This window comes from Ramlibacter sp. (genome assembly GCF_050250995.1).
Classification (GTDB): Bacteria; Pseudomonadota; Gammaproteobacteria; order Burkholderiales; family Burkholderiaceae_C; genus Ramlibacter.
Map to the genome: position 1 here is coordinate 1 of NZ_JBFWNP010000005.1, position 54671 is coordinate 54671.

Consider the following 54671-nt stretch of genomic DNA (forward strand, 5'->3'; position numbering starts at 1 on the left):
GTGGCCCCTGCAGCGAAGTAAAGGAGGAGGAGCGCGCACGCGCGCGACGGGGGACATTCGCGGAAGGGGTCGCCCCCGTCCCGGTCCGGGGCGCGCCACTCCCTTCTGCCGCCCACACTCCTAGCCACTCCACCCCCGAATCCTTCATAGGCACTCTAGGATCCAGACCCCGCGTCACCGCCTGCGTGATCAACGCCTGCCGCTTCTCGCGCAGCAGTTCGGTGAAGCGGGTCTTCTTCTCGATCAGGGCGTCGATGCGAGCGGTTTCGCGGTTGATCGTGGCGATCAGTGCCTGCTGCACCGGTACGGGCGGCAAGGGCACCGGCAACTCCATCAGGTTGCTAGACGAGATGGACGCCAGGTTGGTGCTCTGCTTGGCCTGGCCCATGAAATAGAACTGAGCCGGTGCCGAGCCCGTGTAGGCATTCAGCCACTCGGGCAAGACGCCGTGCGGCCGGACAGCGAACACGTGGTTCTGGTGGATGCATGGGTCGATCTGCCCGTGCCACACATGGCCCCGACCCAGCTTGTCGAAGTCGCCACCCTCGTTCATCAGCACGTCCCCCGGTTGCAGGCGGTATCGCGGCACGTCGTCAATGGGCACCGACATGGTGGCCACATCGCGTAGGTCCAGGTAACCGTCCTGCACGTTGGCCACACGCAGGTAGGGAACCTCGATGGTGTCGGTGTCGGCCAGGTCCTTGCCCTTGGCCATGCCGGTCTGGACGCGGGCGATGAACTTCAGGCGCTTGATGACCCAGCGGGCCGGCAGCGAAGGAAATCCGTCGTTTGTCATCGCGTGCCACCGGTCCGGCGGTAGGCCTGGTCCGGCCGATTCGGCACGCCGGGATGCCGCAGTTCGAGCCGCCCAGCCCGAACCAGACCGGCCAGCACCTTGGTCTGCAGGTTGGTGGGCTCGCGCATGAGCAGGTCGGCCAGTTGCCGGGCGCTCAGCCACTGCCCGGTGCACAGCTGCTCGATCAGCGCCGACAGCGCCTCCTTGCGCAGCTTGCGGCCTCGGGCCGGGCGCGCCTGCTCCCACAGCGCCACAGGCAGGTCCGGCGGAGGCGGGTCGCCCTCGGATGGAGGGGAGCCGGCCGGCGATGGAGGGGAGTCGATGGGCGCCGGGCTGGCCGATGGAGGGGAGTCCGGGGCGGATGGAGGGAAGCCGGTGGCCGATGGAAGGGAGCCCCCGGCGAGGCTGTAGCTGGCCCAGCGGCGCTGGTTCTGGCGGGCCAGCATCTCCTGGCGGACGAGCTGCTGCAGCGTGGCGGTGATGTCGGTGGGGTGGCGGCCGGTGATCTCCTGCAGCCGGCCGTTGCTGACCGCGCCTTCGACGGCGGCGGTCACCATCGCCTGCACCGCCAGCGCATCCAGCGCGGCATAGGCCTGCCCGAACCGCTGACGCAGCGCCAGATCCACCTCGGCCGGGATCAGGCTGACCATGGGCATCAACAGCCGCACACGGTCGGGGTGCACCGTTTCCTCGATGCGCGGCGCGCGCCAGTGCTGGCTCTGCCAGCCGGTGCGGATCTTGTCCATGCCCGATCCGGCCTTCTCCCCGCCGCCGATCATCAGGAACATCAGCTGCAGCGCCTTGTTGCGGCACTCGCTGACGCCGCCGGCCTGCAGCTGCGCCCGCGACACCAGCAGCGAGCCGGGGTTGGCCAGTTCGATGCGATCGGGGTAGCGCTCGATCACCACGCCGCCCGGCCCCTGATGGTCGGCGTGCACCATGGCGTTGACCAGCGCTTCGCGCAGCGACTCGTGCGCGGGGCTTTCCCCGCGGCGCACCAGGTCGGCGTCGAGCTGGAACGGCAGAGGGATATCGGCACCCAGCCGCTGACGCACGCGCTGGTAGAACTGGAACAGGTTGGGCTGCCAGGTGCCGTCGGCAGTGATGCGGTCGGTCCAGCGGACGGCCGGGTCGGCCGACAGCTTCTCGCGGTAGTCCACGTGGTAGCTCGGCAGGCCCTCGCGCAGCGCCTCGAAGCCGCCGAACATCAGCAGCCCGCCGACCGTGAGCCCGACAGTGCCAGTCACCCGGTCGCGTCGAAGCGCTCCCAGTTTCAGCAGCAGGCCGGCGTCGTCTTCCGACAGCCACGGGTGATCCGGCGTGCGTGATGCGAAGCGGTTGCGGTACTGCTTCAGAGAGTCGGCGTCCAGATCGGCCAGGCCGAAGCCCGGCAGCACACGCGCATCCGCAGGCTCTGCGGCGCTCTGGTCCGCCAAGAGGCGGCGCACCTCGTCGGGACTGCAGCGGTAGTCGCCGTCCTCGGCGCGACGGTAGGTGCCGGTCAGCGGATTCGTGCCCACGTAGACCGGCCGCTGTTCCCGAGTGGCTCGCGGCACGCGCACCGCCAGAAACTGACGGCCCTCATGCCGCACCACCTGGATCGCATCGGCTCCCAGCAGGTTGATGCTGACCTTCTGCCGGTCGTTCAGCTGGTTCCACAGCAGCGTGCGCAACTGGGCGGCGTCGGCCACGCCGTCATACTGCAGCGCACCACCACGCTCGGCGACACCCAGCACGATCTGGCCGCCGTCGGTGTTGGCCATGGCCGAGTAGGTTTCCCAGAGGCTTCCCGGCAGGCCGCCCTTGGCCGCCTTGAACTCCAGGTCGATGCCCTCGCTCGCGGCGGGCAGGGCGTTGAACAGATCGAGCTGCTGCACCGCTGCGCGCCTGCGTCAGTGGGTGACTTCGGCCAGCAGCGCCGCGATCTCGGCCTCCACCGCCTTCAGGTCCGCGTCGATCGCGTCCAACGGCCGCGGCGGCACGTAGGTGTAGAAGTACCGGTTGAAGTTGATCTCGTAGCCGACGATGCCCACGCCGCCCTCCTTCGGGTCGGTCTTGCCCTCGTCGATCCAGGCGTCGGGCACATGGGGCAGCACCTCGCGGGCGAAGTGGTCACGGATGTCCTGCTTCAGAGGCACGTTCTCGAACTCGCGCAGGTCGGCATCGGCCACCGGCTGGCCGTCGGCATCGGTCACCGACCGGGCGGCCGGGTCGCGCGTGCCGAAGCTGTCGAGCACCGCCTTGCGGGTGGCCTTCCCGAGCTTCTTCACGTCGGCCGCGGCCAGGAAGGCATTCAGGCTGTCGAACGCACCTCGGCCGGCCAGCGCGGCGAAGCGGTCCACCTGATCGGAACCCTTGGCCTCGGCATAGGCCTTCAGGCTGGCCACGGTCACCTCGAAGCGCAGGCGCAGCGGGCGCTCGACGGTGATGCGGCGGTAGCCGAAGTCGGTGGTGTCGAACAGCTTGCTGTGCGGGCCGTCGGCGAAGTCGTCGTGCCAGCGGGCGATGGCGTCGATCTGCGCCTGGGCGATGGTCTTGCGCTTGCTGCCCAGGCTCTTGCGCATCGGGCTGTGCTGGTCGCTGGCGTCGATCAACTGCACCTTGCCCTGCCGCCCCAGCGCCTTGTGGTTGCTGAGCACCCACACGTAGGTGCCGATGCCGGTGTTGTAGAACAGGTCGGTCGGCAGCGCGACGATGGCCTCCAGCCAGTCGTTCTCCAGGATCCAGCGGCGGATTTCGCTCTCGCCCGAGCCGGCGCCGCCGTTGAACAGCGGCGAGCCCGACAGCACGATGCCGATGCGGGTGCCGCCCTGCTCGGCCGGCTTGCGCTTGCTGAGCAGGTGCATAAGGAACAGCAGCGAGCCGTCGCCCACCCGCGGCAGGCCGGGGCCGAAGCGCCCGGCGTAGCCCAGGTTGACGTGCTCGGCGTTCACCAGCTTTTGCACCATCTCCCACTTCACACCGAAGGGCGGGTTGGCCAGGCAGTAGTCGAAGCGTTCGCCGGGGAGCTGGTCGTCGCTGAGCGTGTTGCCCAGCTTCAGGTTGCGCACGTCGTAGCCCTGGATCAGCTTGTCGGCCACGCTGATCGCATAGGTCTCGGGGTTCAGCTCCTGCGCGTAGGGCACCAGCTTGGCGTCGGGGTTCCACTCGGCCACCTGCTCGATGGCCGACGACAGGAAGCCGCCGGTGCCCGCGGCGCAGTCGTAGACGGTGCGCACCACGCCCTGGCCGTTCAGCGCGGCATGGTCGGTGGCGAACACAAGCGTGGTGACCAGCCGCACCACGTCGCGCGGGGTAAAGTATTCGCCCGCGTCGTCGTTCGCGGCCTCGGCGAACTTGCGGATCAGGTGCTCGAACACCAGGCCCATGTCGTGGTTCGACAGCACCTTGGGGTGCAGGTCGATTACGCTGAACTTCTGCGTGATCAAGTACAGCAGGTTGGCCTGCTCCAGCTTCACCAGCCAGTTGTCGAAGCCGAAGTGGTCAAAGATCTGCCGGGCGTTGGCCGAGAAGCGCGACAGGTACTCCTCCAGGTTGGCGCGGGTGGCGGTGGAGCCGACGGTGGCCAGGGTGAACTGGCTGGTGTTGTAGAAGGTGGCGCCGGCAACGTTGGGCAGCACCAGGTCCAGGTCGACGCCGGTGCCGGCCAGGGCCGCGTGCTGGGCGCGCACGGCATCGCGGGTGGGCTCCAGCACGCACTCCAGGCGCCGAAGCACGGTGAATGGCAGGATGATGCGGCCGTAGAGCGAAGGCTTGAAGGGACCGCGGAGGGCGTCCGCGACGTCCCAGATGATGTCGGCGAGGTTCTGCTGGTTCACGGGTTGCTGGTATAGGCGGGCCATTCGCCGATTCGGCTGTCTTCCCAGGCCGAGCGGCAACAGGCCAATAGTGTCCTATGTTGCCCTGAGTCGCCCCAAACGGCCACTCTTTGGGTGGGCTGTCAGAACAACAGGCCTAGGCGGGTGTTCTTTGGCTTTTCTTGGATCACCCAAGAACTAGAGCTACTTGCCGATGCAAAAGCGCGAGAAGATGACGCCCAGGAGGTCGTCCGCCGAGAATTCGCCGGTGATCTCGGCCAGGGCATTCTGCGCAAGCCGGAGTTCCTCGGCCAGGAGGTCGAGCGCCTGCGCGTCCTGGGCGAGATGTTCGTCTGCCCCTTGCAGATGCGTATCGACGCGCCTCAAGGCCTGCACGTGCCGCTCGCGCGCGATGAACACGCCCTCGGAGGCGGCTTGCCAGCCCGCGACTTCCAGCAGACGACGGCGCAACGGTTCGAGTCCTTCGCCCGTTTTCGCCGAGATATGGAAGCCCTGGATCCCCGCCTTCGCGGGAATGACGTCGGACTTGTTGAAGACTTCGATGAGGGGAATGTTCGTGGGAAGCCGCGCGCGAATCGCCGCATCGTCGGCGCGGTAGTCCGCATCGTCCATGCGCGTGAGGTCGTGCAGGAACACCACCGCGTCGGCATTGTCGATGCGCCCCCACGCACGCTCGATGCCGATGCGCTCCACTTCGTCCGCGCTCTCGCGCAGTCCCGCCGTGTCGACCACATGCACCGGCACGCCCTCGATCTGGATCTGCTGGCTCACGACGTCACGCGTGGTGCCGGCGACCGGCGTCACGATCGCGAGCTCCGCGCCGGCGAGCGCATTGAGCAGCGAGCTCTTGCCCGCATTGGGCTGGCCCGCGATCACGACCTGGATGCCTTCGCGCAGCAAGGCGCCCTGGCGCGCCCGCTGCATGACGCGCGCGAGGCCCGCCCGAAGCCGCTGGAGCTGGCCCTGCGCGTCGGCCTTGCGCAGGAAGTCGATTTCCTCTTCGGGGAAGTCGAGCGTCGCCTCGACGAGCATGCGCAGGTCGATGAGCGCGTCGCGCAGCGCGTTCACCTCCCGCGAAAAGTCCCCCGCCATCGAGCGCGTGGCGCTGCGCGCCGCAGCCTCGGTGGACGCATCGATCAGGTCGGCGACCGCCTCGGCCTGCGCGAGGTCCATCTTGTCGTTGAGGAAGGCGCGCCGCGTGAACTCGCCGGGCTCGGCGACGCGCAGGCCCATGGTCGCGCCGGCTTCGAGGCAGCGCGCAAGCAGCAACTGGAGCACGACGGGGCCGCCATGCGCCTGCAACTCCAGCACGTCTTCGCCGGTGTACGAATGGGGGGCGGGAAAGTGGATCGCGAGCCCCTGGTCGATGGGGCTGCCGTCGGCGGCGCGGAACGCGAGGTAGGTCGCTTCGCGGGGCTTCAGCTCACGGCCGCAGATGGCCGCGACGACGGGCGCGACGGAGGCCGCCGAGACCCGCACGATGCCCACCGCGCCGCGCCCCGGTGCGGTGGCGATGGCGGCGATGGGCTGGTCGAGGCGCGCGAGCATGGCCGTCCATTGTCCCGCGCGGGGCGTCGGGGCCGGGGGCTACTTCTTGTTGAACTTCGGCAGATTGAACTCGGGCGGCACGCCCATGCGCGTGTTGATGATCCACTGCTGCGCGATCGACAGCACGTTGTTCGCGATCCAGTACAGCACCAGGCCGGCCGGGAAGAAGAAGAACATCACCGCGAAGATGAGCGGCATCATCCACATCAGGCGCGCCTGCATCGGGTCGGGCGGGACCGGGTTGAGCGCCGTCTGCAGCAGCGTCGTGAGGGTCATCACGACGGGCAGGATGAAGTAGGGGTCGGGCGAGGAGAGGTCCTTGATCCAGAGGATCCAGGGCGCATTGCGCATCTCGACCGACGACAGCAGCACCCAGTAGAGCGCGATGAACACGGGGATCTGGATCATGATCGGCAGGCAGCCACCGATCGGGTTGACCTTCTCCTCGCGGTAGATGCGCATCATCTCCTGCTGCATCTCCTGCGGGCGGTCCTTGTACCGCTCGCGCATGGCCATGACCTTCGGATTGATGGCCTTCATCTTGGCCATGCTCTCGTACGCCTTGGCCTGCAGCCAGTAGAACGCGATCTTGATCAGCAACACCAGCGCCATGATGGCCCAGCCCCAGTTGCCGATGAAGGAATGCAGCTTGTCGAGCAACCAGTACAGGGGCTTCGAGAGGATGGTGAACCAGCCGTAGTCCTTGACGAGGTCCAGGCCGGGCGCGACCTGTTCGAGCATCTTCTCGGCCTGCGGGCCGGCGAAGAATTTCGCGTCGACCGCCTGCGTCGCGCCCGGCGCCACGGGCTGCAGGGGCGCGATCATGCCGGCGGCATACGAGTTGGCGTCGACCTTGCGGATGAAGATGTCGCGCTGCACGCCGTCGGGCAGGATCCAGGCGCTGGCGAAGTAGTGCTGGACCATGGCCACGTAGCCGTTCTTCGACGACTTCTCGAACTCCGCCTTGTTCTTGTCGATGGCGCTGAATTCGACCTTCTGGAACTTCTGCGCGTCGGTGTAGACGGCCGGGCCGGTGAAGGTGGAATAGAAGGACGATTCGTTGGGCAGCGGCTTGCCGTCGCGAACGAGCTGCATGTAGAGCTGCGGGCTCACCGGCGCGGCGCCCGTGTTCGCGACCTCATGGCGCACCGGGATGTCGTAGGCCCCGCGCTTGAAGGTGTAGGTCTTCGCGAGCTTCACGCCGTTCTTTTCGGCCTCGAAGCGCACCACGAGCTCGTTGGCGCCGCCCTGCAGCACGCGTTCGCCGCTGGGCTTCATCACCGTCGTGTGATTGGGGAAGTCGCCGCCGATCAGGCCGGTTTGCGCCACGTAGAGGCGGTCGGGCGACTTGTCGAGGAGCACGAACGAGGCCGTGTTCTTCGTGGAGCCCGACTCGCTCGGGTGCGCGAGGAATTCGGTGCGCACGACCGAGCCGCCCTCGGTGTCGAAGGTCACGCGCATCACGTCGGTGGTGACGGTGAAACGCTCGGCCGCGGCGGCGGGCGGCGCCGAGGGCGTGGCGGGCAGCGCGGCTTGCGCCGCGCCCGTCACGTTCGACGCCGTGGGCAGCGACGCCGCACCGGCGCCTGCCCCGCTTGCGGCCGCGGCGGGCGCGCTGGCCGCCGGCTTGCTCGTGCCGATCAGGAAGGTGCCGGGGCGGCCGTTGTGGACCTGCCATTGGTCCCACAGCATGACCATCGAGAAACCGAAGATCACCCACAGGATCGTGCGGCGAATGTCGTTCATGAGTTCTTCTTCTGAGGAAAGAGGGCGGCGGCAGGCACGGGGTCGTGCCCGCCGTCGCAGAAGGGATGGCAGCGCGCGAGGCGCCGCAGCGTGAGGTACGTGCCGACGGCCGCGCCGTGCGTCTCGAGCGCCTCGATGGAGTACACGGAGCAAGTGGGCGTGAAGCGGCAGGACGAGCCGAGCCACGGGGACAGCAGCAGGCGGTAAGCCTTGACGATGCCGACGAGAATCGCCTTCATGGGCAGGCCCGCGCTTCCGGCCTCGTGGCCGGGGCCGCCGCCGCGGCGAAGAGTTGCTGGAGTTCGGCCCGCACGAGCTTCTTCAGGCCCTCGGACCACGCGCTCGTGAATCCCGGAAAGCCGACGCGCAAGCGCACCACGAGGGCGGCGGCGGGCAATCGGTCCTGAAAGGTCGCGCTCACGGCGTAGATCTGTCGCTTGATGCCGTTGCGGGTCACGGCGCGTTTGGCCCAGCGCTTCGGCACCACGACGCCGATGTGCGTGTCGTGGATGCGGAAGAGGGCAGGTGGGGGCGGGTCCGGGGGCGGCGGCGCATCGGGAACCGCTGCGTCGAGTGCGGCGCGATGCAGCACGAAGTGCGGGGTTCGCGAGACGGTGCCGCCCGCCATGGCCGCCTGGAACTGCGCCCGGGTCCTGATCCGCTGCACGGAGGGCGGCTCCGCGGGCTCGGGCTCGGGCTGCGCTCGAAAAGCGCTTAGACCGCCAGGCGCTTGCGGCCCTTGGCGCGGCGAGCGTTGATCACGGCGCGGCCGCCGCGGGTCTTCATGCGGACCAGAAAGCCGTGCGTCCGGGCGCGGCGCACTTTCGAGGGTTGGTAGGTGCGTTTCATGTTGGTTCTCGGGGTAACCCGCGATTATCTGTCAAAACGTGCGGGTCGGCAACGAAGGGGGCTCCGTCGCGGTCTTGGCACAGCGCGCCCACAGTGTCAAGACGCGCCGCCGCATTTGTGGATAAGGTCTTCATAAACTAGAATCCGCGCCTTTCTCGAACGAAACAATCCACAGGCGGCGCACGGCAACATGAGCGAGGGGCAACTCAACAGTCTGGCAGGTCCGGCCAGCCTCGGGGCCGGCGGGAGTCTCTGGCAGGCTTGTGTCGAACAGCTGGCGCAGGAGCTGACCGAGCAGCAGTTCAATACATGGATCAAGCCGCTGGTCGCGCAGGTTTCCGAAGACTTCTCGAAGGTCACGCTGTTCGTGGCCAACCGCTTCAAGCTCGACTGGGTGCGGGCCCAGTATGCCGGCCGCATCGCCGCGCTCCTGGAGAAGCTGTACGGCCAGCCGGTGCAGCTTGAGTTAGCGATTACTCCTCGCGAAGCCGTTGTCAGAACTTATGCAGCCCCGGCGACTTCAATGCCGGCTCTGACCGCCGAGCCGGCCGAGATCGAGGACGATCCATCGGCAGCCGCGTTCAAGACCCGGCTCAACACGGCCCTGACCTTCGACAACCTCGTCGAGGGAACCGCCAACCGGATGGCGCGCGCCGCCGCGATGCACGTGGCAGGCACGCCGGGGCAACTCTACAACCCGCTTTTCATCTACGGCGGCGTCGGCCTCGGCAAGACCCACCTCGTCCACGCGGTGGGCAACCGCCTGCTGGCCGACCGGCCGGGCGCGAAGGTTCTCTACATCCATGCCGAGCAGTTCGTCTCCGATGTGGTTAAGGCCTACCAGCGCAAGACCTTCGACGAGTTCAAGGAAAAGTACCATTCGCTCGATCTCCTGCTGATCGACGACGTCCAGTTCTTCGCCAACAAGGACCGGACGCAGGAGGAGTTCTTCAACGCGTTCGAGGCGCTGCTCGCCAAGAAGTCGCACATCGTCATGACGTCGGACACCTACCCGAAGGGCCTGGCGGACATCCACGAGCGGCTGATTTCGCGCTTCGACTCCGGGCTGACGGTCGCCATCGAGCCGCCCGAGCTCGAGATGCGGGTCGCCATCCTGATCAACAAGGCGCGCGTCGAGACGGCCGAGATGCCGGAAGAGGTCGCCTTTTTCGTCGCCAAGAACGTCCGTTCGAACGTGCGCGAGCTCGAGGGCGCGCTGCGCAAGATCCTCGCGTATTCGCGCTTCAACCAGAAGGACATCTCCATTGCGCTGGCGCGCGAGGCGCTGCGCGACCTCCTGTCGATCCAGAACCGCCAGATCAGCGTCGAGAACATCCAGAAGACGGTGGCCGACTACTACAAGATCAAGGTCGCCGACATGTACAGCAAGAAGCGGCCGGCCTCGATCGCGCGGCCGCGGCAGATCGCGATGTACCTGGCCAAGGAGCTGACCCAGAAGAGCCTGCCAGAGATCGGCGAGCTGTTCGGCGGACGCGACCACACCACGGTGCTCCACGCGGTGCGCAAGATCACGCAGGAGCGGCAGAACGTGACCGAATTGAACCAGCAGCTGCACGTCCTGGAGCAGACGCTCAAGGGCTAGCCGCGATCGGCGAAAATGGCGGCTTCGGCCGCCCCGCCCCCCTCACACAAAGAAACGAGAGAGAAGAGGAAGACATGATCGTCCTGAAGGCAACGCAAGAAAGGCTGCTGTCGGTCCTGCAGTCGGTGGCGGGAATCGTCGAAAAACGCCACACGCTGCCCATCCTGGCCAACGTGCTGGTGCGCAAGGCCGGCGGCACCGTGCAGTTCACGACCAGCGACCTCGAGATCCAGATCCGCACGTCCACCGAGATGGACGGGGACGCCGGCAACTTCACCACCACGGTCGGTGCGCGCAAGCTGATCGACATCCTGCGCACCATGCCGTCCGACCAGACGGTGAGCCTGGAGTCCAGCCAGAACAAGCTCGTGCTCAAGGGCGGCAAGAGCCGCTTCACGCTCCAGACGCTGCCGGCCGAGGACTTTCCGCTCGTGCAGGAAGCCCCGTCGTTCGGACCCGTCTTCAGCGTGCCGCAGAAGACGCTCAAGGACCTGCTGAACCAGGTGTCCTTCGCGATGGCCGTTCACGACATCCGCTACTACCTGAACGGCATCCTGTTCGTCGCGGAGGGCAAGCAGCTTGCGCTGGTGGCCACCGACGGCCACCGGCTCGCCTTCGCGAGCGCCACGCTCGACGTCGAGGTGCCGCGCCAGGAGGTGATCCTGCCGCGCAAGACGGTGCTCGAGATGCAGCGCCTGCTGTCCGACAAGGCCGAGGGCCGCATCGAGATGCAGTTCGCGAACAACCAGGCCAAGTTCGCGTTCGACGGCATGGAGTTCGTGACGAAGCTGGTCGAGGGCAAGTTCCCCGACTACAACCGCGTCATTCCGAAGAACCACAAGAACGCCGTGACGCTCGGCCGCGCGCCGCTGCTCGCGAGCCTGCAGCGCACCGCCATCCTCACCAGCGAGAAGTTCAAGGGCGTGCGCCTCAACCTCGAGGCCAACACCCTGCGCGTGGCGAGCAACAACGCCGAGCAGGAAGAGGCGGTGGACGAACTCGACATCGACTACGGCGGCGACGAGATCGAGATCGGCTTCAACGTCACCTACCTGATCGACGCGCTGGCGAACATGGGCCAGGAGATGGTGAAGGTCGAACTGGCCGACGCGAACAGCTCCGCGCTGATCACCATTCCGGACAACGCGACGTTCAAGTACGTCGTGATGCCGATGCGAATCTGACGCTTGGACCGACCGCAGTCGCCCCCCGCCAACCCGCCCGCCCGGCGGGTTTGGCGCTTTCAATGGACCTGAGAAAAGCACGCAATGGCTGAAGAGAACGCGCAGAACACCCCTCCCGAACCCACCGGGGACGCCTACGGCGCCAGCTCCATCCAGATCCTGGAAGGCCTCGAGGCGGTGCGCAAGCGCCCCGGCATGTACATCGGCGACACCTCCGACGGCACGGGCCTGCACCACCTCGTCTTCGAGGTCGTGGACAACTCGATCGACGAAGCGCTGGCCGGCCATTGCGACGACATCGTCGTCACCATCCACACCGACAACTCGATCAGCGTCACCGACAACGGCCGCGGCATCCCGACCGGCATCAAGTGGGACGACAAGCACGAGCCCAAGCGCAGCGCCACCGAGATCGCGCTGACCGAACTGCATGCGGGCGGCAAGTTCAACCAGAACAGCTACAAGGTTTCGGGCGGCCTGCACGGCGTTGGCGTCAGTTGCGTGAACGCGCTGTCGAAGATGCTGCGCGTGACCGTGCGGCGCGACGGCAAGGTCCACGTGCTGGAGTTCAGCAAGGGCTTCGTCGTGACGAGCGGCGAAGTGGCCGAGCAGACGGGGCCGGGCGGCGAGAAGGCGCTGGTGCGGCCGATGCAGATCCTCGGCGACACCGACAAGCGCGGCACCGAGGTGCACTTCCTGCCCGACGCGGAAATCTTCATCGAGAACCGCGATTTCCACTACGAGATCCTGTCGAAGCGACTGCGCGAGCTGAGCTTCCTGAACAACGGCGTGCGCATCCGCCTGATGGACGAGCGCAGCGGCAAGGAAGACGATTTCTCCGGCGCGGGCGGCGTCAAGGGCTTCGTCGACTTCATCAACAAGGGCAAGCAGGTGCTGCACCCCAACGGCTTCCATGCCGTCGGCGAGAAGATGAGCGACCAGGCGACCCTGGTGGGCGTCGAAGTCTCCATGCAGTGGAACAGCGGCTACAACGAGCAGGTGCTCTGCTTCACGAACAACATTCCGCAGCGCGACGGCGGAACGCACCTCACGGGCCTGCGCGCGGCCATGACGCGCGTGATCAACAAGTACATCGACGAGAACGAGCTCGCGAAGAAGGCGAAGGTCGAGATCAGCGGCGACGACATGCGCGAAGGCCTGACCTGCGTGCTGAGCGTGAAGGTGCCCGAGCCCAAGTTCTCGAGCCAGACCAAGGACAAGCTCGTGTCGAGCGAGGTACGCGGGCCGGTCGAGGACGTGGTCGCGAACAAGCTCAACGACTACCTGCAGGAGCGGCCGAACGACGCGAAGATCATCGTCGGCAAGATCATCGAGGCCGCGCGTGCGCGCGAGGCGGCGCGCAAGGCGCGCGAGATGACGCGGCGCAAGGGCGTGCTGGATGGCATGGGCCTGCCCGGCAAGCTGGCGGACTGCCAGGAGAAGGATCCGCGCGAGTGCGAGATCTACATCGTCGAGGGCGACTCCGCCGGCGGCAGCGCGAAGCAGGGCCGCGACCGCAAGTTCCAGGCGATCCTGCCCTTGCGCGGCAAGATCCTCAACGTGGAGAAGGCGCGCTACGAGAAGCTGCTGACCTCGAACGAGATCGTCACGCTGATCACCGCGCTGGGCACCGGCATCGGCAAGGCCGCGATCGAATCGGGCAAGAGCGGCGCCGACGACTTCGACGTGGCGAAGCTGCGCTACCACCGCATCATCATCATGACGGACGCCGACGTCGACGGTGCGCACATCCGCACGCTGCTGCTCACGTTCTTCTATCGCCAGATGCCCGAGCTCGTGGAGCGTGGCCACATCTACATCGCGCAGCCGCCGCTGTACAAGGTGAAGGCCGGGCGCGAGGAGCTGTACCTGAAGGACGCGCACGAGCTCGACGGCTTCCTGCTGCGCATCGCCTTGCTCGGCGCGTCCGTGCATACGGGCGGCGCGAATTCCACCGTGATCACGGGCGACACGCTCGCCGAACTCGCGCGCAAGCATCAGGTCGCCGAGGGCGTGATCAGCCGGCTCTACGGCTACCTGGACGGCGAGGCGCTGCGCTCGATCGCCGATGGCGTGGTGCTGAACCTCGACACCGTGCCGGATGCCGAGGCGAGCGCGCTCGCATTGCAGGCGCATCTGCCGGATGCGGAAGTGGCCGGCGAATTCGACGTTCGCACGGACAAGCCGATCCTGCGGATTTCGCGGCGTCATCACGGCAACATCAAGTCGAGCGTGATCACGCAGGACTTCGTGCATGGCGCGGACTACGCGGCCCTGGCGGAGGCGGCGAACACCTTCCGCGGATTGCTTGGTGAAGGTGCTCGCGTGGTGCGGGGCGAGGGTGAACGGGCGAAGGAGGAGCGCGTGTCCGACTTCCGTTCGGCCATGCGCTGGCTGATCGGCGAAGCCGAGCGTTCTACATCACGCCAGCGTTACAAGGGTCTCGGCGAGATGAACCCCGCGCAGCTGTGGGAGACGACGATGGATCCCACGGTGCGCCGCCTGCTGCGCGTGCAGATCGAGGACGCGATCGAGGCCGACAAGGTGTTCACGATGCTGATGGGGGATGAGGTGGAGCCGCGGAGGGACTTCATCGAGAGCAATGCGTTGCGGGCGGCGAATATCGACGTTTGAATGCGATGTCGACGCCCCCAAAGATTTGCCGATCTTTATGCAAAGTTTTGCCGCTCGTGCCGGCCGACTGCAATCTAGCGAGTTGGAGCGCTGTTTTGCGCACCCGCGCTCGAGGGAGCGATTGCTCGGCGCCAGCGTCTACTTGCGACGCTGTATGACTTGAAGCAGGCAGTGGATGTGAAGCGGGGGCGAACCAGCGGTTCATCGTTGCGTGCTTGCGCACTGCAGCGCGTTGCTTTCGACGGCGCCCGACGGGGCAGATGCTCGGCGATCGCCTCCGACACGCCGATCTGACGGCGTACGTCCACCACCGCCGTGCCACTGTCGGTCAGTCGCAGCGCGGAAGCGATCTGCTCCTCGGTAAATCTCGATTTCTTCATCGCTTCTATTTGCCCCTTCCGGGGCGATTAGAAGCGACCTGACTCCAGTCTTAAACTGTTCGGGTTTTACCGGGGGGACGTAAGGAGTTCGATTAGACGATGCCCGACCTTATCGAGACTGCTCCACCTTGGCGGAATGGCATGCACGAACAATTGACGGAGGCGAACACGTGAAGGATAACGATGGGCGAGTGGCGGTCTTGGTCGACTGCGACAACTCCTCACCTGAGGCCACGGAACACGCGCTACGCGTCGTCGCACAGTTTGGCCGGGTAGTCCTTAGGCGCGGTTACGGAAATCACCAGACGCTGGCCAACAAGTGGCAAGAGGCATTGGTGCGGCTCGCGTTCACGCCATGTCTGCAGTACCAATATTCTGCGGGCAAGAACACTTCCGACATCGCGTTGGCGCTGGACGCATTGGAGGCGATGTTTGACCAACGTGCCGACACCTTTTGTTTGGTCACGAGTGACTCGGACTTCGCCTATCTGTGCCGCAAGCTACGAGAGCGGGGCGCGACTGTCTACATCGTCGGAGAAAGCAAGACGCCGGCAGCGTTGCGGAATGCCAGCGACCAGTTCTTCGAGTGGGCTCGCACACAATCAGACGTGGCGGCTCTGGAGTCAGGTAGCTCCAATGGCAAGATTGCAGGCAAGGAAGAGCCTGTCCCCGCGGAGTCGAACAAGCCACTCATCAAGCGTCGACCGAGGTTTCTCATTGATGCCGTTGACCTCCTTGCCGGTGGCGCCTCTGAAGGCAAGGTGACGCTCGGCGCGCTGGGTTCGTACTTAAAGCGAATGGACCCAGCTTTCTCGCCCCAGACGTATGGTCACTCCGGACTTCTGAATATGGTCAGGACCTACGATTTGCTCGCACTCCAGCAGGAGACGGGAGGGCACTGGTCTGTCATGAAGGCGCATGCAGCGGAGCATGGTGGCTGAGCAAGACCCCACCGGGTTAACGAAGTGAACTCTCATCTAGGTCTTAGACCCACGCGAACTCGCGTCCGCCGAATGCGTCCACTATCGCGACCGCTTCGCTCCGCGAGGTACGCAACGCTAGCCGATGCAAAAGGCTTTAGCGAGATTTGTCTCGCGTTGGAAGCCCTGGACCGCCGACTTCTCGGCAGGCAATCCGTGCTTGAGGCTACGCTGCTGTGCGCGAACTGCCATCGGATGATTCATCGGGCGATGGTGCCCAAAAGGCGGTGGATATCGATGCCGCAGTTCAGGGACCCGATCACAATCTAGACGCTGTATTCCCGCAGCTATGTACTCATGCCGACTCGCAGGGAATGCGGACCTCTGTAAGCCTCGCTTGCCCATGCGGCGAATGCACCCCACAATCACCGCATGTTTCGCGGAGAAAGATTCATCTGGGCACGTGACAAGTGGCCCGCCATGCACTACGCGCTCCCGGCGCTCGGCCATGCCTTGTTGGAAACCAGCCGTCTCGAAGGCACGCTCGCAGGGCGGCTGTCCGATGTTGGCTTGGCAACGCGCGAGGAGGCCAGTCTCTCGGCGCTCACCCAGGACGTCGTCAAGACGAGCGAGATCGAAGGCGAGCACCTCGACGTTGCGTCCGTTCGCTCTTCCCTCGCGCGCCGCCTCGGCGTGGACATCGGCGCGCTCGCCCCCGTTGACCGCAATGTCGAAGGCGTTGTCGAGATGATCCTCGACGCGACGGCGAACTTCGCGGAGCCCCTCACCCGGGAACGACTGTTCGGCTGGCACGCGGCCCTGTTTCCCACGGGCTTCAGCGGCATGAGTCCCGTCACCATCGGCGCATGGCGCGCCGATGCGACCGGACCCATGCAGGTCGTCTCGGGTCCCGATCATCGACGGAAAGTGCATTTCCAGGCCCCGCCGGCGAAACGCCTCGACGCCGAGATGAACCGGTTCCTCGAATGGGCGAATGCGCCGACGCCCGAGCCCGTGCTGCTCAAGGCGGGACTTGCACACCTCTGGTTCGTCACGATTCACCCTTTCGACGACGGCAACGGTCGGATCGCCCGGGCGGTTGGCGACCTGTTCCTTTCGCGGGCTGATGGGAGTCCTCAGCGCTTCTACAGCCTGTCCGCGCAGATCCAGCGGGACCGTAAAGCCTACTACGACATCCTGGAGCGCACGCAGAAGGGCTCGCTCGACGTGACCGAGTGGCTGGCCTGGTTTCTCGCAACTCTCCAGCGTGCCCTGCACAACGCGCACGCGACGCTCGACGCAGTGCTGGTCAAGGCGCGGTTCTGGCAACACGCCTCGGGCCTCGCGTTGAACGAGCGCCAGGTGAAGATGATCAACAAGCTGCTCGATGGCTTCGAGGGAAAGCTCACGAGCAGCAAGTGGGCGATCATCACCAAGTGTTCTCCGGACACGGCGCTGCGCGATATCAACGACCTCGTCGCGCGCGGCGTGTTGCGCAAGACGGAAAGCGGTGGGCGCAGTACCAGCTACGAACTTGTCGTCCGAGGCAACTGACATCTCCCGAGATCACCCGCGGTATTTGGCTTCCGCAACGAGTACAGCGACGACTACTACGCCGCCTTCGTGCGCGACCTCGACGGCCACAAGATCGAGGCGATGCTGCTGGTGAAGTGACGGCGCGCGCCTGATCCGTCCGTCGGCGAGGACGCGCTTCGCCGGCATCGCGCAGAATGTCCCATTGGTTGATGTTCAACGGATGGAGACACCATGGCGATGCTCGTTCTCGGCCTGCTGCTTTTCCTCGGCGTGCATTCTCTGCGCATCGTCGCCGACCCCTGGCGCACCGCCACCATCGCCCGCATCGGCGCGATGCCGTGGAAAGCCATCTACTCCGTCGTCTCCATCGTCGCGTTCGCGATGATCGTCTATGGCTACGGCCAGGCGCGCATGCAGATTCCGCTGTGGTCGCCGCCAACCTGGACGAAGCACCTCACCGCGCTTCTCATGCTGCCGGTCTTCCCGATGTTCCTCGCGGCCTACATCCCCAGGAACGCGATCAAGGTGCGGCTCGGGCACCCGCAGATCCTGAGCGTCAAGCTCTGGGCGTTGGCGCACCTCGTGTCCAACGGCAACCTCGCCGACGTGCTGCTCTTCGGCGCCTTCCTCGCGTGGGCCATCGCCGACTTTCGCGCGGCGCGCCTGCGCGACGCAAAGGCGATGGGCAGCCCGCACGATCCGCTGTGGCGTGCACCCGCGACGCAAGCCCCGCAACTCGGCGCGACGGTCATCACCGTCGTCGCCGGCCTCGTGGTGTATGTTCTCTTCGTCGTGTGGCTGCATGCCGCACTCATTGGCGTGAAACCCTTCGGCGCTTCGTAGTCCAGACATGGCAACTTCTTCTCCCTCCGACGACCTTCTCTCCCACGCCGTCAAGGACCTGCAGAAGTCCCAGCGCCGCGTATCGGAACTCGAGGAGACGCTGCGCAAGCTGCAGGCGCAGCGCGAGCACGAACAGCGCGAACTGCAGCGGCTGCGCGACTCCGTCAATCGCGAATCCAACAGCCGGCTGCTCGCCGAGGAGGCGCTGGGCGACACCACCGACCGGCTCGAGGTCGCGCTCGGCGCCGCCGGGCTCGCGCTGTGGGACTGGGACATCGCCGCCGGCAAGATCCGCTTCAATGCGCGCTGGCAGGAGATGACCGGCGACGACGCCAACGTCTACGGCATCCAGGCGCGCACGCTGCCCGAACGCGTCCACCCGGACGACCTGCCCGCCGTGCAGATCGCGCTGGGCGAGGCGCTGAAGGGCCGCACCGAACGCTATGCGGTAACGCACCGCCTGCGCACGGCCACCGGCTGGATCTGGATCGAATCGCACGGCGTCGTCACGGAGCGCGACATGCTCGGCCGCGCGACGCACATGATCGGCACGCACGCGGACATCACGGACCGCAAGAACGCCGAGCGCGAGCTCGAACGCGCCCGCGACGAGGCGCAGGCCGCCAGCCGCGCGCGCAGCGACTTCCTCGCCAACATCAGCCACGAGGTGCGCACGCCGCTCAATGGAATCCTGGGGCTCACGCAGCTGCTCGTTCACGAAAAACTGCCGCCCGAGCAGGCGCAGGCCGTGCAGCTGGTCGACAACTCGGCGCGCGCGCTGCTCGCCCTGCTGAAGGACGTGCTGGACTTCTCCACGATCGAAGCGGGAGAGCTCGAACTGAACGAAGCGCCTTTCGCGCTCGAGCCGATGCTGATGGAGACGTCGACGCCGCACGGCCTCGCGGCGCGCGAAAAGGGCCTGCAGCTCACCGTGCGCATGGACAGCGGCGTGCCGGCGCGCGTGGTGGGCGACGAGCAGCGGCTGCGCCAGGTCATCGCCCACCTGCTCTCCAACGCGGTGAAGTACACGCGCCGCGGGGAGGTCGAGCTTGCCGTGCTCAAGCGGCGCACGGAAGACGGCCGCGTGCTGCTGCGCTTCGAGGTCGCCGACACGGGCATCGGCATCGCGCCCGAAAAGCACCGGGACATCCTCAAGGCCTTCACGCAGGCCGACGGCTCGATGACGCGCAAGCACGGCGGCGCGGGGCTCGGCCTCGCCATCGTGGACGGCCTCGTCAGTCTCATGGGCGGCAAGCTGAAGCTGGCGAGCCTGCCCGACCAGGGCAGCGTGTTCTCGTTCGAGCTCGAGCTGCGGGCCGCCGCCGACGCGGCACCGGAGCAACCCGACGCGAAGGGTCGCACCTTCGACGGACTGCATGTGCTGCTGGTGGAAGACCATGCGGTGAACCAGTTGCTGATGCAGCGCATGCTGGCGCAGCTCGGATGCGAGGTCGAACTCGCCGCGAACGGCATGGAGGCCGTGTCGATGTGGAAGCGCAGCGCTCCCGACCTGGTGTTGATGGACGTGCAGATGCCCGGCATGAGCGGGCTCGACGCGACGATCGAGATCCGCCGCACGGAGGCCGCGCAACGCCTGCGGCGCACGCCGATCGTCGCGCTGACGGCGCATGCGATGCAGGGCGACCGCGATCGCTGCATCGAAGTCGGCATGGACGGCTACACCAGCAAGCCGGTGCTCGTTCCCGATCTCGTCGAAGCCATGACCGCCGCGCTGGGCGACCGCTGGAAGCGCGCGGCATCGCCCCTCGCCGCGCCGGCGCCCACGGATTCCGCAGCCGCCGTGCCGCTTGCCCCGGCCCGCGAAGCGATGGACGTGCCGCTGCTGCTGAACCGCCTCGGCCACGATTCGCGCCTGATGCTGGAGATCGCGACGGCGATGCGCGAGGACCTCGTGACCCGCCAGAGGGCCCTGGAGGCCGCGCTTGCGACGCGGGATGGAGAGCTCGCCCGCACGACCGCGCACGCGCTCAAGGGCGCCCTGACGAGCCTCACGGCGGACCGCGCGGCGATGCTGGCCAAGGCCCTGGAAACCGCGGCGCGGCGCGAGGCATGGGATCTCTTCGGCCGCGCCCTGCCTTTGTACGTGGCCGAGGCCGCGCTGGTCGACGCCGTGCTTCAACGGGTGATCGGCGGAGAAGACCGCACCGTGATGTGAGCGCGTGTCAAGCCCGCGCGTTCGCAGTGTCGGCGACGCAACGGAAAGCGGGCGTCGAAAAATTTTTTTTGCCGTGAAACCCTGTGGACGGTTGGCGCACAACTCGGGGGTTATCCACACGGCGGGCCGCGACGGCGAAGTTGTCCGCCTTCGCGTGACACCGGGGAAGCACGGCTGCCCACAGTGCTTCATGCGGGCCAAGTCGTTGACGGCAAAGGGCAAATGTCGGGTTGTCCACAGCGGCGGGGCGCCCTCTATCTACTACTGCTATCTTGAATATTGAAGAGAAGAGATAGAGACAGGCGCTCAGGCCGCGAGGCAAAACGGCAGGCTGTTCGGTGAGTCCTGTGTCGCGTACATTCCGTTCCTCCAGAAGGCACCGGGGCGGCGGTGATGGCTGGAGAGATCGCGGAAATGGGTGGCAGACGTGAGAGAGGAGGCCTGCACGTGACGGGCAAGCCTTCCGACAGCCGCGGCGCGGAGCGCTTCGCAGAATGGGTCGAAACCAAGCAAGGAGTATTTGCCATGACCCATCGCTACAAGAACCAGTCGCAGGACAGGCAGGAGCCCCGGCAGGGGAAGGTCGAGAACGACACGAACAAGCTCGGCAACGAGAAGCCGACGCAGAAGAACGAAGGCCGCCGCACGCCGCTCAGCCGTCATGACCGCGAGCAGCAGATCGGCAACAACCAGAGCAAGATGCGAAGGGGTTCGCCGCAGGGCGGCGGCGCCGGCGTCAGTCGCCAGCGCTAGAGACCTTGAGGTCTTCGTAGGCGAAGCACTGGGCCAGGCCCAGTGCGCAGCCGCGAGGCCGCCAGCGGCCGTCGGCCTGCTTCACGAAGAGTTGCTGTCCCGACAGCAGCCTGCGCAGCACGGGCTCGTACTGCGTCAATGCGGAGGGCTGGATCGAAGCGGCGATCTGCTCGCCGGCGATGAAGGTGTCGGGTACTGCCATGGGACTTCCGACGCCAAGACTAATGCTGCATCGCGGCAAAGTCTAGGGAGGCACAACCAATTGGCGCGGTGTCTATGCGCGGAAGCAACTGTGCCGGAACGTTGGCTCAGATCGCGATCCGCCGGGGAAAGACGTCTTTCTCGAGCCGCTCGAGCATCCGCGTCCATCCTTGACGGGTCTGGCTCTCGTAGTGATGAGCTTCGGGGTCGTCGCCGAGATCGTGCGTGAGGATGAGTTCGCAGGCCGCGTGGCCGGTGGCGCGAAATTCGAGCGCAACGCGCGTGGGCGCCTCGGCGTAGGGCGGCACGGAGAAGTCGAACACGAGGCGGATTGGCCTTTCGATCTCGACATAGGTGCCGCGATGCTCGGCGTCGAAGACGCTTTCGTCGCCGTCGGCGGTGGGACGGCGGTCGGTGACCCTGAACTCGCCGCCGACGAAGGGCTCGATCTCACAGCGCATGATGTTGCCGGTGCGCGTGGCGAACAGGAAGCGCGCGGCCTGGCTCGGCGTGAGCCAGGCATCGAAAACCTTCTCGGCGGGTGCGGTGTAGCGGTGCGAGACGCGCACGACGACGGACGAACTCATGATGTCCTTATCCGCAGGGGAAGTCGCGGTGTCAAGCGGCGGGAAGCTCGATCTTCACCTCCAGCACTTCGAGGTCGTCCTGGCGCTGCAGGTCGACCTTGATGTCCTTCGGATCGATGTTGATGTACTTGCTGATCACCGCGACCAGGTCGCGCTGCAGGGCGGGCAGGTAGTCGGGGCGGCCGGGGTTGCGGCCGCTGCGCTCGTGGGCGAGGATGATCTGCAGCCGCTCCTTGGCGACGCTCGCGGACTTCTTCTTCTCGCCGAGGAGAAACGAGAACAGCGACATCACCGGCTCCCGAACAGGCGCTTGAGAAAGCCCGCCTTCTGCGCGTCGACGAAGCGCATCGGCTTGTCTTCGCCGAGGAAGCGCGCCACGACGTCCTTGTAGGCTTCCGACACGTCGGTGCCCTTGAGGTGGACCGCGGGCGTGCCCTGGTTGCTCGCCTGCAGCACCGTTTCGCTCTCGGGGATCACGCCGATCAGGGGCACGCGCAGGATGTCCTGGATGTCGGTGAGCGACAGCATCTGCCCCTGGTCGACGCGATTGGGGTTGTAGCGCGTGATGAGGAGGTGTTCCTTCACCGGGTCCTTGCCGTCGATGGCCCGCTTCGTCTTGGACGACAGCATGCCGAGGATGCGGTCGGAGTCGCGCACCGACGAGACCTCGGGGTTGGTCACCACCAGCGCCTCGTCGGCGAAGTGCATGGCCATGAGCGCGCCGGTCTCGATGCCGGCGGGCGAGTCGCACACGATGTAGTCGAAGCCCATCGCGGCGAGGTCGTCGAGCACCTTCTCGACGCCCTCTCGCGTCAGCGCTTCCTTGTCGCGCGTCTGCGAAGCGGCGAGCACGAAGAGGTTCTCGCAGTTCTTGTCCTTGATGAGCGCCTGGTTGAGCGTCGCTTCGCCGTGCAGCACGTTGACGAAGTCGTACACCACGCGGCGCTCGCAGCCCATGATGAGGTCGAGGTTGCGCAGGCCGACGTCGAAATCGATGACGGCCGTCTTGTGCCCGGCCAGCGCGAGCCCGCTCGCGAAGCTCGCGCTCGTGGTGGTCTTGCCGACGCCGCCCTTGCCGGACGTGACGACGATGATCTTGGCCATGGGTGGGTTTTCCTGTTCAGGACTTGAGGGGTTGCATCACCAGCTTTTCGCCGGCCAGATGAATCTGCGCGGGCTTGCCGTGCAGCTCGGCGGGCAGCGGCGTTTCGCTGGGACGGTAGACGCCCGCGATGGACACCAGTTCGGGGTCGAGCGCGAGCGTGAAGATGCGGGCCTCGGTGTTGCCGCGCGCGCCGGCGATGGCCTTGCCGCGCAGCGGCGCATAGACGTGGATGTTGCCGTCGGCGATGACTTCGGCGCCGGGGTTCACCATCGCCAGCACGATCAGGTCGCGGTTTCGCGCGTACACCTGCTGGCCCGAGCGCAGCGGCTTGTCGATCACGAGCGCGTCGAGCGGCACGGGCGCGGCGGGGACGGGTTCGGTCGCCGGCTCGGGCGCGACGGCCGCGGCAACGGGCTCGGAGGGGCGGGCAGGCCGCGGCTCGCGCACGGCGACCTCGTTGGCGGCCACGAGGCCGCAGGCGAGTGCGCTTGCCATCTGCGCTTCCGTTCCGCCCTTCACGGCGATGGGCTGCACGCGATAGCCGCGCAGCAGCCGCTGCAGCGCATCGAAATCGACGTCGCCGCCGCCAAGAGGCGTCAGGTCGATCACGAGGGGGTCCTGGTCGAAGAAATCGGGGATGTCGCCGAAGCGGGCGGCGAGCTCGTCGGCGAGCAGGGCGAGGTCGCCGGATTTGAGCAGAAGTGCCACGAGGGGCAGGTTCGCGCTCTTGATTTCGAAGGTGGCAGGCGCGCGGCCTGCGAGGGCGACTGTCATCTCGGACGCCGATTTTAACAGCCGCGCTGAACGCCGGCTACGTCCTACACACACTGTTGCCGCGCGGAGTCGACTTATCGACTCGCTGCGACGAAACTTCGATCAACCTGTTCGACCCCAGGAGGCTCTCATGGGACCCCACCGTTTTTCCCACTGGATCCTGATCGCACTGCTGGTCCTGGCCGCGATCTTCACGCTGAGCGAAGCGCACGGCGGTACGTCATGGGCCGATGCGCCGCACGCACGTGCCGCGGCGAACGACGCCGACAAGAGGATGCGGCCGCGGGACGGCAAGCGCAAGCCGGCGCGCGATGCAAGTCTGGCGAAAGACAAGGGCAGCACGACGCAAAGCGCCGTGCGAAGCGTGCGCCGCCAGGCCGAGCGCCTTCGCAATCCCTTGGACTTCGTGAGCGCGCGCTGATTTTTTCAGTCGCGCCTGAAAGCGGCGTCCACGCAGGCGAACCAGCCGCCGGTGTCGTATTCGTCGGGGGGCCAGCGGTCGCGCGCGATTCCCCTGCCGTACAGCATGCGTTCGCCATCCCAGCACACGCTGCGCTGGGGCGTGAGGATGACCCAGGGTCCCGTGGCCACGCGCTTGGCGAACCAGGGCGCGACGAATTCGACGATATGGTGCGCGGGTTCGAACCACGCCACCTGCATGCTCGCGGGTTCTCGTCCGGGCGGCGCGGGCATGCTCACGAAGCGCAGGTGCGACTTCAGTTTGTGAATGTCGCGGCGGACAGCGTGGGCCATGTGCTGCGCCTGGAGCATGTCGCGGTCTTCCGCATCGTTTCGCAGCGTCGGCTCGTGGACCAGCCGCCACAGCAGGCGATACAGCAACGAGAAGCGCGCGGGGTCGCGGTGCAGGACCACGGATTCGCACAGCCGCAGGAACGATGCGGGCACGATGGCGGTGGCCGCGCGCGCCACGCTGCGCGGACGGCTCGCGGACGGCGGCTGAGGCTCCTGGAAGACGTCGGCCGACACGGGCGCCGCCGTCCACGTCACGCTGTCGGGAGGAACCTGCTGCGCGAGCAGCTGCCTCGCTTCGGAACGGAATCCGGCGAGGTCGATCTGCCCCGACAGGCGGGCTTCGACGGGCATGGCGGAGGAAGGTTGCATGGATAGGGATTGCCGGAAATTGAGAGGCTTCAGGGTGCCCGTTGCCGCCGCGCATCCAGCTCCATGCGCAGGTAGAGGACCGCGGCAAACGCCAGCGGGACGATGTAGTAGATCGCGCGGTAGGCCAGCAGGGCGCCGAGCAGCTGCCCCTGCGGCACCTGGTGCGAGAGCAGGGCGATGAAGACCGTCTCGAGCACGCCGAGACCCGCCGGCACGCGGACGATGAGTCCCGCCATCGCCGCGATCAGCAGGACCGACAGGACGGGGAAATACTCCGCGCGGCCTTGCAGCAGCGTATGGATCACGGCCGCGATGGCCATCCAGTTGAGCGCCGAGACACCCACCTGCAACAACGCCATCCGTGCGGGAGGAAGCTCGATCGTGTGGCCCCGGACGGTCCAGCTGCGCTTTTTGGAGACGGCGCACAGGACGAGGTAGGTCGCCACGATGGCAAGGAGGCCGATGCCGAGCAACTGCAGGCCATGGCTGTCCAGCTTCCACCCCGGCGGCATCTCGAGCGGCGCGAAGGTGAAGAGGCAGCCCGCCAGCAGCAGGTGGCCGAGCCAGTTCGACACCATGCTCAGCGTGAGGATGCGTGCGATGTCGGCATAGGCCAGGCCGAGGCGCGAATACAGGCGCAGGCGGAAACCCACGCCGCCGACGGCGGAGCCCATGTTCAGGTTGAACGCATAGCTCGTGAAGGCGATCTGCATCACCTGGCCCGTGCCGAGCGCGTGCCCCGTGTACCGTCGCCCCATGAGGTCGAAACAGGTGTAGAGCAGAAAGCTCGCGGCGGCGAATGCCGCGGCCAGCGCAATGACGCTGGCGGGCAGCGACCGGATGCTGGCGAGGACGTCGTGCCAGTCGACCGTGCGCGCATAACGCACGAGCAGGAAGGCGACGAGCAGCAGGAAGCCCCCCACCAGGGCGCGCCGGATCCAGGGCCACCAGGCCGCGACGGAGCGGGCCAGTGGCGAGCGGGGGAGGCTGCGCGTGTTCATTGCGCTTCGTGCAGCGTTCGCGACGATGGCGCGGGCGGGAACAGGCGGGGCGCGTGGCGCGGCAGCCAGGACGCCCACGCGGGATAGCGGCGCGTGAAGTGATAGGCAAGGAAGCTGCGCACCCAGGCCCAGCCCTTCGGCGCCTCGAGATCCTCGGCGCGGATGCACTTGCAGCTGTTGCGCATCAAGGTCTCGAGCCGCTGGGAGAGGGTGCGGTTGAACGCCTTGTCGCGGATCACGACGTTGGCCTCGAGATTGAGCGCGAGCGACAGCGGATCGAGGTTGCTCGACCCGACCGTGGCCCATTCGTCGTCCATCACCGCCACCTTGCCGTGGAAGGGCCGCTCGCAGTACTCGTACACGCGGACCCCCCCGCGCAGAAGGTAGTGGTACAGCATGCCCGCGGCGGTCTGCACGATCGGCATGTCGGGCTGGCCCTGCAGGATCAGGCTCACCTCCACGCCGCGCTTCGATGCGCGCTTGAGTTCGCGAATCAGCCGGTAGCCGGGAAAGAAGTACGCATTGGCGATGACGATTCGCTTGCGTGCGGCGCGGATCGCGACGCGGTAATGACGCTCGATGTCGTTGACGTGGCGTCGGTTGTCGCGGATCGCGAACATCGCCGATGCGGAGCCGGCCGCGGGCAGCGCTTCGGGCGACTGGCGGACCTCCCGGCGCCAGCGCCAGCCCAACCTGTAGCGCTCGCGGGGCTGGCCTTCGGCGAGCGCGGCGTGGCAGAAGCGATGGATCTCGGCCACGAGCGGGCCGCGAATCTCCACCGAATAGTCCTGCTTGGCCTCGGGGCCGAAGTCGCCCAGATGGTCGGCGGAATAATTGATGCCGCCCACGAAGGCGACCTCGCCGTCGACGACCACGATCTTGCGGTGCATGCGCCGCAGCACCTTGGGCCGCCAGCCGAACGGTCGCGGGCCGGGGTCGAAGACATGGACGCGCACGCCTGCTTCAGCCAGTGACGAGAGAAAGGCGTCCGACAGGTCCGGCGAGCCCCAGCCGTCGATGGTCACGTCGACCTGCGCGCCGCGGCGCGCGGCGGCGATCAGCGCCTCGTGCAGCCGGTGGCCGACCTTGTCCTCGAAAAGGATGAAGGTTTCGAGCACCACTTCGCGACGCGCATTCGAAATGCACTCGAATACGCGTGGATAGAACTCCTCGCCGTTTTCGAGCAGGCGGAAGTCGTTGCCCTCGCTCCAGCGGTTCCTGACGGGCGTCACAGGTGCAACTCCGCGACGAGGGGCGCATGGTCCGACAGATGCGACCAGGGCTTGCGCGGCAGCACCACGGGCAGGTGGACCGAGCAGTTGCGCACGTAGATGCGGTCCAGCGACAGCATCGGGAAAATCGAGGGGAAAGTCTTGGCCGATTCGCCGTAGGCCGTCACGAACACCTCGCGCAGCGCGACCTCGCGCCACAGAACGTCGTGGGCGCGGCGGCGCCAGTCGTTGAAGTCGCCCGCGACCACGAGCGGCGCGTCGTCGGGCACTTCGCTGCGCACCATCTGGCAGAGCAGGTCGAGCTGGTGCTGGCGGTGGCTCTCGGCGAGTCCCAGATGCACGCAGATCGCATGCACGTCGATGTTCTGGCCCGGCATCCGCAGGACGCAATGCAGCAGGCCGCGCTTCTCGGGTCCCGCCACCGACACGTCGTGGTTCTGGTAGTGGACGATCGGGAACTTCGACATGATCGCGTTGCCGTGGTGTCCCTTGGGATAGACCATGTTGCGCCCGTAGGCGAACTGCGGCCAGATGCTGTCGGCCAGGAATTCGTAGTGCGGCGCTTCCGGCCAGCTCTCGCCGACCTTGCGGCCATGGTCCTCGTGCGTGCCCAGCACTTCCTGCAGGAACACGACGTCGGCCCCGACCTTGCGCACGGCGTCCCGCAATTCGGGAAGGATGAACTTGCGGTTGAAGCTGGTGAACCCCTTGTGGATGTTCACCGTCATCACGGTCAAAGGCGGGGCTGAGGCCGCAGTCTCGCTCATGGGAAGATGCTCTCGTTGTAGGGTCGTTTTTTGTACGCCCTCGATGAGCTCGCGGCTGTAGGACGCCATGACCAAGCCGTGTCTGGCTCCGGACCACTAAACTCGCAGGTGCCATGAACCTCCGTCACACCTTCCATGCGGCCGCGGCCGCCGTCGCCGTCCTCGCCGCCCTTCCAGCCTCGTCCCTCGCGGCGCCCGACGCCTGGTTCGTCGAAGGCGCCGTCGCCGAGCGCGGCACGAGTGCGCTCACCGCGGGATTGAAGTGGCAGTGGGACTTCAGGCGCAACTGGGGCCCGGTCGCCGCGAGCGCCTCGGGCGAGGCCTTCGTGAGCCACTGGTTCCACCGGGACGTGCCGAGCGGCCGCACGGGCACGACTTCGGTGGGGGTGGTGCCCTTGCTTCGCCTGACCTTCGACGAGGGTCGCTCCCCCTGGTTCTTCGAGGGCGGCATCGGCTTCGTGGTGGCCGACAAGCGCTACACGACGCCCGACAAGCAGTTTTCGACGCGCTGGAATTTCTACGATGTCGTCGCGCTGGGCCACACCTTCGCCGGCGGTGCGCGCGAACTCAGCTTGCGCGTGACGCACACCTCCAACGCGAGCATCAAGCGTCCTAATCCGGGGGAAAACTTCCTGCAGCTGAGATATGCGATGAAGTTCTGAGCCTACAGCCGTGCAGTGCCGCCCCCCTACAGCGTGCGGCAACCCCGTCCGATGGGCGCGGCATCGGGGTCCCGATATGGTTGAACGTACACAAGGCGCTCCGATGACCGGACGCCGAATCACTCAACCGATCTGGAGAAATCCCATGAAAAAGACTTCCATCGCTCTCATCCTTGCCTCGACCCTCGGCATGGCCGGCCTCGCCAACGCGACGAACTCCGCCACGCTCGACGACCACAACCTGACGATGGTCGACAAGGACTCGACGGCCCTCGTGGTGCCGGTGGGCGAAGCCCACGCGCACGGCCTGGTCGAAATGGGCTCGACGCCCATCTCCAGCTACACCTACGTGACGCCGAACACGGCCGTGCTCGGGGCGGGTCCCGCCGTGATCTACAGCGACACCCTGATCATGCCGGCCATGCCGATGGGCTCGGACAACCCCACGAGCTTCCAGAACGAAAGCACGGACTTCAACAAGCATCTGCTCGGCGAATAAGTCCGCGCCCCTTCCGGCGGATCAGCCGTGATGACCGCGGGGGCCACCCCGCGGTCCGCCGCGATGGTGGTCACCATGATCGCCGCGGCCGCCCCGGCCCATGCGCATCGGGGCCTCGTCGAACATCTTCTTCTGTTCCGCCGACAGCTGGCCGTAGAAAGCCTTTGTGGCCTCGCCGCGCCGGTCCATTTCGGCCATGCGCTGCGCGCGTTGCGCGCGCATGCGGTCGATGCGCTCGGGCGTGGGCAGGCGCGACATTTCTCCGCGGTTCGGGCGCTGCATATTGGCGGCGGGACGCATAGCCTGCGTCCAGTTCGTCCATGCGCCTTCCTGGGCGGGCGTGATCTTCAGGTGTTGCTTGAAGCGATCGAGCCGGCGCTGCATGCGCTCGGCCATGCGGGCCTGCATTTCGCCCGGATCCATGTGCCGACCGCCACCGCGATGGGCGTGGACGGTGGCATCGTCCGCACGTGCGGACGGAGGCGTCTGCGGCGTGGATTGCGCGATGGCGCCGAAGGTCAGTGCAGCCAGGATCGCGGCGGCAGCGAGGTTTTTGCGAGGGGAGTTCATGACAGTGGTGTCCTTTCGAGGATGAAGTGTCGCGAGCGCGTGTATCCCTCCCTTGGCTCAGGCGTCACGCCCGTGTAAAGACGAGGCAGGCGCGCCGCCGACGTCGGTCGGCACCTTCCTACGGTCGAATGCTGTCCCGGGCCACATCGAACGCGCCGAGGAATTGGCACGATGGGACACCTAGAAGTTCAGGAGAGCACCATGAAATCCACGCACACCCGTCGTTGGGCGCATCTCGCGCATGCAGTCGTTTTCGGCGCTGCCGTGGCGAGCGGAGGCGTGGCTCTCGCGCAGACCTCTTCGAAGATCATGAGCGACTCCGCGCCGCTGCCGGCCGAATACCGCTCGAGCAACGGCGCCATCGTGATGATGGATCAGCCGGTGCTCGCGCAGCGTGAAATGATGCAGCAGAACCTCGCGGCCACGCGCTTGCAGACGAGCGTCATGGGCAATTCGGCCGCTGCCGTCAAGCGCACGATCACGGTCGACGAGCTCAAGGCCATGGGCGCCGCCGAGTCCCGCGGCACCGGCAAGGGCGGCGCGGGATGGATGCCTGCGCGTTGATCGGTCAGCCGAGGGCGCTGACGCGATAACCCTCGGCTTCGATCGCGCGAGCGAGGGGGCCGGCGTCGCTGTTCGATTCGATTTCCACGCGCCCCGACGCGAGGTCGACCTTCACTTCGGCCGACGGATCGATCTGCTTCACCGCCTGCGTCACCGCGGCGACGCAGTGGCTGCAGCTCATGCCCTGCACGTCGAAAAGCTGGCTCATGGCGTCACTTCCCCAGCAGGCCTTCGACCCGCAATGCTTCCTGGACCGCCGGGCGTGTCGCCACGCGCTGGTGGTGCGCCCAGAGGTTCGGATAGGGCGCCAGGTCGATGTTCATCGGCTTGGTCCAGCGCGTGACCGTGTACAGATATCCGTCGGCCACGGTGAAGGTGTCGCCGAGCAGGTAGTCCTTGCCCTTGAGCTCGCCGTCGACCCAGCGAAAACGGTTGTCGAGCCGGTCGCGGGACATCTGCTTGCCTTCTTCGGGCATGGACGCGTTGAAGAGCGGCGAGAAGGTCTTGTGGATCTCCGTGCCGATGAAGGTGAGCCACTCCTGCAGCCGATAGCGCGCGAGCGTGCCGTTGGCGGGCGCGAGATTCTTCTGCGGCGCCTGGTCGGCGACATACTGGACGATGACGGGGCCTTCCCGCAGCCGCGTGCCGTCGTCGAGTTCGAGCACGGGCACATAGCCCAGCGGATTGATCTGGTAGAAGTCGCCGCCATCGGGCAGCTTGTGCGTCCTGGTCGGTGCGAGCACGGGCTCGAACGCCAGGCCGGCTTCGCGCAGCGCGATATGCGGCGAAAGGGAACACGCGCCGGGGGAGTAGTAGAGCTTCATCTGGCTGTCTTTCTCTCGAAGGGTTGCATCCCGATGCTAGCGCGTCGCCTCGATTCCTGCCGGCAGCGGGTTGCAGGGCGGGCGTCCTACACGGCGGTGCGAGACGGACCGATTCGCGTGCGCCTTGCGCGCGAATAGGATGGTTGTGCGGGTGATGGCGCCCGCGATTTCATTTGGAGAAGCTTGAATGCATTTGTCGACGGTCGAGGCCGTGCTGGAGTACGAAGTCCAGGAGCCCACGCATTTCTGCTTCAACGTCGAGGCCGCACGCTGGGCAACGCAGAACATCGTGAGCGAGCGGCTCGCGTTGTCCTCCGGCGTGCAGCCCCGCAGCTACACCGATGCCCGCAGCGGCAACCGGTTCATCCGCTTCGACGCGGCGCCCGGTCCGCTGCTGGTGAACTACAAGGCCGAGGTCGAGGTCCTGACCGAAGACGTCGAGGAGAGCCTCGCGGAATTGCCGGTGACCCAGATTCCCGACGACGTGTTCCCGTATCTCATGCCCACGCGCTATTGCGAGTCCGACGTGCTGTGCGTCGCCGCGAACAAGATGTTCGGCGCCATGGCTCCCGGCGTGTCGCGCGTTCGCGCCATCGTGGAATGGATCCATTCGAACATCACCTATGCGCCCGGCAGCACCTGTTCCACCACCACCGCACAGGAGGTGTTCATCCAGCGCACCGGCGTCTGCCGCGATTTCGCGCACCTGGGCATCACGTTCTGCCGGGCCTTGAACATCCCGGCGCGCCTGGTCGTGGGCTATGTGTGGTTCGACGAGCCGCCGCAGGATTTCCATGCCATCTTCGAGGCGTGGGTGGGCGGCCGCTGGGTCCAGTTCGACCCGACCGGCATGGCGCCCGTTGACCGTCTCGTGCGCATCGGCACGGGGGGCGATGCGAAGGACGTGGCGTTCTGCACGTGGTTCGGCAAGATGGCGATGACGCGCAAGGAAATCATCGTGCTGGAGCACGACCCGCGGCCGCCGCGGCCGGGCGCACTGGTGCCTGCGCCGGCGCTGGCGAACGCCGCCCTGGCGGCCTGAGCGAGGGCCGGGTTCTCCGGCCTCCCGCGCCGATCAGTTGCGATACGACGGGTCCGTGCGTTCGAGCTTGCGCAGCAGCGCCGGCCAGGCGATCTGTGCGCCGAGCCCCTTCGTGACGGTCTTCATGACCTGCGACATGTTGGTCATGATGGAAGGATCCACATAGGTCAGCTCTCCTCCGCCTTGCGCATCGATCTGGATGCGGCAGGTGTTCTCGAACGTGTACATGTTCAGGAATGCGTCGGGCACGGTCTTGCTCGCGACCAGGAGCCCGTGGTTGCGCAGCATCAGGTAGGTCTTGCGGCCGAGGTCGGCCTGCAGCCTCGCTTTTTCCTCGTCCCGGATCGCAACCCCTTCATAGTCGTGGTATGCAAGCGAAGCGAGTACAAACGTGCTTTGCTGGCTGATGGGCAGAATGCCGGCCTTTTGAGCGCTGACCGCCACGCCCGCGCGGCTGTGGGTGTGCAGCACGCAGCCCGCATCCTCGCGTGCCTGGTGGATGCAGCTGTGGATGACGAAGCCCGCCGGGTTGACGGGGAAGGGCGAGTCGATGACCTTGTTGCAGTCCTGGTCGACCTTGACGAGCGAGGACGCCGTGATCTCGTCGAACATCAATCCGTAGGGATTGATGAGGAAATGGTGCTCCGGTCCGGGAATGCGCGCGCTGATGTGCGTGAACACGAGATCGGCCCAGCCGTACAGCGCGACAAGCCGGTAGCAGGCGGCGAGCTCCACGCGCAGGTTCCACTCCTGCTCGCTGACCACTTCTCTCAGGGATGGGATGTTCATGATGTGTAGGTCTCCTCTCGGTCCCCCATGGTGCTGCCGGCGTCTTGCGAGGTCAATGCTTCGAGTCGAAGAAGCCAGCGTTCTGCCGCCTCGCGCGAATCGCCGCACATTTCGCTAGACGGCTGAAGGCTGGAGCAGACCGCGGGGCGCTCCGGGCGGCCGAAGATGCGGCAGCGGTTGTCTTGGTCCAGTTGCGCGCAACGCTCGCCCGCGCGCTTGCCCTGCGGCATGCCGGGAATCGGCGAGCTGATGGAGGGCGCGGTGCAGCAGGCGCCGCAGCCGGGTCGGCAATTCATGCCCGGCATTGTCCGCGATCCACGCGGTTTCATTCCACAAAGTAAAATTTACCGCCTATGCTCTACCCCGAAGAATTCGACGTGATCGTGGTCGGCGGCGGCCACGCCGGCACGGAGGCCGCACTCGCTGCCGCCCGGATGGGATGCCGCACGCTCTTGCTGACCCACAACATCGAGACGCTGGGGCAGATGAGCTGCAATCCGTCGATCGGCGGCATCGGCAAGGGGCACCTTGTCAAGGAGGTCGACGCTCTGGGTGGCGCGATGGCTATCGCCACCGACGAGGCGGGGATCCAGTTCCGCATCCTCAACTCCAGCAAGGGCCCGGCGGTGCGCGCCACGCGGGCGCAGGCGGATCGGGTTCTGTACAAGGCGGCCATCCGCCGCCGTCTGGAGAACCAGCCGAACCTCACGCTGTTCCAGCAGGCCGTGGATGACCTGATGGTCGAAGGCGACCGCGTCGTTGGCGCCGTCACCCAGGTGGGCATACGATTTCGCGGCCATGCGGTGGTGCTCACGGCGGGGACTTTTCTCGACGGGAAAATCCACGTCGGGCTGCAGAACTATGCGGCGGGCCGGGCGGGCGATCCGCCTGCGCAGTCGCTGTCCGCGCGCTTGAAGGAGCTGAAGCTGCCCCAGGGGCGGCTGAAGACGGGGACGCCGCCGCGCATCGATGGCCGCACGATCGACTTCACGAAGTGCGAGGAGCAGCCGGGGGATCTGGATCCCGTGCCGGTGTTCAGCTTCATGGGAAATGCGGCGATGCATCCGCGCCAAGTGCCGTGCTGGATCACGCACACCAACGAACGAACGCACGACATCATCCGCTCCGGCTTCGACCGCAGTCCGATGTTCACCGGCAAGATCGAGGGGGTGGGGCCGCGGTACTGCCCGAGCGTCGAGGACAAGATCAACCGTTTCGCGGACAAGAGCAGTCACCAGATCTTCCTGGAGCCCGAGGGCCTCACCACGAACGAGATCTACCCCAATGGGATTTCGACGAGCCTTCCGTTCGACGTGCAGTACGCGCTCGTGCGTTCGCTGCCGGGGCTGGAGCAGGCGCACATCCTGCGCCCAGGCTACGCCATCGAATACGACTATTTCGACCCGCGCGGGCTCAAGTCGAGCTTCGAGACGCGGGCGATCGGGGGCCTGTACTTCGCCGGCCAGATCAACGGCACGACCGGCTACGAAGAGGCGGCCGCGCAAGGATTGTTCGCCGGCGTGAATGCGGCGCTGATGTGCCGGGGCTTGGAGCCGTGGTTGCCCGCGCGGGACGAGGCCTACCTCGGCGTGCTGGTCGATGACCTCATCACCAAGGGTGTGACCGAGCCGTATCGGATGTTCACGAGCCGGGCCGAGTTCCGGCTCCAGCTTCGGGAAGACAATGCGGATGCGCGCCTTACCGAAACGGGCCGCCGGCTCGGTCTGGTGGACGACGCGCGCTGGGACCTCTTCAATCGCAAGCGCGATGCTGTTTCACGTGAAACAGAACGCTTGAAATCCGTCTGGATCAACCCTCGCAGCCTCCCGGCCGCCGAGTCCGAGCGGGTGCTGGGCAAGGCCATCGAGCACGAATACAACCTCGGGGACCTGCTGCGCCGACCGGGCGTCAGTTACGAGGCGCTGATGTCGCTCGACGCCGGGCGGCACGCCAGTCCCGACGTTTCGCGCGAGGCCTTGGGCGAGCTGCACCAACCCGTGGTCGAGCAACTCGAGATCGCCGCCAAATACTCGGGCTACATCGACCGCCAGAAGGATGAGGTGCTGCGTGCTGCGCACTACGAGAACTTGCCCCTGCCGCCGGAGCTCGATTACATGCAGGTGTCGGCGCTGAGCATCGAGGTGCGGCAGAAACTCGTCAAGCACCGTCCGCAAACGCTGGGCCAGGCCTCGCGGATCTCGGGCGTGACGCCGGCCGCGATTTCGCTTCTCCTGGTGCATCTCAAGAAGAGCAAGTTCAAGGGCTTCCTCGACGCCGCCAACGCCGCGGACAGGCGGGTCGCCTGAGGCGGTGCGGTTGAAAATTCGGATCGGCTGGCGCCCATGAGCCTGGAAGCGGATATCGAAGCCGGCGCGGCTGCGCTCGGGCTTGACCTCGAGGCGGGGCAGGGCGAGCGCCTCGCGGGCTACCTTGCGCTCATCGAGAAGTGGAACAGGGTTTACAACCTCACGGCCGTACGCGACCCGGCGGAAATGCTTACACATCATGTCCTCGACAGCCTGGCCGTCGTCTTGCCGCTGAGGCGGCAGACCGAAGGAAGGCCGGTCCGGCTGCTGGACGTTGGAAGCGGCGCCGGTCTGCCTGGCGTCGTGCTGGGGATTTGCTGCCCGGAGATCGAAGTCGACTGCGTCGATGCGGTTGCCAAGAAAGCGGCATTCATCCAGCAAGCAGCCGGCGCCTTGCGGCTTGGAAACGTGCGCGGGGTTCATGGCCGGGTCGAATCACTTGCCGGACCGTACGATGTGATCTGCTCCCGCGCCTTCGCGTCCCTGGCCGACTTCGTCTCCTGGTCGGGCGGCGCGCTCGCCGAAGGTGGCGCATGGTTGGCGATGAAGGGCAAGTACCCTGCGGACGAGATCGCGGCGCTCCCCGCAGGCGTGGAAGTGTTTCACGTGGAACCGTTGAAAGTGCCGGGACTCGAGGCGGAGCGCTGTCTCGTCTGGATGCGGAGAGCCGTCCGGTAAACTCGCGCCTCGACCGGAGGGAAACAGCATGTTTGGAGTGGCCGACTACGGCGCGTTCGTGGCCGCGATCCTGATCTTCCTGGCCATCCCCGGCCCAGGGAATCTGGCCCTCATCACCTCGACTGGCAAGGGCGGCGTCGGCGCGGGACTTGCCGCGACCCTGGGCATCATCGTCGGCGATCAGGTGCTCATGTGGGCGGCGGTCGCGGGGGTGGCGACCCTCTTGGTGACCTACCCAGCGGCCTTCCATGCGGTGCAATGGCTGGGCGCCGCATATCTGGCATGGCTGGGCCTGCGCATGTTGCTGGCGCGGCCGGGCGATGCGCCGGTCCTGAACATCGAGCCGCGTCGCTATTTCCGCCAGTCCGCGCTCATCACGCTGCTCAATCCCAAGGCCATCGTCTTCTACATGGCGTTTTTCCCGCTCTTCGTCGATCCGGCGGTTCATCGCGGCCTGCTCACCTTCGGCGTCATGGCGGCGACCATTGCCGTGCTCACCTTCGCCTACGGCCTGGCCGTCGTGCTGCTGACCCACTTCATGGCCGAGCGGTTGCGGGCCAACCCCCTGATCGGCCGCGTTCTGGAAAAGCTGGCCGGCGTTTTCCTCATCGGTTTCGGCGTGAAGCTGGCCATCTCGAAGTAAGAACGTGGCCAAGATCTTCTGCATCGCAAACCAGAAGGGCGGGGTCGGCAAGACCACGACCACCGTCAATCTCGCCGCCGGGCTGGCCAAGGTCGGCCAGCGCGTCCTGCTCGTCGACCTCGACCCGCAGGGCAACGCCACGATGGGCTCCGGCATCGACAAGCGCTCGCTGGAGCTCAGCGTGTACGACGTCCTCCTCGAGTCCGCAGCCGTCGCCGAGGCGCGAGTGCGCAGTGAGAAGTGCGGTTACGACGTTCTCGGCGCCAACCGCGAACTTGCCGGCGCGGAGGTCGAACTCGTCGGGATCGAGCGCCGGGAGAAGCGCCTGAAGCAGGCGCTCGCGGCGGTCGACGCGGAATACGACTTCGTGCTGATCGACTGCCCGCCATCCTTGTCCCTGCTCACCCTCAATGGGTTGTGTTCGGCGCATGGCGTGGTCGTGCCGATGCAGTGCGAGTATTTCGCGCTCGAAGGGCTCTCGGACCTCGTGAACACCATCAAGCAGGTTCATGCGAACCTCAACAAGGACCTGCAGATCATCGGCCTGCTTCGCGTGATGTTCGATCCGCGCATCACTTTGCAGCAGCAGGTGAGCGAACAGCTGAAATCGCACTTCGGCGAAAAGGTGTTCGATACGGTCATCCCTCGCAACGTGCGCCTCGCGGAGGCGCCCAGCTACGGCCTGCCGGGGGTGGTGTTCGATCCCTCCGCGCGCGGCAGCGTCGCCTTCGTCGAGTTCGCCAAGGAAATGGTGAACCGGCTGGCAAAGAAGGCGACTAAAGGCCCGATCGCTCCTTAAAAGATAGCAGACATGGTGACGAAGAAACCCAAGGGCCTCGGCCGCGGCCTCGAAGCATTGCTCGGCCCGAAGGTCGCCGAGAACGCCGGACCGGCGGACGCGCCCGGGGCGAGCCCCGGACTGCCTGCCTCGCTGCTGCTCGACGACATGGTGCCGGGCCAGTACCAGCCGCGCACGCGCATGGACGAGGGTGCGCTCTACGAACTCGCCGAGTCGATCAAGGCGCAGGGCATCATGCAGCCGATCCTGGTGCGGCGCCTCGGTGCGGGCGAGCAGGCCGGCAAGTACGAGATCATTGCCGGCGAGCGGCGCTTCCGCGCGGCGCGGCTCGCGGGGCTCGACAGCGTTCCGGTGCTCGTGCGCGACGTGCCCGACGAAGCCGCCGCCGCCATGGCGCTCATCGAGAACATCCAGCGCGAGGACCTCAATCCGCTGGAAGAGGCGCAGGGGCTGCAGCGGCTGGTCAAGGACTTCGGGCTGACGCACGAGCAGGCCGCACAGGCCGTGGGCCGCTCGCGCAGCGCGGCATCGAATCTTCTGCGCCTGCTGAATCTCGCCGATCCGGTGCAGACGATGCTGATGGCGGGCGACCTCGACATGGGCCATGCGCGTGCGCTGCTCGCGCTCGAACGCGCGGCGCAGATCACCGCCGCCAACCAGATCGCGCAGAAGAAGCTCTCGGTGCGCGAGGCCGAAAGCCTCGTAAAAAAGATCGGCGCCGAGTTCAGCCTGGTCTCGCCCAAGCCCAAGAAGGAGAAGTCGCGCGACCTGCGCCGCGTGGAGGAGGAGCTCTCCGACCTGCTCACGGCCGATGTCGAGATCCGCGTGAAGAAGCGCGTGAAGCGCCACGGCCGCTTCGAGGAGCTGGGCGAGGTGACGATCCAGTTCGGCTCGCTCGACGAGCTGAACGGCTTGGTGGATCGGCTGCGTGGCGCGTCCTGACCCGCCTGCATGAACAACGAAAAAGCGCCCCGAGGGGCGCTTTTTCACGGGGTCCGATAGTCGATCAGTTGAACGTGTACGTGGCGACGTACGGGATCGTCTGCGAGAAGCCCTGCACCGCGATTGCCACGGTGGCGTTGACCGTGCCCACGGTGCCGTTGAACGAGCAGCTGTTGATCGTCAGCGTGCCGCCGGCGCTCGAGAACTGATTGAGCTGGCTGCTGCCGGTCAGCTGCCCGCAGAACTCCGTTTGCGAGGCAGGCTTGGGGAAGTTCTGGATGACGACGGCGGGCGCCGCGATGCCTGCGGCGGTGACGTTGATGGTCAACGTGCTGCCGGTGGTGGGCGTGGTCGGGGTGGTGGGCGTCGTGGGCGTCGTGGGTGTCGTGGGTGTCGTCGGCGTGGTGGGCGTCGTCGGGGTCGTGGGTGTCGTCGGCGTAGTCGGAGTCGTGGGCGTGGTGGGTGTCGTCGGGGTCGTCGCGAAGGGTGCGGCCGAACCGTTGATCGTCGCGAAGGCCGTCGCCAGCGAAGCCTGCAGCGTCGTGGGATTCGCATTCGCCAGGAAAGTGCCGAGCGTGCCGCCGTTGGCGACGTACTGCGACACCGCGCGCAGCAGCTGGCCGTACGCGTTGAGCGTGCCGGTGACGACGGGCGTCGTCGTCGCGAGGTTCACGCCCGTGAGTCCGTACTGCGTTCCGACCGCGGTGGCCGCCGTGCCGAACGTCGCGCTGCTCAGGCCGCCCGTGCCCGCGCGCGCCATGTTGTAGGCCACGGAGGTGAGCGGCGTCACGACGCCGGTGGCGCTGCCGCCGCGAGCCGACACGACGGTCTGCAGGGCGTCCGCCAGCGTGCGCGCGGCGTTCGTCGCCTCGTCGGTGTAGGTTCCGCCCGTGGCCTCGATCACGACGTCGCCGACGAAGGTGATGTTCATCGAGTACGTGCCACCCGCGCCGCTGGCCACGCAGGCGATCTGCGCGCCCTTGCCCGTCGCCGCAGCCTGGTAGGCGCAGACGTTGGCGCCGACGACCGGTCCCTTGACGATGGAGCCCGCGACAGTGGTGGTCGTCACATCGTCGTCGCCGCTGCTGCAGGCGGAGAGCAGGGCGGAGGCGGCGAGCGCGGCGAAGAGGCACGCGCGGGGAAACTTCGGCATCGTCATGGGTGTGTCATGCAAGTGGAGGGTGGAGCCGGAAGCTTAAAGGGGCTGTGCGCCGACTCCCACCCCCTGAACCGGGGGGAAGACATCGAGGATTCCGCACTCTAGACTGTGCCGATGAGCACTTTTGCGTTCGAACGGGCGCTGATCGTCGAGGATCTCGAGGAGCCTCGCGAATGGCTGGCCGATCTGCTGCCCCGCGCGCTGCCCGCGGTGCAGGTGGTCGACACGGCCGCCACGCTCTCTGAAGCGCGCGAGCGCATGGCCGCGCATGCCTACGGCCTGGCGCTGGTCGACTGGGGACTGCCCGACGGCACCAGCGAAGGGCTGATCGCGCAGCTCGTGGCCGCGCGCGTCGACGCCGTGGTCATCGTCGCGACGATCCACGACGACGACACGCACGTTTTCCCCGCGTTGCGCGCGGGCGCCACGGGTTACATCCTCAAGTCGCAGCCGGCCGAGGACGTGATGGCACAGCTTCGCCGCATCGAGTCCGGCGAGCCGGCGCTGTCCCCCTCCATCGCGCTGCGCGTGCTGCGGCATTTCCGCGGCGAGCCGGCCACCCTGGCGACGCCGCGCCGCGGCCGCGCCGAAGGCAAGCTGACCGATCGCGAAGTGGACGTGCTGCGGCTCATCGCCAAGGGCTACCGTGCCACCGAGGTCGCGCCGCTGCTGGGGCTGAGCGCCAACACCGTGAGCAGCTACGTCCGCGACATCTACCGCAAGCTGGGCATCTCGTCGCGAGCCGAGGCGGCGATGGAGGCAGCCCGGCGCGGGCTCGTCGCCTGAAGCGCGGACGGGGCCGGACCCTGCGCTGCGACGCCGGACGCGCCGAGAGGCAACACCAGCGTGACCTGTGTGCCGCCGCCGGCGCGCGGGACGAGCTCGAGCGTGGCGCCGATCTGCTGCGCACGCCGCGCCATGTTCTTCAGGCCACGTGCGCCGGCCCGCGCCCGCCCGGGGGGCAGACCGATGCCGTCGTCCGACACGACAACGCGCACGCCAGGCCGCCCGGCGACGGTTACGGCGCGGGCCTCGACCTGCATCTGCCTTGCCCTCGCATGCTTCACGATATTCGCCGCGGCTTCCTGCACGATCCGCATCACCTGCAGCGCGATGTCGCCCGGCACCTCGACGTCGTCGAGCGACTCGTCGATCTTCCACTGCAGCGCGACGCCCGCGGCGGCCAGCCGGTGGTCCCAGCGGTGCCGCCACGCGGCCAGCGCGCCGGGGAGGTAGTGGCCCATGTCGGCGGAGTCCATCAGGATGCGCAGCTCGTCGAGGCTGTCGTGCAGGGCCTGGCTCGCCTGAGCGGCCGTGAGCGCGCCGCGCTCCAGCCCGCGCAGCGCCGTCATCAGCTGTGCGCCCAGCCCGTCGTGCATGTCGCGCAGCAGTCGCTCGCGCGCCTCCACCTGGCGCTCGAGCTCGGCGTTGGTGCGCTCGGCGCGATTGAGCGTCTGCACGACATACTGGCCCGTGAATGCGGCGAAGCAGACCGGCATGATGGCGAAGCCCCAGAACACGTAGCTCTGGCTGTCGGGCGGCACCAGGCCCGCGACGATGCACATGTCGTGGACGGCGCACAGCAGCAGGCCCCCGATCGCCGCGAGGATCGCCGCGACGTGCCAGCGCGGCAGCAGCGCGCGCCGCCGCCACACCACCACGAGCAGCGACGACAACATGGCGAAGCCGCCGCCGAAACAGAGCAGGCGTGCCGCGAGACCGCCCGTGCCCGCCCCCGCGAGCGTGGTGGCCAGCAGCAGCGCTCCGAGCGCCGCCGTGGCGCCCGCGAGCCACAGCCCGCGCCGGCGGTCCAGCGCTTCCACGAGCGAAAGCACCGACGCGGTGACGGCGGCCGCGGACAGCAGGATGTTGAGCGGATTGAACTGCTCGAACCACAGCGCATCGATCGGAATCAGGGGCGACGAATACGCCACGCCGCGGACGCCCCAGCTGCCGCACGCCAGGGCCAGCCACAGCAGCATGCGATCGGAGCGCCGCTGCGACCACAGCAGGAGCGCGAGCGCGCACAGCACGAGGACGATGGCGGACGATGCGTTGGCGAAGGCGACGACCTCCTCGAACATCGCGGCGTGCAGCGGCAGCAGTTCCTGGGTCGGGCCGACATCCAGTCGCACGAGTCCCGCCGGCAAGTAGGGCATCGCCACGAGTTCGACCACCACCGCGCGCGCATCGGCGGGGAGCGCGAACAGCGCGGGCAGGCGCCCGTTGTACACGGGGGCGCCGCGGACTGGGGGCAGCCAGCGCTCCCACTGCACGAGGCCGCCCGCGTTGAGCAGCGGCAGCGGCCGGCCGCGATCGTCGCGCACCGTGTACGGCGCGCCGACGCGGAACAGCCAGACCGCGGCGGCCGGCGTGGCGGCGCAGCGCGTGACGTCGAAGCGATAGCTCGCGCGCGCTCCGGAGCGCCGGACCGCGGCCGGCAGCGCGTCGGGCAGGCTCACGAGTTCGCGTGTCGTGCGTTCGCTGCCCGCTGCCGGCGTCACGTCCGGGCCAACGACCACCGTCCGCTCGACCCGTCCGACCGGATCGACATGTCCGCAGGCGAACGCGGCGCCGCCCGCGGCCAGCAGCCACAGCACGGCGAACAGCCCGCGAAGCGTGCGGCAGGGCACCGCTTTACAGCGCGAAGATCTTCCCGGGGTTCATCACGTTCTTCGGGTCGAGCGCCCGCTTGATCGTGCGCATCATGTCGACTGCCCCGGCCCCGGCCTCGTCGACCAGGAAGGCCATCTTGTGCAGCCCCACGCCGTGCTCGCCCGTGCAGGTGCCGCCCATGCCGAGCGCGCGCGCGACCAGCTTGTGGTTCAGGTCCTCGGCCACCTCGCGTTCGCGCGGGATGGTCGGGTCGAGCAGGTAGCCGAAGTGGAAGTTGCCGTCGCCGACGTGGCCCAGGAGGAAGTAGGGGATGCCGCTCGCGTCGGCTTCGTTCACCGAATCGAGCAGGCAGTCCGCCAGGCGCGAGATCGGCACGCAGGTGTCGGTGGAGATCGCGCGGCAGCCCGGGCGCGACTGGATCGCCGCGAAGTATGCGTTGTGCCGCGCGGTCCACAGGCGCGTGCGCTCCTCCGGCGTCGTCGCCCATTCGAAGGACTTGCCGCCGTGCGACGAAGCGATCTCCTGCACCGTCTCGGCCTGCTCCTTCACGCCCGCGGGCGAGCCGTGGAACTCCATCAGCAGCATCGGCTCCTCGCGCAGCGAGAGCTTGCTGTGCGCGTTGACCATGCGCACCGTGTTGTGGTCGATCAGTTCCACGCGCGCGATGGGCACGCCCAGCTGGATGATCTCGATCACGCTGCGCACGGCGTCCTCGATGCGCGGGAAGGAGCAGACCGCCGCCGAGATCGCCTCGGGAATCGGATAGAGGCGCAGCGTCACTTCGGTGATCACGCCGAGCGTGCCCTCGCTGCCGACGAACAGGCGCGTGAGGTCGTAGCCCGCGGCGGACTTCTTCGCGCGCGTGCCGGTGCGGATCGTCTCGCCGCTGGCCGTGACGACCTCGAGGGCGAGTACGTTCTCGCGCATCGTCCCGTAGCGCACGGCGTTGGTGCCCGACGCGCGCGTGGCGCTCATTCCGCCGATGGTGGCGTCCGCGCCGGGGTCGATGGGGAAGAAGAGGCCGGTGCTCTTGATCTCCTCGTTCACCTGCTTGCGCGTCACCCCGGCCTGCACGGTCACGGTGAGGTCCTCGGGATTGACCGACAGCACCTTGTTCATGCGGCCCACGTCGATGCTCACGCCGCCCTGCACGGCGAGCAGGTGGCCCTCGAGCGAGGAGCCGATGCCGAAGGGGATGATCGGCGTGTCGTGCATGCTGCACAGGCGCACGGCGTCCGCCACGTCCTCGGTGCATTCCGCGAACACCACGGCGGCCGGCGGCGGCACGAAGAACGAGGATTCGTCGCGCCCGTGCTGCTCGCGCACCGCCATCGCGGTGGAACAGCGGTCGCCGAAGCGCTGCTTCAGCGCGTCGACGAGGGCGGCCGGAACGGCGCGCTGGTGGACTTCGGGCACCAGGTGGGCGGTGGAGGTGGGCGCATTCATGAGGTCGTCTCCTGGCGGGCGGCCGCGCCGCCCGTGTCGACGCCAGTTTACGCGCGGCCCGGACGCGAGGGTTGGCTGCCGCACAATGGGAGCGAATCCACAGGAGAGCTCATGGGCAAGCGCCTCACCCAGATCGCCACGCGCACCGGCGACGACGGCACCACCGGCCTTGGCGACAACACGCGGGTGTCGAAGGACAGCCTGCGCGTACATGCCATGGGCGACGTCGACGAGCTCAACTCGCACATCGGCGTGCTGCTGTGCGAGACGATGCCGGACGACGTGCGCGACATCCTCGTCGAGGTGCAGCACCAGCTCTTCAACCTCGGCGGCGAGCTGTCCATCCCCGGCTTCGAACTGCTGAAAGCCGAAGCGGTCGAGGCGCTCGACGCCGCGCTCGCCCGCTACAACGCGCAACTGCCGAGGCTGCAGGAGTTCATCCTGCCCGCGGGCAACCGGGCGGCGTCGCAGGCGCACGTGTGCCGGACCGTGGCGCGGCGCGCCGAGCGCGCGGTCGTGGGCCTGGGCCGGCACGACAGCCTGCGCGACGCGCCGAGGCAGTATCTCAATCGCCTCTCGGACCTGCTCTTCGTGCTTGCGCGCGTGCTCAACCGGATGAACGGCGGCGACGACGTGTACTGGAAGAGCGAACGCCTCGCGCGCAACGCGGCCGAAGACGCGGACTGAGGCTCAGTCCTTCCCTGCCAGGATCGCCATGGTGAGGCGCGACACGCAGGTGGGACGCCCCGCGTCATCCACCATGTCGATCTGCCACACGTGCGTCGAGCGACCCCGATGCACGGGCCGGGCCGTCCCCGTGACCCAGCCGCTGCTTGCCGCGCGCAGATGGTTCGCATTGATGTCGAGCCCGACCGCGCGGTGTCCGGGCGGGCACGAGTAGGCCGCGCCGCAGGAGCCCAGCGTTTCGGCCAGCACGACGCTGATGCCGCCGTGCAGGATGCCGTAAGGCTGCTTCGTGCGGTGGTCGACCGGCACGCGGCCGCGGATGAAATCGTCGCCCACTTCGAGGAACTCCATGCCGATGTGGCCGGGGGCGGTCTCGTGGTGGTTCGACGACAGGATCTCGGGGGAAATGGGGCGGGTCCAGATCGAAGGCATGGCTGGGATGGTATCGCCGGACGGGCGCATGCGCATCGCGGGCGCTGCATCGCCACCTGTCCATGGCTCTGGAAAACCGCAATCGCCCACGGCAGGCGGCGCTGCTACGCTCCTGCGGATGCAAGCGCCTCACGTTCCCCGGATCCGGCTGTACCAGGACTGGCTGCGCTCGCGGCACGGGCTTTCGTTCGACAGTTACGACGCGCTCTGGCGCTGGTCGGTCGATGACCTGCCGGCGTTCTGGCAGAGCATCAGCGACTATTTCGACATCCGCTCGCCGACGCCGCACCGTGCGGTGCTCGCCGAGCGGACCATGCCCGGCGCGCGCTGGTTCGAAGGCGCGCAGGTCAATTTCGTGCAGCAGGTATTCCGCCACGTGGATGCGGCGCAGGCGGCCGGACTGCCGGCGGTGGTGAGCCGCGACGAACGCGGCGAGGCGCGCGAACTGTCCTGGCAGGAGCTGCGCCGGCAGGTCGCATCGCTCGCGCTGCACCTGCAGGCGCAAGGACTCCAGCCGGGCGACCGCGTCGCCGCCTACTTGCCCAACGTGCCGCAGGCGATCGTCGCCTTCCTCGCGGTGGCCAGCCTCGGCGGCATCTGGAGCCTGTGCGCCCCCGACATGGGCACGAATGCGGTGCTCGACCGTTTCAGGCAGATCGAGCCGAAGATCCTGATCGCATGCGACGGCGTGGTGTACGGCGGGCGCGAAATCGACCGCCAGGCGGTGGTCGCCGAGTTGCGTGCCGCGCTGCCTTCGGCGCGGCACACCGTGATCGCGCGCATCCTTCAACGCGATGCGCCCGGACCCGACGGCCCCGACGGCGCCGCGGACTTCGACGCCTGCGTCGCGCGCGATGACACCGCAGCGCAGGCGTTCGAGCCGCGCTGGCTGCCCTTCGACCATCCGCTGTGGATCGTCTACTCCAGCGGCACCACCGGCCTGCCCAAGCCCATCGTGCATGGCCACGGCGGCATCGTGCTGGTGATGCTCCTGAACCTCGCGCTGCACAGCGACATCGGCTGCAGCTACGACGCCAACAGCTTCGGCGAGCGTTACCACTGGTACAGCTCCACCGGCTGGGTGATGTGGAACGCGCAGGTCGCCGGCCTGCTGCTGGGCACGACCTGCTGCATCTACGACGGGAACCCGGCCGGAACGAACCGCGAGGCGCCCGACTGGGCGACGCTGTGGCGATTCGCCGCGGACACGCGCGCGACCTTCTTCGGCGCGGGCGCGGCCTTCTTCGCGAACTGCATGAAGGCGGGCATCGACCTCGGGCGGTGCGGCGATCTCACCCGCGTGCGTGCGCTCGGCACGACCGGCTCGCCGCTGTCACCCGACGTGCAGCGGTGGGGCGACGCGCAGTTCGAGCGCATCGGCCGCCCCGGCATGTGGTGGTCGAACATCTCGGGCGGCACCGACTTCGCGGCCGCGTTCATCGGCGGCAACCGCGAGCTGCCGCTCGTGCCCGGGGAGATGCAGTGCCGGCTCCTCGGCTGCGCGGTCGAGGCCTGGGACGAGAACGGGAGCCCGGTCATCGGCGAGGTGGGCGAGCTCGTGTGTACGGCGCCGATTCCGTCGATGCCGCTTCGCTTCTGGAACGACGAAGGCAGCGCGCGCTACCTGTCGTCGTACTTCGACACCTACCCCGGCGTCTGGCGGCATGGCGACTGGCTGAAGGTCACGCCCACGGGCAGCTGCGTCATCTACGGCCGCAGCGACGCGACGATCAACCGCCACGGCCTGCGCATGGGCACGAGCGAAATCTATGCGGCGGTCGAGGCCTTGCCGCAGGTGCTCGACTCGATGGTGGTCGACCTCGAATTCCTGGGCCGCGAGAGCTGGATGCCGCTGTTCGTCGTCCTGCGGCCGGGCCTGGCGCTCGACGATGCGATCCGCGCGGAGATCGTGCAGGCGATCCGCACCGCGCTCTCGCCGCGCTTCGTGCCCGACGCGATCTACCAGGTCGACGAGATTCCGCGCACGCTCAGCGGCAAGAAGCAGGAATTGCCGGTGAAGAAGCTCCTGCTCGGCCAGCCGCCCGAGAAAGTCGTGAACAAGGATGCGATGGCGAACCCCGCGAGTCTCGACTGGTACATCGCGCTGGCGCGCAGCCGCGAACGCACGGCCTGAGCGCTGCCGGACTCAGGCCTTCCTGCGGTTGACCAGCACGATGCCCACCGCGACGCCGGCGAGCGCCAGCACCAGCCGCACGGTCAGCGGCTCGCCCAGCAGCGCCACGCCGAACACCAGCGCGAAGACGGGCGTGAGGAAAGTGAACGACGCCATCTGCGTCGCGGGGTAGTGGCGCAGCATCCACATCCACACGAGGTAGCTCGCGAAAGCGCCGACGACCGTTTGCGCGCCCAGCGAGAGCCAGGCGTAGCCCGAGTACTCCAGCGACCAGGTCTCGCCGAGCGAAAGCGACAGCAGGGGGGCGACCACCGCCGTCACCGCCACCTGGTAGAAGAGCGTCTTTTCCGCCGAGGCGCTGCCGAGCGCCGAGGCGCGGATCACGATCGTGGTCAGCCCCCACAGCGTGCCGGCCGCCAGCGCGAGTGCGTCGCCGCGCAATCCCTTCGCGGTCACCGAGCCCGTGAACGCCTCGCTGAACGCGACGACCACGGCCGCGAATGCAATGGCGAGCCCGGCCCATTGCACGCCGCGCAGCTTCTCCGACGGCATGATGCGCGGCATGAGCAGCGCCACGACGAAGGGCGAGGTATAGAGGAACACCGTGAGGCGCGACGCGGTGGTGTCGCGCAGTCCGAGGTAGATGCAGACGAACTCGCCGGCGAACAGCGTGCCGGCGAGCAGCCCCGCCCCCAGCGTGCCGTCCTTCGCGAACAGCCTCACGCCGCGCAATGCGCACCAGGCGCCCAGCAGGCCCGTGGCGACGACGAATCGCAACGAGGCCTGCCAGAGCGGCGGCACCTCGTCGACGATGGACTTGATCAGGATCTGCTGCAGCCCCCAGAAGGCGCAGCACGCGATCAGCAAGCCGATCGCGAGGCGATCGAGATGGTCGTGCCGCGTTGTCATTCGCCCGATGGTAGCGCCCGGCTCCGGGGCGCTTCGCCCGCGGCGAGTTTCACCAGCAGCTTGCGCAGCGCGGTCTTCTCCGAAGCGCCCAGCGAGCGCAAGAGCTTGTCTTCGTGCGCGCGCGCCTTGTCGACCAGCGGCCGCGCGATTCGCCGGCCGGCCGCCGTCGCCTTGACGAGCGTGCGGCGCTGGTCGGCGGGGTCGGCCAGCAACGTCACCCAGCCCTGCTCGCCCATGCGCTGCACGAGCTTGGTCACGGTGGGCTGCTTCGACAGCACCTCGTGCGCGAGCTGGCTCACCGTCAGCGGCTCGCCGTCGTGCAGGGTCGCGAGCACGCGCCATTCGATGGAGCTCAGCCCCGCGGCACGCACCTGGGCATCGAAGCCCTTGTACAGCGCATGGTTCGCCTGCCCGAGCAGGTAGCCGAGGTAGCCGTCGACGAAGCGGGCTGGCGTGCGGGCCTTCACAGCGGATGTTCCGTGTAGAAACGCCCGCCGTGGAAGAGCAGCGGCGCGGCGCCCTCGCGGCGCGTGCAGCGCTCGACCTCGCCCACGAAGATGACGTGGTCGCCCTCGTCGTACCGGCTGCGGTTGAAGCACTCGAAGGTGGCGGCCGAACCGTGCAGCAGCGGCGCGCCGCCCGCGCCTTCGTCGAAATCGACGCCGGTGAAGCGGTCCTCGCCCCGGCGCGCGAACCGCTCGGCCAGGAGGCGCTGGTCGGCGGCGAGCACGTTGATCGCGTAGTGCGACCCCGCGCGGAACACGGCGAGCGAGGCCGCGGCCTGCGACAGGCTCCAGAGCACGAGCGGCGGATCGAGCGAGACGGAGTTGAACGAGTTGGCGGTGAGGCCGATTACGCGGCCGTCATCGGTGCGGGCGGTGACGATGGTCACGCCGGTCGCGAACATGCCGAGCGCGGCGCGGAACTCGGCCGCGGAGAACGTGGGAGCCTGGGCCTGGCGCGCGAGCGGTTTCAAATCGGCAATCGGCATTGCATGAATCTTCATGTATTATGGTCCGAACCCATTCGACATGCTGCAGGAAAAGACCCTGGAACCGGCGTGGCTGGACGCCTTCGAGTCCGTGCTGCGACTCTGCGCGCTGCGGCCCGGCGACGCCGTGGCGGTGCTCAGCGAGAGCCAGAGCCGACCCGTGCTGCCGGATCTGGTGCGCCTGGCCGCTTCGCGCCTCGGCGCGCGCGTGTTCAGCATCGTCATGCCCAGCGTGTTCAGCGCCTCGCTGCCGGTGGCGCGCTCCACGGGCGCCTCGGCGGTGCTGCAGCAGCTGCAGCCGGCCGTCGCTGCGCTCGCGGGCAGCACGCTCGTCGTCGACTGCACGGTCGAGGGCCTCATGCATGCGCCCGAATTGCCCGCCATCCTGAAGGGCGGCGCGCGCGTCCTCTACGTCAGCAACGAGCATCCCGAAGCGCTAGCGCGCCTGGTGCCGACGCCCGCGCTGGAGCCGCTTGTAAAGGAGCACGTGAAGCGTCTGCGCGGCGCGAAGCGCATGCAGGTCACGTCCGCGCACGGAACGGACCTCACGATCGCGCTCGACGGCGCGACCTGCGGCGGCAACTGGGGCTACACCGTGCGGCCCGGCACCATGACGCACTGGCCGGGCGGCCTCGCGCTCGCATTCCCCGCGTCGGGCAGCGTCAACGGCACGCTGGTGCTCGCCGAAGGCGACGTCAACCTCACGTTCAAGCGCGCCGTGGAGCGGCCGGTGACGCTGCGCATCGAAAATGACTACGTCACGCGCATCGAAGGCGATAGCGTTGATGCGAAGCTCATGCGCAGCTACATCGAAGCCTGGGGCGACCGCGAAGCCTACGCCGTGAGCCATGTCGGCTACGGCCTCAACGCGAATGCGCGCTGGGACAGCATGGCGCTGTACGACAAGCGCGACTTCAACGGCACCGAGCTGCGCGCGGTGGCCGGCAATTTCCTCTACAGCACCGGCGCGAACGAGGTCGCGGGTCGGCACACCGCCGGCCATTTCGACCTGCCGCTCGCCGGCTGCACTGTTCGCCTCGACGGCGCTGCCGTCGTCGAGGCAGGAAGGTTGATTCCATGACGCCCGTTCCCGCATTCACCGCGCTCGGTGGCGGCCCCACCGTGCTCATGCTGCACGGCGTGGGCGGCGGCCACCTCGCCTTCGCGCCGCAGACCGAGACCTTCGCGACCGCCGGCTATCGCGCCGTCGCGTGGGACATGCCGGGTTACGGCCACAGCACGCCGGTCGAGCCCTACACCTTCATGGCGCTCGCGCAGAGCTGCATCGCGCTGATCGAGGCGCTGAACTGCGGCCACGTCGTCCTGATCGGCCACAGCATGGGCGGCATGGTGGCGCAGGAGGTCGTGGCGCGCCGGCCGGAGCTCGTGAGCAGGCTCGTGCTGTGCGGCACCTCGCCCTCGTTCGGCAAGCCCGATGGCGACTGGCAGCGCGAGTTCATCGCGCAGCGCACCGCGCCCCTCGATGCAGGGCAGAGCATGGCGCAGCTTGCCGAGGTGATCGTGCCCCAGATGATCGGCCCCGGCTCGCTGCCCGAGGGCGTGCGGCTCGCGAAGCACTGCATGAGCCTCGTGCCGCCGTCCACGTACCGGCGCGCGCTCGAATGCCTCGTGACCTTCGACCGGCGCGCGGCGCTTGCGAACATCCATGTGCCCACGCTCCTGATCGCGGGCGAGAACGATCGCAATGCGCCGCCCGCCGTGATGCGCAAGATGAATGCCGCCATCGCACGCAGCACGTACATGGAGATGCCGGGCATCGGACACCTGATGAATCTCGAGGCGCCGGAAGAGTTCGACCGCCTCGTCCTCAACTTCCTCGCGCTGCCGCGCCAGCTTCACTGAAGGCGCGGCGATGATCGAGACGCCGGCCCTGAGCTTCACGCCCGCCGTCGGCGACCACGCCTTCACGCCCTTGCAGCGCGACTTGCTGACGCGCGCGCATGAGCTGGGACGCGACAAGTTCGCGCCCCGCGCGGCGAAGTGGGACGAGGAGGCGAGCTTCCCCTTCGCGAACTACGACGACCTGCGCGCCGCCGGCCTGCTCGCGATCTGCGTGCCGCGCGCGAGCGGCGGGCTCGGCGCCGACTATTCCACCTACATGATGGTGGCCGCGGAGCTCGGGCGGTTCTGCGGCGCGACCGCGCTCACGTGGAACATGCATGTGTCGTCCACCCTCTGGACCGGATTGCTGGCCGACGGCGTCGCGATGCCGGATGCGCAGCGCGCCGAGCACGAGGCGCGGCGCGGCCTGCATTTCGCGCGCGTGGTGACGGACGGCGCGGTTTATGCGCAACCGTTTTCCGAAGGCAGCGCCGCCGCCGCGGGCCGCGCCCCCTTCGGCACGACGGCGCGCAAGGTCGACGGCGGCTGGGTCGTGAATGGCCGCAAGATCTTTGCATCGCTCTCCGGCGCCGCCGACTTCTACGGCGTGCTCTGCACCGAGGACAGAGGCGACACGCCCCCCGACGCGCGCGACACCTTGTACCTTGCGGTGCCGGCGACGGCCGCGGGCCTCACCGTCGCCGGCGACTGGAATCCGCTGGGCATGCGCGGCACCGTGAGCCGCAACCTGCTGTTCAAGGAGGTGTTCGTCGCGGATCATGAACAGCTCATGCCGCGCGGCGTGTATTTCAAGGCGGCGCAGACCTGGCCGGCGATGTTCTTCACGCTCGCGCCCACCTACCTCGGCATCGCGAACGCGGCCTACGACTTCACGGTGCGCTACCTGCGCGGCGAAATCCCGGGCGAGCCGCCGGTCCGCCGCCGCATGTATCCTACGAAGCAGATCGCCGTGGCGCAGATGCGGATCCAGCTCGAGCAGATGAAGAGCGTCTTCCTGCGGGCGGCGACCGAAGCGCGGCCCCACCCCTCGAAGGACGAACGAATGCGGCTCTACGCGGCGCAGTACACCGTGATGGAAGGCGCCAACGACATCGCGCGGCTCGCCATCCGCACCTGCGGCGGCCAGAGCATGATGAAGCACCTGCCGCTGGAGCGCCTGTACCGCGACAGCCGCTGCGGCTCGCTCATGCTGCCGTGGACGGCCGAGCTCGTGCTCGACCGGATGGGCCGCGAAACCCTGTACGAAGCCGGAGAGAAAGACGAATGACGGATCACCGAGGGGCCGAATGAAGTCCCGGCTCGCCTGCTGCCTCCTTTCCCTCGCGCTCGCGCTCACCGCGTCCGGTCCGGCCGGAAGCGCCGCCGCTCCCTCCCGCGCCGACCCGTGCTCGTACTTCGTCGGCAAGCTTCCCAACGTGCCGCGGTCGCTGTGCGAATCGGCCGCGCTCGTGGACAGCCGCGTGCGCTCGGTGCGCGGCGTGCCGCTCTACGTGCGCGACATCAAGGCCGAGCAGCCGAAGATCCGCGTGCTGGTTACCGGCGCCATCCACGGCGACGAACTTTCGTCGTCGTCGCTGGCGTTCCACTGGATGAAGCTCGCGAGCGAGCAGATGCCCGCGATGCCGCAGCCGGTGCATTGGCGCTTCGTCCCGGTGCTCAACCCCGACGGCGTGCTCGCGCATCCTCCGCGCCGCATGAACGCGAGCGGCGTGGACCTCAACCGCAACTTCCCCACGCCGAACTGGGAGCGCGACGCGGCGATCTATTGGCAGCAGCGCACGAAGAAGGACCCCCGCCGCTGGCCGGGACCCAAGCCCCTGTCGGAGCCGGAGAGCCGCTTTCTCTTCGAGCAGATGCGCGACTTCAAGCCGCACCTCATCGTCGCGATCCACGCGCCCTATGGCGTGCTCGACTTCGACGGGCCGTCCACGCCGCCATCGAAGCTGGGTCGGCTCTACCTCGACCAGGTCGGCATCTTCCCCGGCTCGCTCGGCAACTACGGCGGCGTCCACAAGGGCGTGCCGGTCGTGACCATCGAGCTGCCGAACGCGATGCGCACGCCGCTCGACTCGGAGATGCGCCAGATGTGGATCGACCTGCTGCGCTGGATGGCCGGCAAGCTCTCGGACTCCGCCGCCCGCAATCCATAGGCTGCGCGGCAGGTCGAAATCGGCGAGACTCTTCGCTCATGAGCCAAGACATTCCCGCGCGTTACGGCAGCGGCGCCGCAGTGCGCCGCATCGAGGACGACGTTCTCCTCAAGGGCCAGGGCCAGTACACGGACGATGCCGCGCCCGAAGCGCAGCTTCGCATCGTGTTCGTGCGCTCGCCTTATCCGCACGCGCGGATCGTGTCCATCGATACCGGCGCTGCGGCGTCGATGCCGGGCGTCGCGATGATCGTCACGGGCGCGGAGCTCTTCGCCGCAGGCGTCCGGCCGATTCCCGGCAATCCCGCGTTCAAGCGGGCCGGCGGCGCGCCCGGCGCCACGCCGCCGCGCCGTCCGCTCGCCCACGAACGGGTGCGCTTCGTCGGCGAAGCGGTCGTCGCGGTCGTGGCCGAGACGCTGGAGCAGGCGCGCGATGCAGCCGAAGCCGTCTCGGTGGAGTACGAGGAACTCGCCGCCGCCGTCACCGTCGACGCAGCGACCGCAAGCGGCGCCGCGGCGCTGTGCGACGAAGCGCCGGACAACATCGCCGCGGAGATCCGCCACGGCGACGCGGCGAAGGCCGAGGCCGCGTTCACGCAGGCCGCTCACGTCGTGAAGCTCGAAGTCGAGAACCAGCGCGTGGTCGCGCTCGCGCTGGAGCCCCGTGCGGTCCTCGCCTGGGTGGCGCAGGACGGGCGGCTCACGATCCGCATGAGCACGCAAATGCCCTCGGGCGTTCGCAACTCGCTGTGCAACGACGTGCTGGGCCTGCCGCGCGACCAGGTGCGTGTGATCGTCGCCGATGTCGGCGGCGGCTTCGGCATGAAGACCGGAATCTATCCTGAGGACGCGGTCGTCGCGTGGTGTGCGCACCGGCTGAAGCGTCCGGTGAAGTGGGCGTCGGACCGCAGCGAGGAGTTTCTCTCGGCCACGCACGGCCGCGACGTTCGCCAGCGCGCCGAACTCGCCCTCGCGGCCGATGGCGCGATCCTCGCGCTGCGCCTGCGCTCGATGGCCAACGTCGGCGCCTACGCGACCGGCACCGGAACCGTCATCGCGCTCATGGTGGGGCCGTGGGTGCAGACGAGCGTGTACGACGTGCCGGTCATCGACTTCCATCTGAAGACGGTGCTGACGAACACCGCGCCGATCGGCGCTTATCGCGGCGCGGGGCGGCCCGAGGCCATCTTCCTGATGGAACGCCTGATGGACGAAGCCGCGCGGCAGACGGGCATCGACCGCATCGCGCTGCGCCGCCGCAACTTCCTGCGGCCCGAGCGGATGCCGTACACGAACCCGATGGGCCAGACCTACGACGTCGGCGAGTTCGAGAAGATCATGGACGAGGGGCTGGCGCTCGCGGACTGGCCGGGCTTCGAAGCGCGTGCCGCCGCGAGCCGCGCGCGCGGCAAGGTGCGCGGACTCGGCATCGCGACCTTCCTCGAATGGACTTCGGGCAATTCGTTCGAGGAGCGGGTGACGGTCACCGTGCAGCCGGACGGCATGATCGAGGCGTATTCCGCCGTGAACGCGATGGGGCAGGGGATCGCGACGACGCTCGCGCAGCTGGTCGTCGACGTCTTCGGCGTGCCGATGTCGCAAGTGAAGGTGGTGCTCGGCGACACCGATCGGGGCGACGGTTTCGGCAGCGCGGGATCGCGCTCGCTCTTCACGGGCGGCTCGGCCTTGCGCGAGGGCGCCGTGAAGACGCTCGATCGGTCCCGGCAGCTCGCGGCGCAGGCGCTCGAGGCGGCGGCGGACGATCTCGATTACGCGGGGGGGCGCTTCAAGGTCAAGGGCACGGACCTGTCGATCGACATCTTCTCGCTCGCCGGCAAGCAGCCGGAGCAGCGCATCCACATCGACAGCACGACCACGGTGGCGGGTGCGAGCTGGCCCAATGGCTGCCACGTGAGCGAGGTGGAGCTCGACCCGGCCACCGGCGAAGTACGTGTCGTCGCGTATGCGAGCATGAACGACGTCGGCCGCGTGGTGAACCCCATGATCGTGCGCGGCCAGCTCGATGGCGGCGCGGTGCAGGGTATCGGGCAGGCGCTGTGCGAACACATGGTCTACGACCCTGAGACCTCGCAGCCCGTGTCGGGCAGCCTCATGGACTATGCGGCGCCGCGCGCGGACATCATGGACTGCGAGTTCGTGACCGAGATGGACCAGACGGTTCCCTGCAAGAACAATCCGCTGGGCGTGAAGGGCGTGGGCGAGCTCGGCACCATCGGCGCGACGCCGTGCATCGTGAATGCTGTGGCCGATGCGGTGGCTCGCGCGGGCTTTCCCGAGCGCGCGCGCGACCTGCAGATGCCGCTGACGTCGGCGAAGCTCTGGGCCGCACTGAACGTCATTCCCGCGTAGGCGGGAATCCAGGGCGCCCCGA

54 protein-coding genes and 2 pseudogenes are annotated in these 54671 nt (G+C 67.6%); 26 read left to right on the forward strand and 30 right to left on the reverse strand.

Annotated elements, in window-relative coordinates; translation table 11 throughout:
- From AB7E83_RS06410 to rpmH, 8 genes and pseudogenes are all read right to left on the reverse strand, one after another.
- Positions 1 to 796, reverse strand: a pseudogene (locus AB7E83_RS06410) (hypothetical protein); the annotation flags it as partial.
- Positions 793 to 2673, reverse strand: a complete 1881-nt coding sequence (locus AB7E83_RS06415) for an ATP-binding protein (RefSeq protein WP_428566709.1) — start codon at positions 2671 to 2673, stop codon at positions 793 to 795. The gene AB7E83_RS06415 and the pseudogene AB7E83_RS06410, both read right to left, overlap by 4 nt.
- Positions 2674 to 2688: 15 nt before the next feature.
- Positions 2689 to 4638, reverse strand: a complete 1950-nt coding sequence (locus tag AB7E83_RS06420) for a type I restriction-modification system subunit M (RefSeq protein WP_428566712.1) — start codon at positions 4636 to 4638, stop codon at positions 2689 to 2691.
- Positions 4639 to 4797: 159 nt separating this feature from the next.
- The gene (gene mnmE / locus AB7E83_RS06425) at positions 4798 to 6162 is read right to left on the reverse strand and encodes a tRNA uridine-5-carboxymethylaminomethyl(34) synthesis GTPase MnmE (RefSeq protein ID WP_428566714.1); all 1365 of its coding nucleotides are present in this window, start codon (positions 6160 to 6162) and stop codon (positions 4798 to 4800) included.
- A 39-nt stretch (positions 6163 to 6201) separates the two neighbouring features.
- Positions 6202 to 7908, reverse strand: coding sequence for a membrane protein insertase YidC (yidC, locus tag AB7E83_RS06430; protein WP_428566716.1), 1707 nt, complete (start codon positions 7906 to 7908; stop codon positions 6202 to 6204).
- Positions 7905 to 8147, reverse strand: coding sequence for a membrane protein insertion efficiency factor YidD (gene yidD, locus AB7E83_RS06435; protein WP_428566719.1), 243 nt, complete (start codon positions 8145 to 8147; stop codon positions 7905 to 7907). Before yidD ends, yidC begins: the two co-directional genes overlap by 4 nt.
- Positions 8144 to 8575: a ribonuclease P protein component gene (gene rnpA / locus AB7E83_RS06440; protein ID WP_428566720.1), complete on the reverse strand. Its 432-nt coding sequence runs from the start codon at positions 8573 to 8575 to the stop codon at positions 8144 to 8146. Before rnpA ends, yidD begins: the two co-directional genes overlap by 4 nt.
- A 47-nt stretch (positions 8576 to 8622) precedes the next feature.
- The gene (gene rpmH / locus AB7E83_RS06445) at positions 8623 to 8757 is read right to left on the reverse strand and encodes a 50S ribosomal protein L34 (RefSeq protein ID WP_027101598.1); all 135 of its coding nucleotides are present in this window, start codon (positions 8755 to 8757) and stop codon (positions 8623 to 8625) included.
- Between the two features lie 190 nt (positions 8758 to 8947).
- Here rpmH and dnaA point away from each other — a divergent pair, with 190 nt between their 5' ends.
- The 3 genes from dnaA to gyrB all read left to right on the forward strand — a co-directional run bounded on the left by dnaA (position 8948) and on the right by gyrB (position 14178).
- Positions 8948 to 10360, forward strand: a complete 1413-nt coding sequence (gene dnaA, locus AB7E83_RS06450; RefSeq protein ID WP_428566723.1) for a chromosomal replication initiator protein DnaA — start codon at positions 8948 to 8950, stop codon at positions 10358 to 10360.
- Positions 10361 to 10434: 74 nt separating this feature from the next.
- Positions 10435 to 11544, forward strand: coding sequence for a DNA polymerase III subunit beta (dnaN, locus tag AB7E83_RS06455; protein WP_428566725.1), 1110 nt, complete (start codon positions 10435 to 10437; stop codon positions 11542 to 11544).
- 84 nt (positions 11545 to 11628) lie between these two features.
- Positions 11629 to 14178: a DNA topoisomerase (ATP-hydrolyzing) subunit B gene (gyrB, locus tag AB7E83_RS06460; RefSeq protein WP_428566728.1), complete on the forward strand. Its 2550-nt coding sequence runs from the start codon at positions 11629 to 11631 to the stop codon at positions 14176 to 14178.
- A gap of 275 nt (positions 14179 to 14453) precedes the next feature.
- On the opposite strand, the pseudogene AB7E83_RS06465 reads toward gyrB, so the two are convergent.
- A pseudogene (locus AB7E83_RS06465) lies at positions 14454 to 14558 on the reverse strand (transposase); the annotation flags it as partial.
- 170 nt (positions 14559 to 14728) lie between these two features.
- On the opposite strand from AB7E83_RS06465, the gene AB7E83_RS06470 reads away from it, so the two are divergent.
- The 5 genes from AB7E83_RS06470 to AB7E83_RS06490 all read left to right on the forward strand — a co-directional run bounded on the left by AB7E83_RS06470 (position 14729) and on the right by AB7E83_RS06490 (position 20786).
- Positions 14729 to 15499, forward strand: coding sequence for an NYN domain-containing protein (locus tag AB7E83_RS06470; RefSeq protein WP_428566730.1), 771 nt, complete (start codon positions 14729 to 14731; stop codon positions 15497 to 15499).
- A 411-nt stretch (positions 15500 to 15910) separates the two neighbouring features.
- Positions 15911 to 17032, forward strand: coding sequence for a Fic family protein (locus tag AB7E83_RS06475; RefSeq protein WP_428566732.1), 1122 nt, complete (start codon positions 15911 to 15913; stop codon positions 17030 to 17032).
- 213 nt (positions 17033 to 17245) lie between these two features.
- Positions 17246 to 17857, forward strand: coding sequence for an NnrU family protein (locus AB7E83_RS06480; RefSeq protein ID WP_428566735.1), 612 nt, complete (start codon positions 17246 to 17248; stop codon positions 17855 to 17857).
- A gap of 7 nt (positions 17858 to 17864) precedes the next feature.
- On the forward strand, positions 17865 to 20033 hold the full coding sequence (locus AB7E83_RS06485) for a response regulator (protein ID WP_428566737.1): 2169 nt from the start codon (positions 17865 to 17867) through the stop codon (positions 20031 to 20033).
- Positions 20034 to 20558: 525 nt separating this feature from the next.
- A complete protein-coding gene (locus AB7E83_RS06490; RefSeq protein ID WP_428566740.1) occupies positions 20559 to 20786 on the forward strand; it encodes a hypothetical protein in 228 nt (75 codons plus the stop codon).
- On the opposite strand, the gene AB7E83_RS06495 is transcribed toward AB7E83_RS06490, so the two are convergent.
- The 5 genes from AB7E83_RS06495 to minC form a co-directional block, all read right to left on the reverse strand.
- Complete coding sequence (locus AB7E83_RS06495) at positions 20770 to 20988, reverse strand: hypothetical protein (protein WP_428566743.1); 219 nt, start codon at positions 20986 to 20988, stop codon at positions 20770 to 20772. The two genes, AB7E83_RS06490 and AB7E83_RS06495, sit on opposite strands and share 17 nt — an antisense overlap.
- Before the next feature lie 106 nt (positions 20989 to 21094).
- The gene (locus tag AB7E83_RS06500; protein WP_428566746.1) at positions 21095 to 21574 is read right to left on the reverse strand and encodes an SRPBCC family protein; all 480 of its coding nucleotides are present in this window, start codon (positions 21572 to 21574) and stop codon (positions 21095 to 21097) included.
- Positions 21575 to 21605: 31 nt separating this feature from the next.
- A complete protein-coding gene (gene minE, locus AB7E83_RS06505) occupies positions 21606 to 21863 on the reverse strand; it encodes a cell division topological specificity factor MinE (protein WP_428566749.1) in 258 nt (85 codons plus the stop codon).
- The gene (gene minD, locus AB7E83_RS06510; RefSeq protein ID WP_428566751.1) at positions 21863 to 22678 is read right to left on the reverse strand and encodes a septum site-determining protein MinD; all 816 of its coding nucleotides are present in this window, start codon (positions 22676 to 22678) and stop codon (positions 21863 to 21865) included. Before minD ends, minE begins: the two co-directional genes overlap by 1 nt.
- Before the next feature lie 16 nt (positions 22679 to 22694).
- Complete coding sequence (gene minC / locus AB7E83_RS06515; protein WP_428566754.1) at positions 22695 to 23453, reverse strand: septum site-determining protein MinC; 759 nt, start codon at positions 23451 to 23453, stop codon at positions 22695 to 22697.
- 130 nt (positions 23454 to 23583) lie between these two features.
- Between minC and AB7E83_RS06520 the strand changes: the two genes are divergently transcribed.
- Positions 23584 to 23874, forward strand: coding sequence for a hypothetical protein (locus AB7E83_RS06520; protein ID WP_428566755.1), 291 nt, complete (start codon positions 23584 to 23586; stop codon positions 23872 to 23874).
- Between the two features lie 5 nt (positions 23875 to 23879).
- Here the strand turns inward: AB7E83_RS06520 and AB7E83_RS06525 are convergent, their stop codons facing one another.
- From AB7E83_RS06525 to AB7E83_RS06540, 4 genes are read right to left on the reverse strand one after another with little or no spacing between them, the layout of a single operon-like run.
- Complete coding sequence (locus AB7E83_RS06525) at positions 23880 to 24575, reverse strand: TIGR03915 family putative DNA repair protein (protein ID WP_428566757.1); 696 nt, start codon at positions 24573 to 24575, stop codon at positions 23880 to 23882.
- A 29-nt stretch (positions 24576 to 24604) separates the two neighbouring features.
- Positions 24605 to 25576 (reverse strand): lysylphosphatidylglycerol synthase domain-containing protein, encoded by a 972-nt coding sequence (locus tag AB7E83_RS06530; RefSeq protein ID WP_428566759.1) that lies wholly within the window; start codon positions 25574 to 25576, stop codon positions 24605 to 24607.
- Positions 25573 to 26808 carry a cardiolipin synthase ClsB gene (gene clsB / locus AB7E83_RS06535; protein ID WP_428566762.1) on the reverse strand — a complete coding sequence of 412 codons (1236 nt, stop codon included), beginning with the start codon at positions 26806 to 26808 and terminating at the stop codon, positions 25573 to 25575. The genes AB7E83_RS06530 and clsB overlap by 4 nt, the downstream gene beginning before the upstream one ends.
- On the reverse strand, positions 26805 to 27575 hold the full coding sequence (locus AB7E83_RS06540; protein WP_428566764.1) for an endonuclease/exonuclease/phosphatase family protein: 771 nt from the start codon (positions 27573 to 27575) through the stop codon (positions 26805 to 26807). The genes clsB and AB7E83_RS06540 overlap by 4 nt, the downstream gene beginning before the upstream one ends.
- A gap of 113 nt (positions 27576 to 27688) precedes the next feature.
- Here AB7E83_RS06540 and AB7E83_RS06545 point away from each other — a divergent pair, with 113 nt between their 5' ends.
- Positions 27689 to 28237: an acyloxyacyl hydrolase gene (locus AB7E83_RS06545; protein ID WP_428566766.1), complete on the forward strand. Its 549-nt coding sequence runs from the start codon at positions 27689 to 27691 to the stop codon at positions 28235 to 28237.
- Between the two features lie 145 nt (positions 28238 to 28382).
- Entirely contained in the window at positions 28383 to 28736 is a 354-nt protein-coding gene (locus AB7E83_RS06550) for a hypothetical protein (protein ID WP_428566769.1), read from the forward strand.
- A 21-nt stretch (positions 28737 to 28757) separates the two neighbouring features.
- Here AB7E83_RS06550 and AB7E83_RS06555 read toward each other — a convergent pair whose 3' ends face one another.
- Positions 28758 to 29144, reverse strand: coding sequence for a Spy/CpxP family protein refolding chaperone (locus AB7E83_RS06555; RefSeq protein ID WP_428566771.1), 387 nt, complete (start codon positions 29142 to 29144; stop codon positions 28758 to 28760).
- A gap of 363 nt (positions 29145 to 29507) precedes the next feature.
- On the opposite strand from AB7E83_RS06555, the gene AB7E83_RS06560 reads away from it, so the two are divergent.
- Entirely contained in the window at positions 29508 to 29870 is a 363-nt protein-coding gene (locus AB7E83_RS06560; RefSeq protein WP_428566774.1) for a hypothetical protein, read from the forward strand.
- Positions 29871 to 29874: 4 nt separating this feature from the next.
- On the opposite strand, the gene AB7E83_RS06565 is transcribed toward AB7E83_RS06560, so the two are convergent.
- Both AB7E83_RS06565 and gstA read right to left on the reverse strand, forming a co-directional pair.
- Complete coding sequence (locus AB7E83_RS06565; RefSeq protein WP_428566777.1) at positions 29875 to 30078, reverse strand: heavy-metal-associated domain-containing protein; 204 nt, start codon at positions 30076 to 30078, stop codon at positions 29875 to 29877.
- Between the two features lie 4 nt (positions 30079 to 30082).
- Positions 30083 to 30694 (reverse strand): glutathione transferase GstA, encoded by a 612-nt coding sequence (gene gstA, locus AB7E83_RS06570; RefSeq protein ID WP_428566780.1) that lies wholly within the window; start codon positions 30692 to 30694, stop codon positions 30083 to 30085.
- Positions 30695 to 30881: 187 nt separating this feature from the next.
- Here gstA and AB7E83_RS06575 point away from each other — a divergent pair, with 187 nt between their 5' ends.
- On the forward strand, positions 30882 to 31736 hold the full coding sequence (locus tag AB7E83_RS06575; protein WP_428566782.1) for a transglutaminase-like domain-containing protein: 855 nt from the start codon (positions 30882 to 30884) through the stop codon (positions 31734 to 31736).
- A 33-nt stretch (positions 31737 to 31769) separates the two neighbouring features.
- Here the strand turns inward: AB7E83_RS06575 and AB7E83_RS06580 are convergent, their stop codons facing one another.
- A complete protein-coding gene (locus AB7E83_RS06580; protein WP_428566785.1) occupies positions 31770 to 32525 on the reverse strand; it encodes a class II aldolase/adducin family protein in 756 nt (251 codons plus the stop codon).
- Positions 32522 to 32821 carry a YkgJ family cysteine cluster protein gene (locus AB7E83_RS06585; protein WP_428567093.1) on the reverse strand — a complete coding sequence of 100 codons (300 nt, stop codon included), beginning with the start codon at positions 32819 to 32821 and terminating at the stop codon, positions 32522 to 32524. Before AB7E83_RS06585 ends, AB7E83_RS06580 begins: the two co-directional genes overlap by 4 nt.
- 57 nt (positions 32822 to 32878) lie before the next feature.
- On the opposite strand from AB7E83_RS06585, the gene mnmG reads away from it, so the two are divergent.
- From mnmG to AB7E83_RS06610, 5 genes are read left to right on the forward strand one after another with little or no spacing between them, the layout of a single operon-like run.
- Positions 32879 to 34831, forward strand: coding sequence for a tRNA uridine-5-carboxymethylaminomethyl(34) synthesis enzyme MnmG (mnmG, locus tag AB7E83_RS06590; protein WP_428566788.1), 1953 nt, complete (start codon positions 32879 to 32881; stop codon positions 34829 to 34831).
- A 36-nt stretch (positions 34832 to 34867) separates the two neighbouring features.
- Positions 34868 to 35509: a 16S rRNA (guanine(527)-N(7))-methyltransferase RsmG gene (rsmG, locus tag AB7E83_RS06595; RefSeq protein ID WP_428566790.1), complete on the forward strand. Its 642-nt coding sequence runs from the start codon at positions 34868 to 34870 to the stop codon at positions 35507 to 35509.
- Between the two features lie 28 nt (positions 35510 to 35537).
- On the forward strand, positions 35538 to 36152 hold the full coding sequence (locus AB7E83_RS06600; protein WP_428566792.1) for a LysE family transporter: 615 nt from the start codon (positions 35538 to 35540) through the stop codon (positions 36150 to 36152).
- Between the two features lie 4 nt (positions 36153 to 36156).
- A complete protein-coding gene (locus tag AB7E83_RS06605) occupies positions 36157 to 36951 on the forward strand; it encodes a ParA family protein (RefSeq protein ID WP_428566795.1) in 795 nt (264 codons plus the stop codon).
- 12 nt (positions 36952 to 36963) lie between these two features.
- Positions 36964 to 37893, forward strand: a complete 930-nt coding sequence (locus AB7E83_RS06610; protein ID WP_428566798.1) for a ParB/RepB/Spo0J family partition protein — start codon at positions 36964 to 36966, stop codon at positions 37891 to 37893.
- Between the two features lie 64 nt (positions 37894 to 37957).
- Here AB7E83_RS06610 and AB7E83_RS06615 read toward each other — a convergent pair whose 3' ends face one another.
- Complete coding sequence (locus tag AB7E83_RS06615; RefSeq protein ID WP_428566801.1) at positions 37958 to 39046, reverse strand: hypothetical protein; 1089 nt, start codon at positions 39044 to 39046, stop codon at positions 37958 to 37960.
- 120 nt (positions 39047 to 39166) lie between these two features.
- Between AB7E83_RS06615 and AB7E83_RS06620 the strand changes: the two genes are divergently transcribed.
- The gene (locus AB7E83_RS06620) at positions 39167 to 39838 is read left to right on the forward strand and encodes a LuxR C-terminal-related transcriptional regulator (protein ID WP_428566804.1); all 672 of its coding nucleotides are present in this window, start codon (positions 39167 to 39169) and stop codon (positions 39836 to 39838) included.
- Here AB7E83_RS06620 and AB7E83_RS06625 read toward each other — a convergent pair.
- Together AB7E83_RS06625 and AB7E83_RS06630 are read right to left on the reverse strand one after the other, a co-directional pair.
- Positions 39766 to 41685 (reverse strand): sensor histidine kinase, encoded by a 1920-nt coding sequence (locus tag AB7E83_RS06625; RefSeq protein WP_428566806.1) that lies wholly within the window; start codon positions 41683 to 41685, stop codon positions 39766 to 39768. The two genes, AB7E83_RS06620 and AB7E83_RS06625, sit on opposite strands and share 73 nt — an antisense overlap.
- A gap of 4 nt (positions 41686 to 41689) precedes the next feature.
- Positions 41690 to 43114, reverse strand: a complete 1425-nt coding sequence (locus tag AB7E83_RS06630) for an FAD-binding oxidoreductase (RefSeq protein ID WP_428566809.1) — start codon at positions 43112 to 43114, stop codon at positions 41690 to 41692.
- A 111-nt stretch (positions 43115 to 43225) separates the two neighbouring features.
- Between AB7E83_RS06630 and AB7E83_RS06635 the strand changes: the two genes are divergently transcribed.
- Positions 43226 to 43801 carry a cob(I)yrinic acid a,c-diamide adenosyltransferase gene (locus AB7E83_RS06635; protein ID WP_428566811.1) on the forward strand — a complete coding sequence of 192 codons (576 nt, stop codon included), beginning with the start codon at positions 43226 to 43228 and terminating at the stop codon, positions 43799 to 43801.
- Positions 43802 to 43804: 3 nt separating this feature from the next.
- On the opposite strand, the gene AB7E83_RS06640 is transcribed toward AB7E83_RS06635, so the two are convergent.
- Positions 43805 to 44233, reverse strand: coding sequence for a hotdog fold thioesterase (locus tag AB7E83_RS06640; protein WP_428566814.1), 429 nt, complete (start codon positions 44231 to 44233; stop codon positions 43805 to 43807).
- Between the two features lie 118 nt (positions 44234 to 44351).
- Between AB7E83_RS06640 and AB7E83_RS06645 the strand changes: the two genes are divergently transcribed.
- The gene (locus AB7E83_RS06645; protein ID WP_428566816.1) at positions 44352 to 46367 is read left to right on the forward strand and encodes an acetoacetate--CoA ligase; all 2016 of its coding nucleotides are present in this window, start codon (positions 44352 to 44354) and stop codon (positions 46365 to 46367) included.
- Between the two features lie 12 nt (positions 46368 to 46379).
- On the opposite strand, the gene AB7E83_RS06650 is transcribed toward AB7E83_RS06645, so the two are convergent.
- From AB7E83_RS06650 to AB7E83_RS06660, 3 genes are read right to left on the reverse strand one after another with little or no spacing between them, the layout of a single operon-like run.
- On the reverse strand, positions 46380 to 47276 hold the full coding sequence (locus AB7E83_RS06650; RefSeq protein WP_428566819.1) for a DMT family transporter: 897 nt from the start codon (positions 47274 to 47276) through the stop codon (positions 46380 to 46382).
- A complete protein-coding gene (locus tag AB7E83_RS06655; protein WP_428566821.1) occupies positions 47273 to 47743 on the reverse strand; it encodes a MarR family winged helix-turn-helix transcriptional regulator in 471 nt (156 codons plus the stop codon). Before AB7E83_RS06655 ends, AB7E83_RS06650 begins: the two co-directional genes overlap by 4 nt.
- Complete coding sequence (locus AB7E83_RS06660) at positions 47740 to 48267, reverse strand: flavin reductase family protein (protein WP_428566824.1); 528 nt, start codon at positions 48265 to 48267, stop codon at positions 47740 to 47742. Before AB7E83_RS06660 ends, AB7E83_RS06655 begins: the two co-directional genes overlap by 4 nt.
- Positions 48268 to 48307: 40 nt before the next feature.
- Here AB7E83_RS06660 and AB7E83_RS06665 point away from each other — a divergent pair, with 40 nt between their 5' ends.
- From AB7E83_RS06665 to AB7E83_RS06685, 5 genes are read left to right on the forward strand one after another with little or no spacing between them, the layout of a single operon-like run.
- Positions 48308 to 49348 (forward strand): peptidase M29, encoded by a 1041-nt coding sequence (locus AB7E83_RS06665; RefSeq protein WP_428567094.1) that lies wholly within the window; start codon positions 48308 to 48310, stop codon positions 49346 to 49348.
- Positions 49345 to 50130 carry an alpha/beta fold hydrolase gene (locus tag AB7E83_RS06670; protein ID WP_428566827.1) on the forward strand — a complete coding sequence of 262 codons (786 nt, stop codon included), beginning with the start codon at positions 49345 to 49347 and terminating at the stop codon, positions 50128 to 50130. Before AB7E83_RS06665 ends, AB7E83_RS06670 begins: the two co-directional genes overlap by 4 nt.
- Positions 50131 to 50140: 10 nt before the next feature.
- Entirely contained in the window at positions 50141 to 51397 is a 1257-nt protein-coding gene (locus tag AB7E83_RS06675; protein ID WP_428566830.1) for an acyl-CoA dehydrogenase family protein, read from the forward strand.
- A gap of 19 nt (positions 51398 to 51416) precedes the next feature.
- Entirely contained in the window at positions 51417 to 52280 is an 864-nt protein-coding gene (locus tag AB7E83_RS06680; RefSeq protein ID WP_428566833.1) for a M14 family zinc carboxypeptidase, read from the forward strand.
- A gap of 38 nt (positions 52281 to 52318) precedes the next feature.
- Complete coding sequence (locus AB7E83_RS06685) at positions 52319 to 54649, forward strand: xanthine dehydrogenase family protein molybdopterin-binding subunit (protein WP_428566836.1); 2331 nt, start codon at positions 52319 to 52321, stop codon at positions 54647 to 54649.
- Positions 54650 to 54671: the final 22 nt, after the last annotated feature.

Coding starts and splice junctions, on each gene's coding strand:
- AB7E83_RS06550 (WP_428566769.1), top strand. CDS start 28,383: ATGAAAAAGACTTCCATCGCTCTCATCCTTGCCTCGACCCTCGGCATG.
- AB7E83_RS06565 (WP_428566777.1), bottom strand. CDS start 30,078: ATGAGCCAGCTTTTCGACGTGCAGGGCATGAGCTGCAGCCACTGCGTC.
- rsmG (WP_428566790.1), top strand. CDS start 34,868: ATGAGCCTGGAAGCGGATATCGAAGCCGGCGCGGCTGCGCTCGGGCTT.
- AB7E83_RS06545 (WP_428566766.1), top strand. CDS start 27,689: ATGAACCTCCGTCACACCTTCCATGCGGCCGCGGCCGCCGTCGCCGTC.
- mnmG (WP_428566788.1), top strand. CDS start 32,879: ATGCTCTACCCCGAAGAATTCGACGTGATCGTGGTCGGCGGCGGCCAC.
- yidD (WP_428566719.1), bottom strand. CDS start 8,147: ATGAAGGCGATTCTCGTCGGCATCGTCAAGGCTTACCGCCTGCTGCTG.
- AB7E83_RS06610 (WP_428566798.1), top strand. CDS start 36,964: ATGGTGACGAAGAAACCCAAGGGCCTCGGCCGCGGCCTCGAAGCATTG.
- gstA (WP_428566780.1), bottom strand. CDS start 30,694: ATGAAGCTCTACTACTCCCCCGGCGCGTGTTCCCTTTCGCCGCATATC.
- AB7E83_RS06675 (WP_428566830.1), top strand. CDS start 50,141: ATGATCGAGACGCCGGCCCTGAGCTTCACGCCCGCCGTCGGCGACCAC.
- AB7E83_RS06420 (WP_428566712.1), bottom strand. CDS start 4,638: ATGGCCCGCCTATACCAGCAACCCGTGAACCAGCAGAACCTCGCCGAC.
- dnaN (WP_428566725.1), top strand. CDS start 10,435: ATGATCGTCCTGAAGGCAACGCAAGAAAGGCTGCTGTCGGTCCTGCAG.
- yidC (WP_428566716.1), bottom strand. CDS start 7,908: ATGAACGACATTCGCCGCACGATCCTGTGGGTGATCTTCGGTTTCTCG.
- AB7E83_RS06540 (WP_428566764.1), bottom strand. CDS start 27,575: ATGAGCGAGACTGCGGCCTCAGCCCCGCCTTTGACCGTGATGACGGTG.
- minC (WP_428566754.1), bottom strand. CDS start 23,453: ATGACAGTCGCCCTCGCAGGCCGCGCGCCTGCCACCTTCGAAATCAAG.
- AB7E83_RS06680 (WP_428566833.1), top strand. CDS start 51,417: ATGAAGTCCCGGCTCGCCTGCTGCCTCCTTTCCCTCGCGCTCGCGCTC.
- AB7E83_RS06630 (WP_428566809.1), bottom strand. CDS start 43,114: ATGAATGCGCCCACCTCCACCGCCCACCTGGTGCCCGAAGTCCACCAG.
- AB7E83_RS06645 (WP_428566816.1), top strand. CDS start 44,352: ATGCAAGCGCCTCACGTTCCCCGGATCCGGCTGTACCAGGACTGGCTG.
- AB7E83_RS06685 (WP_428566836.1), top strand. CDS start 52,319: ATGAGCCAAGACATTCCCGCGCGTTACGGCAGCGGCGCCGCAGTGCGC.
- AB7E83_RS06650 (WP_428566819.1), bottom strand. CDS start 47,276: ATGACAACGCGGCACGACCATCTCGATCGCCTCGCGATCGGCTTGCTG.
- gyrB (WP_428566728.1), top strand. CDS start 11,629: ATGGCTGAAGAGAACGCGCAGAACACCCCTCCCGAACCCACCGGGGAC.
- AB7E83_RS06495 (WP_428566743.1), bottom strand. CDS start 20,988: ATGGCAGTACCCGACACCTTCATCGCCGGCGAGCAGATCGCCGCTTCG.
- mnmE (WP_428566714.1), bottom strand. CDS start 6,162: ATGCTCGCGCGCCTCGACCAGCCCATCGCCGCCATCGCCACCGCACCG.
- minD (WP_428566751.1), bottom strand. CDS start 22,678: ATGGCCAAGATCATCGTCGTCACGTCCGGCAAGGGCGGCGTCGGCAAG.
- AB7E83_RS06660 (WP_428566824.1), bottom strand. CDS start 48,267: ATGCCGATTGCCGATTTGAAACCGCTCGCGCGCCAGGCCCAGGCTCCC.
- AB7E83_RS06500 (WP_428566746.1), bottom strand. CDS start 21,574: ATGAGTTCGTCCGTCGTCGTGCGCGTCTCGCACCGCTACACCGCACCC.
- AB7E83_RS06525 (WP_428566757.1), bottom strand. CDS start 24,575: ATGCAACCTTCCTCCGCCATGCCCGTCGAAGCCCGCCTGTCGGGGCAG.
- AB7E83_RS06485 (WP_428566737.1), top strand. CDS start 17,865: ATGGCAACTTCTTCTCCCTCCGACGACCTTCTCTCCCACGCCGTCAAG.
- dnaA (WP_428566723.1), top strand. CDS start 8,948: ATGAGCGAGGGGCAACTCAACAGTCTGGCAGGTCCGGCCAGCCTCGGG.
- rpmH (WP_027101598.1), bottom strand. CDS start 8,757: ATGAAACGCACCTACCAACCCTCGAAAGTGCGCCGCGCCCGGACGCAC.
- AB7E83_RS06575 (WP_428566782.1), top strand. CDS start 30,882: ATGCATTTGTCGACGGTCGAGGCCGTGCTGGAGTACGAAGTCCAGGAG.
- AB7E83_RS06620 (WP_428566804.1), top strand. CDS start 39,167: ATGAGCACTTTTGCGTTCGAACGGGCGCTGATCGTCGAGGATCTCGAG.
- AB7E83_RS06490 (WP_428566740.1), top strand. CDS start 20,559: ATGACCCATCGCTACAAGAACCAGTCGCAGGACAGGCAGGAGCCCCGG.
- AB7E83_RS06475 (WP_428566732.1), top strand. CDS start 15,911: ATGTTTCGCGGAGAAAGATTCATCTGGGCACGTGACAAGTGGCCCGCC.
- AB7E83_RS06665 (WP_428567094.1), top strand. CDS start 48,308: ATGCTGCAGGAAAAGACCCTGGAACCGGCGTGGCTGGACGCCTTCGAG.
- AB7E83_RS06585 (WP_428567093.1), bottom strand. CDS start 32,821: ATGAATTGCCGACCCGGCTGCGGCGCCTGCTGCACCGCGCCCTCCATC.
- AB7E83_RS06480 (WP_428566735.1), top strand. CDS start 17,246: ATGGCGATGCTCGTTCTCGGCCTGCTGCTTTTCCTCGGCGTGCATTCT.
- AB7E83_RS06580 (WP_428566785.1), bottom strand. CDS start 32,525: ATGAACATCCCATCCCTGAGAGAAGTGGTCAGCGAGCAGGAGTGGAAC.
- AB7E83_RS06600 (WP_428566792.1), top strand. CDS start 35,538: ATGTTTGGAGTGGCCGACTACGGCGCGTTCGTGGCCGCGATCCTGATC.
- minE (WP_428566749.1), bottom strand. CDS start 21,863: ATGTCGCTGTTCTCGTTTCTCCTCGGCGAGAAGAAGAAGTCCGCGAGC.
- AB7E83_RS06670 (WP_428566827.1), top strand. CDS start 49,345: ATGACGCCCGTTCCCGCATTCACCGCGCTCGGTGGCGGCCCCACCGTG.
- AB7E83_RS06615 (WP_428566801.1), bottom strand. CDS start 39,046: ATGCCGAAGTTTCCCCGCGCGTGCCTCTTCGCCGCGCTCGCCGCCTCC.
- AB7E83_RS06530 (WP_428566759.1), bottom strand. CDS start 25,576: ATGAACACGCGCAGCCTCCCCCGCTCGCCACTGGCCCGCTCCGTCGCG.
- AB7E83_RS06560 (WP_428566774.1), top strand. CDS start 29,508: ATGAAATCCACGCACACCCGTCGTTGGGCGCATCTCGCGCATGCAGTC.
- AB7E83_RS06635 (WP_428566811.1), top strand. CDS start 43,226: ATGGGCAAGCGCCTCACCCAGATCGCCACGCGCACCGGCGACGACGGC.
- AB7E83_RS06555 (WP_428566771.1), bottom strand. CDS start 29,144: ATGCAGGCCCGCATGGCCGAGCGCATGCAGCGCCGGCTCGATCGCTTC.
- AB7E83_RS06520 (WP_428566755.1), top strand. CDS start 23,584: ATGGGACCCCACCGTTTTTCCCACTGGATCCTGATCGCACTGCTGGTC.
- AB7E83_RS06640 (WP_428566814.1), bottom strand. CDS start 44,233: ATGCCTTCGATCTGGACCCGCCCCATTTCCCCCGAGATCCTGTCGTCG.